The 47,159-nt window shown below is 42.3% G+C and carries 41 protein-coding genes, 1 tRNA gene and 3 rRNA genes; 5 read left to right on the top strand and 40 right to left on the bottom strand.

From position 1 onward, the window contains the following. Nucleotides 1-936: 936 nt before the first annotated feature. From LQZ76_RS06440 to LQZ76_RS06425, 4 genes are all read right to left on the bottom strand, one after another. A complete protein-coding gene (locus LQZ76_RS06440; RefSeq protein WP_230098924.1) occupies nucleotides 937-4,758 on the bottom strand; it encodes a beta strand repeat-containing protein in 3,822 nt (1,273 codons plus the stop codon). A gap of 794 nt (nucleotides 4,759-5,552) precedes the next feature. Continuing rightward, complete coding sequence (locus tag LQZ76_RS06435; RefSeq protein ID WP_230098923.1) at nucleotides 5,553-6,272, bottom strand: metal ABC transporter ATP-binding protein; 720 nt, start codon at nucleotides 6,270-6,272, stop codon at nucleotides 5,553-5,555. Continuing rightward, complete coding sequence (locus tag LQZ76_RS06430) at nucleotides 6,265-6,756, bottom strand: MarR family winged helix-turn-helix transcriptional regulator (protein ID WP_230098922.1); 492 nt, start codon at nucleotides 6,754-6,756, stop codon at nucleotides 6,265-6,267. Before LQZ76_RS06430 ends, LQZ76_RS06435 begins: the two co-directional genes overlap by 8 nt. 161 nt (nucleotides 6,757-6,917) lie before the next feature. Next, on the bottom strand, nucleotides 6,918-8,126 hold the full coding sequence (locus tag LQZ76_RS06425) for a hypothetical protein (protein WP_230098921.1): 1,209 nt from the start codon (nucleotides 8,124-8,126) through the stop codon (nucleotides 6,918-6,920). Nucleotides 8,127-8,331: 205 nt separating this feature from the next. Between LQZ76_RS06425 and LQZ76_RS06420 the strand changes: the two genes are divergently transcribed. Next, complete coding sequence (locus LQZ76_RS06420) at nucleotides 8,332-9,111, top strand: hypothetical protein (RefSeq protein WP_230098920.1); 780 nt, start codon at nucleotides 8,332-8,334, stop codon at nucleotides 9,109-9,111. 52 nt (nucleotides 9,112-9,163) lie between these two features. Here LQZ76_RS06420 and LQZ76_RS06415 read toward each other — a convergent pair whose 3' ends face one another. The 5 genes from LQZ76_RS06415 to LQZ76_RS06395 all read right to left on the bottom strand — a co-directional run bounded on the left by LQZ76_RS06415 (nucleotide 9,164) and on the right by LQZ76_RS06395 (nucleotide 13,364). After that, complete coding sequence (locus LQZ76_RS06415; RefSeq protein ID WP_230098919.1) at nucleotides 9,164-9,547, bottom strand: YxeA family protein; 384 nt, start codon at nucleotides 9,545-9,547, stop codon at nucleotides 9,164-9,166. Nucleotides 9,548-9,634: 87 nt separating this feature from the next. Next, the gene (locus LQZ76_RS06410; protein ID WP_230098918.1) at nucleotides 9,635-10,966 is read right to left on the bottom strand and encodes a dihydrolipoyl dehydrogenase family protein; all 1,332 of its coding nucleotides are present in this window, start codon (nucleotides 10,964-10,966) and stop codon (nucleotides 9,635-9,637) included. A gap of 174 nt (nucleotides 10,967-11,140) precedes the next feature. Continuing rightward, complete coding sequence (locus tag LQZ76_RS06405) at nucleotides 11,141-12,067, bottom strand: NADP-dependent oxidoreductase (RefSeq protein ID WP_230098917.1); 927 nt, start codon at nucleotides 12,065-12,067, stop codon at nucleotides 11,141-11,143. Next, nucleotides 12,048-12,527, bottom strand: coding sequence for a MarR family winged helix-turn-helix transcriptional regulator (locus tag LQZ76_RS06400; RefSeq protein ID WP_230098916.1), 480 nt, complete (start codon nucleotides 12,525-12,527; stop codon nucleotides 12,048-12,050). Before LQZ76_RS06400 ends, LQZ76_RS06405 begins: the two co-directional genes overlap by 20 nt. A 321-nt stretch (nucleotides 12,528-12,848) precedes the next feature. Next, nucleotides 12,849-13,364: a nucleoside 2-deoxyribosyltransferase gene (locus LQZ76_RS06395; protein WP_230098915.1), complete on the bottom strand. Its 516-nt coding sequence runs from the start codon at nucleotides 13,362-13,364 to the stop codon at nucleotides 12,849-12,851. Nucleotides 13,365-13,634: 270 nt separating this feature from the next. Between LQZ76_RS06395 and LQZ76_RS06390 the strand changes: the two genes are divergently transcribed. Then, nucleotides 13,635-14,006, top strand: a complete 372-nt coding sequence (locus LQZ76_RS06390; RefSeq protein ID WP_230098914.1) for a DUF1304 domain-containing protein — start codon at nucleotides 13,635-13,637, stop codon at nucleotides 14,004-14,006. Nucleotides 14,007-14,288: 282 nt separating this feature from the next. Here the strand turns inward: LQZ76_RS06390 and LQZ76_RS06385 are convergent, their stop codons facing one another. The 23 genes from LQZ76_RS06385 to metG all read right to left on the bottom strand — a co-directional run bounded on the left by LQZ76_RS06385 (nucleotide 14,289) and on the right by metG (nucleotide 38,726). Further along, the gene (locus tag LQZ76_RS06385) at nucleotides 14,289-17,846 is read right to left on the bottom strand and encodes a KxYKxGKxW signal peptide domain-containing protein (protein WP_230098913.1); all 3,558 of its coding nucleotides are present in this window, start codon (nucleotides 17,844-17,846) and stop codon (nucleotides 14,289-14,291) included. Between the two features lie 176 nt (nucleotides 17,847-18,022). Then, the gene (locus LQZ76_RS06380) at nucleotides 18,023-19,678 is read right to left on the bottom strand and encodes a KxYKxGKxW signal peptide domain-containing protein (RefSeq protein ID WP_230098912.1); all 1,656 of its coding nucleotides are present in this window, start codon (nucleotides 19,676-19,678) and stop codon (nucleotides 18,023-18,025) included. 187 nt (nucleotides 19,679-19,865) lie between these two features. After that, on the bottom strand, nucleotides 19,866-20,102 hold the full coding sequence (locus tag LQZ76_RS06375) for a DUF2922 domain-containing protein (protein ID WP_230098911.1): 237 nt from the start codon (nucleotides 20,100-20,102) through the stop codon (nucleotides 19,866-19,868). A gap of 12 nt (nucleotides 20,103-20,114) precedes the next feature. Then, nucleotides 20,115-20,318 carry a hypothetical protein gene (locus LQZ76_RS06370; protein WP_230098910.1) on the bottom strand — a complete coding sequence of 68 codons (204 nt, stop codon included), beginning with the start codon at nucleotides 20,316-20,318 and terminating at the stop codon, nucleotides 20,115-20,117. A gap of 301 nt (nucleotides 20,319-20,619) precedes the next feature. After that, the gene (locus LQZ76_RS06365) at nucleotides 20,620-22,029 is read right to left on the bottom strand and encodes an NAD-dependent succinate-semialdehyde dehydrogenase (protein WP_230098909.1); all 1,410 of its coding nucleotides are present in this window, start codon (nucleotides 22,027-22,029) and stop codon (nucleotides 20,620-20,622) included. Between the two features lie 720 nt (nucleotides 22,030-22,749). Further along, nucleotides 22,750-23,136 (bottom strand): hypothetical protein, encoded by a 387-nt coding sequence (locus LQZ76_RS06360; RefSeq protein WP_230098908.1) that lies wholly within the window; start codon nucleotides 23,134-23,136, stop codon nucleotides 22,750-22,752. Further along, nucleotides 23,120-23,884 carry a hypothetical protein gene (locus tag LQZ76_RS06355; RefSeq protein ID WP_230098907.1) on the bottom strand — a complete coding sequence of 255 codons (765 nt, stop codon included), beginning with the start codon at nucleotides 23,882-23,884 and terminating at the stop codon, nucleotides 23,120-23,122. Before LQZ76_RS06355 ends, LQZ76_RS06360 begins: the two co-directional genes overlap by 17 nt. A gap of 69 nt (nucleotides 23,885-23,953) precedes the next feature. Then, on the bottom strand, nucleotides 23,954-24,277 hold the full coding sequence (locus LQZ76_RS06350) for a hypothetical protein (RefSeq protein WP_230098906.1): 324 nt from the start codon (nucleotides 24,275-24,277) through the stop codon (nucleotides 23,954-23,956). A gap of 91 nt (nucleotides 24,278-24,368) precedes the next feature. After that, the gene (locus LQZ76_RS06345) at nucleotides 24,369-24,656 is read right to left on the bottom strand and encodes a hypothetical protein (protein ID WP_230098905.1); all 288 of its coding nucleotides are present in this window, start codon (nucleotides 24,654-24,656) and stop codon (nucleotides 24,369-24,371) included. A gap of 21 nt (nucleotides 24,657-24,677) precedes the next feature. After that, nucleotides 24,678-24,824: a KxYKxGKxW signal peptide domain-containing protein gene (locus tag LQZ76_RS06340; protein ID WP_230098904.1), complete on the bottom strand. Its 147-nt coding sequence runs from the start codon at nucleotides 24,822-24,824 to the stop codon at nucleotides 24,678-24,680. Nucleotides 24,825-25,394: 570 nt separating this feature from the next. Further along, nucleotides 25,395-26,882: a glycosyltransferase gene (locus tag LQZ76_RS06335; protein WP_230098903.1), complete on the bottom strand. Its 1,488-nt coding sequence runs from the start codon at nucleotides 26,880-26,882 to the stop codon at nucleotides 25,395-25,397. Further along, a complete protein-coding gene (locus LQZ76_RS06330; protein WP_230098902.1) occupies nucleotides 26,882-28,426 on the bottom strand; it encodes a glycosyltransferase in 1,545 nt (514 codons plus the stop codon). The genes LQZ76_RS06335 and LQZ76_RS06330 overlap by 1 nt, the downstream gene beginning before the upstream one ends. Nucleotides 28,427-28,555: 129 nt before the next feature. Continuing rightward, nucleotides 28,556-29,128, bottom strand: a complete 573-nt coding sequence (locus LQZ76_RS06325; RefSeq protein WP_230098901.1) for a hypothetical protein — start codon at nucleotides 29,126-29,128, stop codon at nucleotides 28,556-28,558. A 399-nt stretch (nucleotides 29,129-29,527) separates the two neighbouring features. After that, nucleotides 29,528-30,382 (bottom strand): 4-(cytidine 5'-diphospho)-2-C-methyl-D-erythritol kinase, encoded by an 855-nt coding sequence (ispE, locus tag LQZ76_RS06320; protein ID WP_230098900.1) that lies wholly within the window; start codon nucleotides 30,380-30,382, stop codon nucleotides 29,528-29,530. A 201-nt stretch (nucleotides 30,383-30,583) separates the two neighbouring features. Next, nucleotides 30,584-31,018 (bottom strand): ArpU family phage packaging/lysis transcriptional regulator, encoded by a 435-nt coding sequence (locus LQZ76_RS06315; RefSeq protein ID WP_230098899.1) that lies wholly within the window; start codon nucleotides 31,016-31,018, stop codon nucleotides 30,584-30,586. Nucleotide 31,019: 1 nt separating this feature from the next. Continuing rightward, nucleotides 31,020-31,688 carry a DUF3990 domain-containing protein gene (locus tag LQZ76_RS06310; protein ID WP_230098898.1) on the bottom strand — a complete coding sequence of 223 codons (669 nt, stop codon included), beginning with the start codon at nucleotides 31,686-31,688 and terminating at the stop codon, nucleotides 31,020-31,022. Between the two features lie 9 nt (nucleotides 31,689-31,697). After that, a complete protein-coding gene (locus LQZ76_RS06305) occupies nucleotides 31,698-32,090 on the bottom strand; it encodes a hypothetical protein (RefSeq protein ID WP_230098897.1) in 393 nt (130 codons plus the stop codon). A 273-nt stretch (nucleotides 32,091-32,363) separates the two neighbouring features. After that, complete coding sequence (locus LQZ76_RS06300; RefSeq protein WP_230098896.1) at nucleotides 32,364-32,600, bottom strand: Veg family protein; 237 nt, start codon at nucleotides 32,598-32,600, stop codon at nucleotides 32,364-32,366. A 90-nt stretch (nucleotides 32,601-32,690) separates the two neighbouring features. Then, a complete protein-coding gene (galE, locus tag LQZ76_RS06295) occupies nucleotides 32,691-33,683 on the bottom strand; it encodes a UDP-glucose 4-epimerase GalE (RefSeq protein ID WP_230098895.1) in 993 nt (330 codons plus the stop codon). Between the two features lie 54 nt (nucleotides 33,684-33,737). Then, a complete protein-coding gene (gene rsmA, locus LQZ76_RS06290; RefSeq protein WP_284706063.1) occupies nucleotides 33,738-34,628 on the bottom strand; it encodes a 16S rRNA (adenine(1518)-N(6)/adenine(1519)-N(6))-dimethyltransferase RsmA in 891 nt (296 codons plus the stop codon). Nucleotides 34,629-34,631: 3 nt separating this feature from the next. Beyond that, nucleotides 34,632-35,189: a ribonuclease M5 gene (rnmV, locus tag LQZ76_RS06285; RefSeq protein ID WP_230098894.1), complete on the bottom strand. Its 558-nt coding sequence runs from the start codon at nucleotides 35,187-35,189 to the stop codon at nucleotides 34,632-34,634. Beyond that, nucleotides 35,189-35,962, bottom strand: a complete 774-nt coding sequence (locus LQZ76_RS06280; RefSeq protein WP_230098893.1) for a TatD family hydrolase — start codon at nucleotides 35,960-35,962, stop codon at nucleotides 35,189-35,191. The genes rnmV and LQZ76_RS06280 overlap by 1 nt, the downstream gene beginning before the upstream one ends. A gap of 721 nt (nucleotides 35,963-36,683) precedes the next feature. Then, entirely contained in the window at nucleotides 36,684-38,726 is a 2,043-nt protein-coding gene (gene metG, locus LQZ76_RS06275) for a methionine--tRNA ligase (RefSeq protein ID WP_230098892.1), read from the bottom strand. 285 nt (nucleotides 38,727-39,011) lie between these two features. Between metG and LQZ76_RS06270 the strand changes: the two genes are divergently transcribed. The 3 genes from LQZ76_RS06270 to LQZ76_RS06260 all read left to right on the top strand — a co-directional run bounded on the left by LQZ76_RS06270 (nucleotide 39,012) and on the right by LQZ76_RS06260 (nucleotide 41,338). Next, on the top strand, nucleotides 39,012-39,632 hold the full coding sequence (locus LQZ76_RS06270) for a phosphatase PAP2 family protein (RefSeq protein ID WP_284706062.1): 621 nt from the start codon (nucleotides 39,012-39,014) through the stop codon (nucleotides 39,630-39,632). A 116-nt stretch (nucleotides 39,633-39,748) separates the two neighbouring features. Beyond that, nucleotides 39,749-40,582, top strand: coding sequence for a L,D-transpeptidase (locus tag LQZ76_RS06265; RefSeq protein WP_230098891.1), 834 nt, complete (start codon nucleotides 39,749-39,751; stop codon nucleotides 40,580-40,582). Nucleotides 40,583-40,723: 141 nt separating this feature from the next. Further along, entirely contained in the window at nucleotides 40,724-41,338 is a 615-nt protein-coding gene (locus LQZ76_RS06260; protein ID WP_230098890.1) for a L,D-transpeptidase, read from the top strand. 176 nt (nucleotides 41,339-41,514) lie between these two features. On the opposite strand, the gene LQZ76_RS06255 is transcribed toward LQZ76_RS06260, so the two are convergent. The 8 genes from LQZ76_RS06255 to LQZ76_RS06220 form a co-directional block, all read right to left on the bottom strand. Next, the gene (locus LQZ76_RS06255; protein WP_230098889.1) at nucleotides 41,515-41,880 is read right to left on the bottom strand and encodes a hypothetical protein; all 366 of its coding nucleotides are present in this window, start codon (nucleotides 41,878-41,880) and stop codon (nucleotides 41,515-41,517) included. Between the two features lie 424 nt (nucleotides 41,881-42,304). Then, complete coding sequence (locus tag LQZ76_RS06250) at nucleotides 42,305-43,114, bottom strand: Cof-type HAD-IIB family hydrolase (RefSeq protein WP_230098888.1); 810 nt, start codon at nucleotides 43,112-43,114, stop codon at nucleotides 42,305-42,307. 3 nt (nucleotides 43,115-43,117) lie between these two features. Beyond that, nucleotides 43,118-45,427, bottom strand: a complete 2,310-nt coding sequence (gene helD / locus LQZ76_RS06245) for an RNA polymerase recycling motor HelD (RefSeq protein ID WP_230098926.1) — start codon at nucleotides 45,425-45,427, stop codon at nucleotides 43,118-43,120. Nucleotides 45,428-45,432: 5 nt separating this feature from the next. Then, complete coding sequence (locus LQZ76_RS06240) at nucleotides 45,433-46,404, bottom strand: YihY/virulence factor BrkB family protein (protein ID WP_230098925.1); 972 nt, start codon at nucleotides 46,402-46,404, stop codon at nucleotides 45,433-45,435. Between the two features lie 198 nt (nucleotides 46,405-46,602). After that, nucleotides 46,603-46,675 (bottom strand) — tRNA-Asn (locus tag LQZ76_RS06235). Between the two features lie 10 nt (nucleotides 46,676-46,685). Beyond that, nucleotides 46,686-46,802, bottom strand: a 5S ribosomal RNA gene (gene rrf, locus LQZ76_RS06230). A 79-nt stretch (nucleotides 46,803-46,881) separates the two neighbouring features. Continuing rightward, nucleotides 46,882-46,998 (bottom strand): 5S ribosomal RNA (gene rrf / locus LQZ76_RS06225). 75 nt (nucleotides 46,999-47,073) lie between these two features. Continuing rightward, nucleotides 47,074-47,159 (bottom strand): 23S ribosomal RNA (locus LQZ76_RS06220); the annotation flags it as partial.

Genomic DNA, 47,159 nt, shown 5'->3' with positions numbered 1-47,159 from the left:
ATTAAAATTAAATACTCTTAATTTTAATTGATTGAGGTGGCTCAATGTTATTGATTATTTTTGGTATACATTTATTGACTAAAAATGGCTCACTTTAGTTTAGCAGTCACATGGTTCAGTCATAAACTTAATTAGTCCTTTGCCCTGCCAATTTTGATTGTAAAAAAATTCCGTCTTTAAGTGACCAAAAAAACTTTCTGCCTGCACATAGCTGATGTAAATCCTTTCTTAGACGTTGAGCTAGTTAAACAATACTCATCAACTAGTTAAACCATACTCATCAATTAATTTAAATCACTTAGGATAGCGATGGTGAGCCCAACGATTAGAATGAATAATAGGTGTTCCGTAATCACGTCATATATTCAATGCTTTTTGAAGCATCGTATTGGCAAGTTCTACAGATGGACTGACATCGATTGATCAGTTTACAATATGCCAGCAAAGCAATCAATTACCGATGATACATAGATTTTTCCAAAAGAAATTGAAAATTCGGTAATATAGCTACCCTCACGCACACTGATGTACCTTTCAATGAAGGTACTGCCAATATTGTTATGCTTCATATTGCTGAAACTATTAATAATCTAGGTTTATTGCTACCAAATACCTGATTTTTAAAATAATAGATTCCTACATTCACATACATGTATTCTCCTCGAATTAGATTAAATCGAGGGGATTTTTTAATTAACATTATCTTATTACTCGCACGCGGTCCTTTAAGTTGATTGATTATATTAATTAATCAACTATGGCTTCCGTAACTTCAATAACTTCCACCAACGAATTTTAATCGCATTTTAAAACACATTTTCCACTTTGAATTACAAAAAAAGCGACCAGCTCGAATCTCGAGCTAGTCGCTTAACCGAATAAACGTATTTATTCAATTTTTAAGTCCATCAGTATCATTTAACTTAGAACCAAAAATTATCCTGCAATTTTAGCAATGTTAAAAGTAATTGTAGCTTTATCTACAACTGGAACAGTTGCAGTCTTCTTATCATCAGATAAGCTGTATCCTGTACCCTTAGCAAATGTGTATCCTTTAGGTGCAATTACTGTAGTAGTTTGGTCAGCACCTGAATAAGACGTTGCGGCAAGTTTGGCATCTTCGTCACCACCAGCTAAAACATAAGTCATTGACTTGTTAGTAGCAGGTGCTGGTTGTTGACTCTTAGGAGTAACAGTCATTCCTGCCAAACCATTAATGTCTGCTTGTAAGTTAGAAGCAGCACTTGAAATTTGAGCTGGAGTAGCTGATGAATCCTTAAATGTCTTCAATGCAACAGCTAAATCATTGTTGTAGTTTACAGCTTGTGGAAGCGTTACTGAACCAGCAGCTGCAATAGCAACAGGTGTGTTTTTATCATTTCCATCATTAGCAATAGCAGCAGCTTTCAAGATTACATTTTGAAGAACAATCTTGTTTGCTGGAACAAGTCCCTTGATAGCATCACTCAATGCTTTTGAATCATCAGTAACCTGCTTAGCAGTAATACCGTTTGCTTCGTCAGTGTTTGCTTGTGTCAACGCATCTGAGAGAGCTTTAAATGAAGTAGTTGTGTAATCACTAGCATTGTATGCACTTGCTGAAGCAATAATTGTCTTCAATTGTGCATCATCAACCCCTGAGTAGTTAGCATCTAACTTAACTAATGCATTGTATGCATTTACTAAGTTTGTAGTTGCTTGAGTAAGTTGTGCAAGTGTTACAGAAGTAGCTAATGAAGTAGTTTTTTGTAAGCTAGCTGACAATGTAACAATTGAATTCATTGCACTGTATGCCTTATCAAAAGCAGCTTTAGATGCACTTGTAAATTTAGCAGTCTTATCAGCATTTACAGTAAATGCATTTTTAAGTGCGTTAATTTGGTCATCTGTAAGAGAAGCAAGAGTACTTTGCTTAACTTGATCTACTGAAGCTGCAGTTGTACTACTTGTCATTGCAACTAATTGATCATTAAGAGCACTTGTTGCAGTGTTTACTTGAGATTGAGTTGCTTGAGCATTAGCACTTACTGCATTTGCGGCTGCAATCAAGTCTGTTAATGTACTAAATGCAGCAGCACTGTAATCGCTAGCTTTGTATGCATTTGCTGAAGCGATAGTTGAATTTAACAATTGCTTGTTAGTAACAACTTGTAATGCGTTATATGCATTTTGAACTGCATTGTAATCTGCATTAATAACAGATTGTGATACAGAGTTAGCAGTTGTTGTGTTCTTTTGTAGGTCAGCATTAGCCGCCTTAACAGCAGTTACAAATGATGAGTATGAACCATCAGTAAATGTTACAGCTACTGAATTAAGTAATGCAGTTCCATCATTCTTACCTGCATTGTAAGCTTTAGCCACAGCACTGCTATCAGCAACTAATGCAGTCAATGCAGTTACGTCAGTTGTTGCAGGAGTGTTTGCTGCTTGTAATCCAGCGTAAGTAGTTTGACCAACTTTGCCACCATTTACGATTGCATTCAACGTGGCGTATTCAGCATCAATTTGTGCTTGTGTTGCACCAACTGTTGAAAGAAGCGTTGTAGCAGTAGCATTTTCAACTTGAACTTGAGCGAATGAAGCGCTAGTGTAAAGTGGTTGACCTAAATTATCAAGGTTACCCTTAGCAATAATTTGAGTTGTTCCGTTAACAAGTTGTTGAAGTTGAGTTTTATCAACCATACCAAATGCTACTGGAGTCAAACCTTTAATAGCGTTTGTCAATGCAGTATCAGCTGCCGTAACAGTCGCTGCAGTAATACCATCTTTAGCAATAGTGTCATCAGTATCTGTAAAGACTTGGTTAGTTGATGTTGGTGAACTAATATTTGCCAAAGCAGTAGTCAATGCATCAAATGATACTTGTGTATAAACGTGACTAGTACCATCCAATGTACGGTTAGCAGTTGCACCAGCAAATGACCCTGCAAGGGCAATTGTGTTTTTGGCAGATGCAATATCTTGTTTGATTTGACTAAGATCCACAGCACCGTTTAACTTAGCTTTACTATTCAAAGTGTTAATTGCATCCTTCAATTTTGAATCTGCAGTATCTACTGCAGATTGAGTTGCTGTAGCATCAGAGTTAACTGATACAGCCTTGTCATATACTGCTTTGAATGCATTAAAATCTGTAGCAGCATAAACTGGTTTACCATTTGCATCCAAGTTGGTCAATGAAATAGCTGCCCCAGTAGCGTTGTTAGTTTTAGAAACTGATAAAATATCTGCTGCCAATGAATCCTTAGTAACAACACCTGGAGTGTTAGTCTTTAAGGCGTTAATCTTAGTTGACAATTCTAAATCTGCAGCATCTACGTTAGCTTGAGTCTTACCACCAGCAATTTTACCTGTCGTAGCATCGTAAAGGCCGTTTGCTGCAATAACTGCCTTACGTAAATCATTTACACTGTCAGTAGTGTATGTAGATGCATTAGCTAATTTTACGTTAGCAGTTGCTAAATCTACTTGTAATTGACTATCATCAGCACCAGTTACCGTTTGTAGACCAGTTGTAACAGTTGATTGTCCTGCTAGTGCTTGACCTAAAGCAGCTTTGAATGTTGTAACTTCAGCATTGATTACACTTTGAGTTGATTTTGGATCAGCTGCAATTTGCTTAGCAGTTGCTAAAGCAGTTGCAAATGTAGCATATGAAACTGAAGTGTAAGCGTGTTGTGTTGAAGTACCATTACTTGTTGGTGCTTGGTTAATTAATCCTTGTAATACAGTTACATCAACAGTTACATTAACCAATGCGTTTTCTGCATCAGTCAAAGCCTTGTCAGCTGCGTCAATAGCTTCTTGAGTAGAAGTCTTGTCACCAGCAACCTTTTGTGCTGCAGTCAAAGCTGTTTGGAAAGTAGCAAATGAGTCTTTAGTGTAGTCAGTTGAAACTAACGCAGCTGCTGTAGTAATGTCTTTGTTCAATTGAGTAGCATCACCAGCTTTGTTTGATGCAATCAAGTCCAAACCATCTTGGTGCAACTTATCAGTGATAGTTGCGATTTCAGCTGGAGTAGCAAATTCAGGATCTGCTACGTAACCGTTAGCAATCTTGATATCAGCAGTCAAAGTAGCAAATGCTTTCTTACCGGCTTCAGTAGTGTAGTCAGCAGCCTTCTTAGCGTTTGACCATACTAATTGTGCTTTTAAGTCAGTAACTTTAGAAGCGTACAAGTCTAAACCAGTTTGGTGTAAGGCTGAAGTGATAGCCATAACGTTAGCTGGAGTAGCCAATGATGGGTTCTTAACGTATGAGTTTGCAGTTGCAAGTTGAGTTTGCAATTGAGCAAACAATGTCTTACCTTGTGCAGTTACATAGTCAGAAGCAACCTTCTTGTTTGACCAGAATAATTGACCGTTCAAGATGTTAGCTACTTCGTTGTTCAAGTTAACACCATCGTTACGCAATGCAGTAGTGATTGCAGTAACTTTAGCTTGTGTAGCTGACTTAGGGTTGTTAATGTAACCGTTAGCAGTCTTGATGTCTGCTTGTAATTTAGCAACCAAAGTCTTACCAGTTGCTGATGAGTAAATGCTTGCGTTAGAAGCCTTAGCATTTGACCATACTAATTGGGCTTTTAAGCCTGCAAAGTTAATGTTTGATTTTGCAGTTGCAACTGGCGTTGCGGCGTGCACGTTAAGTGCAGTGCTAGCTAAGCCAGAACCGCTTAATACTGTAATTGCTGCGATTGATGCAACAACCCAGTTCTTACCAGATTTGTATAACTTGTAATGACGTTTTTCTTCCATCGGTGATCTCCTCAAAACTATTTAAAGTAACAGAATTTATATAAAAATAAGGTACAAGATATATTATCAATATTTTCGAGCGCAAAAGAACACTTGCGGGGTTATGTTAATACTTTCTTAATACTTTTAACACTTCCTTAAAAAATAGACTTTGAATTTCTTAAGAAATTTCAAAGCCCACCCGATGGAAGTATTGCAAGCATGCGCTCGTTTCGACATATACTTACTAATCATTAGTTGGGTTCAACGGTCATGACAACCACTGCTTCCAATTGGGATCAATATTTATACGAAGCCAATACGTCATTTACCTATATTTTTATAAACAATTCGTATAACGTTATATGTAGAAACTTTATTCACCCCACAGCGAATTAATCTAAATATAAGTTAGTACAAATGTCTTACATAATGTTATTATTTTGTTACATGCTTTTAAACTATGTTTACCACTAATTATGGTTTGCTTAATAAATTTTACTAATTCTTAATATATATGTGTTAAGCAAATGTTAAGATATCGTGAAAAATGGCTATTTTAGGTCGTTTTTCGACATAATCGTGACATTTATTGCAGAAATATTAAGGAGAATTGAAGATTATTTATAGAAAAAAGGACTTGCAAGTTGTTTGCAAGTCCTTTTCAGGTTGTATTTTGTGTGTGGTGGGCAGCAGAGCCAAAACGAGCTCACCCAAGCAAGGGACTCCGCCTACCGTCAATTAGCTAAGATACCAAGACCGTATCTTTCGCTAATTGTCAGTAGTGCTCGACCCTTCCCGCTTGGGTTCGCTCTCTACATCACTTCACTATTAACTTCCCCCGTCAAGTCAGCCATCTTCAGCTTCGTTAAGTCGAGGTCTTTGATTTTACCATTCACGGCATGGCCGTTTTGGATTAAGAGGTAATCGGTGGCATATTTTTGCGCCAATGGTAGATCGTGGGTGACGAAGATGACCGTCACATCGTGGTCGCGTTGGTAGTCGGTGACGAGATCGAGTAATTCATATTTTACAACATTATCCAAGCTGGCGGTTGATTCATCCAAGATCAACAAATCCGGTTGTTCAACTAATGCTTGGGCGAGGTAGGCTTTTTGCTTTTCCCCCCCGGATGCCGTCCCAAGGCGCGCATCAAAGCGTTTCGTGAGCTCAGTTTCTTCTATAATATGGGCGAGCTTAGCTTTTTCATTCTTGGTTAACCATGGTAATTTGCTTTCAGTTAAGCCTAACGCGATAAAGTTTTTAATACTTAATGGATATTCCGCCGTTAGATTGCGGAATTGGGGTACATAACCAATCTTAATATCTTTACGACTGGGATTGAGGGTTACATCCCCACCGGCTGGCTTTAAATGGCCAAGGACCACCCGTAAGAAAGTTGTCTTACCAGCCCCGTTGTCACCGACAATACTCAAGAAGCTCCCGCGCGGTACTTCAATATTCAAGTCACGAAAGACCACTTTGTCAGGGAATTCAACGCTTAAGTTGTGCGCTGTAATAATATTTTCAGTCATGATGATATCCTTTTCGTTGCTGCGGCGCATTAGTTTCCCATGCGCGGGTCGCGAGTTCATTAATAAATTGTTGGATCAATTGCAAGTCCGGTTCGGTGTACTTATCACAGACGGCCGCTAATTGATTAATCGTTGCTTCGTGGCGTTGGCGGTGCTCTTGGGCAACCGTTTGGCCACTTGCGGTGAGTTGGTATTCCATCACCCGGCCATCATGTTGGGCCGGTGTGGCAGTTAAGTACCCTTGCTTGAGCAGTTCTTTGACCGCTTTAGTAATCGCCGGGCGCGTTAGTTCCATCAAAGTCGCTAACTGGCTATTACTCAACGGTGCGTCACTATCAAGTAGCAACATCAGAATGTGGGCCTGCGTATCACTAACCGCTAACTGACCATCATCATTGAGTAGTTCACTGCGACTAGCATACTGGCGCACGAATTCATTCAATGCGGTGGTGAGATTAACAATCTCGGTGCGGGGAATTGACATCAGGTACTCCTTACTAGAAATAATTAACCAGTTAACTATATCGAAATTACCACTAGATGTCAACATCCCCGCATCAGTATTACCGTTTCTTCATATGCTTATTAGATAGTATAAAAAATTCGCAGAACCTTAATTAGTCCTGCGAATTTTGTGATTATTTACTATTTTTGTAAATCAGATTTAATCAAGAGAACCCCATTTGTATTGTGGTCATCAAGCGTGGCGCCCAATGTTGATTGTTGACTTTCTCGATTATTTAAATCATCTTGACTTGGTAAATCAACCTTATTATCAGTAAAAGTTGGTTCGTTCCAAACAACTTCTTGGACATCCCCTGTCTTGGCTCCTGGATTATCCGGAATCAAGTACGTGGCGACAAATTCAAAGCCAGCGTTATTATCGCTATCATCATCGCTACTTTGGTCGCTAGTTGACATCAATTGCACTTGATCAGTAACATCGTCATCACCATCACCACTTGGTAAGGCGTAGAAACCTTCAAATTGTGGCGCAACTGAATTAGGATCCGAACTATCATACGTGTAGACGTCGGTAATTGCCTTATCCATCATACCCTTCAAGTCCTTCAAGTTCGTCAATTTAGTTGGATCAATTAAGCCCTTGACCGTTGCTTCAATGGTGCGGGGACCAACGTATTTCTTACCGCGTTCAGCTTCAAAGTAATCGCCAGGGACTTTAATCTTAACTTTATCCCCATTTGAAAGCTTACCGTTATTAGGGACGGTGAAGTTCGTGCCATCAATATTAACTAAATCTTCACTCGTCAAATTAGCTTGACCACGACCATTTAAGCCGGTGAAATTGACATCGATTTGCTTAAGCACCTTGCTTGTAGGAATGCCCTTAATCGCTTTTAAGCCCACGACTTTGTATGTCTTCGTAGCAGGCTTAACCGGGTTGGTGCTGTCGCCGTCAGTTGTCAGAGCCACGGTCACGGTATCACCGTTCTTCAAGTTATCCGGACTCTTAATCTTAATTTTAGTTTCCTTAAACCAGTTCTTGACTTGCGTTAACTTAACTTGGTTGGCAGGTAAAGCCGTTGATTGAGCGTTTTCCAAGTTACTAGCAAAATCACTGGCATCCTTAACCCCGGTAAACAATTGAATTTTGACTACATCAGGTAATTTACTGCGATCAACTTGGAGCTTTAAAATCGCCAAGTCCAAGGGGTCTTCATTAAAGTACGCCTCCCCTTCAGATTGGTAACCAGTATACTTCATTTGAATACCCGGATTGGCCAAGACATTAATCTTGCGGTTATTCCAGAGGTGGGCGCCGACAATCCCACCGACAATTAAAATAGCAATTAAGATCCAGACAACTATGGGAACCTTTTTGATTCTATTCATAACATTTCTCCTATAATAAGATACTTTTAATAAATGCATTTCGAATTTTACGGTACCACTTTAGTGAAAATTAATAAAATATTCTGCTCATCTTTACAAAGTAAGCATATCTTTTGCGTTTATAAGGAAATGTTATTAAACTTAAGTCAGTTTTTATAATTATGTTATTATTGCATTATTTTTGGTATATATTAGGAGGTCTGTCATGGACGATATCGAACAAGTCAAATCAGAGTATTCTGATCTGGTAACCCATATTAAAGGAAAAAACATTAAAGGACTACACGAAGGCTCACAGGCTATTTTAGTTAACTCAATTGTCATTATTATTAGTTTAATCTCAGTCTTAGCCCTCTTTACTTTTCACTTTGTCGGCGCGAGCTTTGGGATTATTAACTTCACCTACAACTCCCTCATCTCAGTTGCCAAGTCAATTGGTTCAACTTCAGCAGCTGCTACCCCATATGCCCTCTACATCTTATATGCACTCATCGTCTTGGGCTTGATAGGGATCTTCTACAAGCAAGGCTACAAAATTATTGCCGCAATTGAAGGTGTGCTCTTACTCGCCTTTGTAATTGTACTCTTCCAAACGCACAGCGCGATTGTTAGTCTCGGTTCAGCCCTCTTTAGTGGTAGTGGTTCTGCCGATACTGGTGCCAGTCAATTTGGTTCATTGCTCGCCTTTGGTCTTGGGTACTACTTACCATTTATCCTTGGGATTATTGGTATCTTAGCCATTATCTACGTGGCTTTCTTGATGAATCGGCCACGCACAATTGTTGCCCATGCCCCTGAAGTCCAAGTGCAACCACATGAAGCAGCCACACCAGTGCAACCGGTAGCACAAGCACAACCTGAACAACCTACCGCACCGGTGCAACCAACTGCGGCCGAACCACAAACAACGCCAGCCCAACCCGCTGCGAGCCAAGCCTACGTACCCGTTGATCAACCAACGGATGCTAGCACACCAGAAAAATAATTATTGATAAACACAAAAGGCCCGGAAAAAATTTTCCGGGCCTTTTTGCTAGTTATTTAGCTAATTCAGTTTGCACATTTTTGGGTACATCAGTCTTTTGGACTTCATTAGGCCCTTGGGTAACGCGTTTTTCACTAATCTTAGCTTTGACGTAACTACCCGGTGTAAATGGTTTGATATCCGCTCCTTCTAAAATGAAGCTCATCTTTTGGTGTTGGCCATTAGCTTTCACGAAGTCAAAATGGTATTTGTACGTGATTGAGTTTGGTACCGTCTTACCATTATCATCGCGCGTCTGTTCTTTAGTTGGCACTTGATTAGGTACTAACGCATACGCCGGTACATCCTGATAGGTTGCGTCGTAGTACTTGTACCCATAGAAGCCCCCAACTGCCACGAGGACTGCTAAAATCACAATTCCAATCGCTTTTTTCATATTAATTCCCCCTTTTACATTAATAATGGCATCAACTATGCACCTTAAGAATACCATAATGGCGGGGAAAATTTCTAATATGAAGGTTTACGCCAAGAACTTCGCAATCAATGGTAACACTACCCCACTGTGCGTTGGGAAAGCATAGATTGTGGTCGCCAACTTAGCGGCGGTGTATTGGTCATTAATCACTGGTACCAAGGCATTGATGACTTCGGGGGTAAAATCACCAATTAACGATGCCCCAACTAATTGACCTTGGGCGTTCACAACGACTTTAATGGCGGCGTGAACATCATTTTGGGCTTGGAAGCGCATCAATTTACCGCAAGGAATTTCATAAACCTGGCAGTTTTCCAACTCAGCTTCTTGGGGCAGTAAGCCGATTTGGGCAATCCGTGGTAATGTGAAGGCCACCGTTGGAACGGCTGGGTAAGCGATTGGTTGCTCATTTCCAAGGATGACACTGGCGACATAGTTTGACTCAAACGTTGCCGTTGGCGTTAAGCGCGGAATCGTCTTAGCAATTACATCCCCACTGGCGTAAATGTTGGCAAGATTGGTTTGGAGGAATTCGTTAACCAAGACTCCTTGGCGGTTGTAATCCACGCCAATGGTATCCAGACCAAGGCCGTCAATATTAGCGACCCGACCAGTTGAGTCCATCACATAATCAGCGGTGATGTGTTGACCTTGGGCAGTGCTAACAACGAATTGATCACCGGCTTGTTCAACACTCGCAACCGCATTACTGAAAACAAAGTCAATCCCACGCGCTTGCATTTCACTAACTACATGGGCGGCATAATCAGCATCAAAGCCGTTTAAAGCGGTCGCCCCGTATTCAACTAACGTCACGTGACTACCAGCGGCTTGGGCAATTGCCGCAAATTCCATCGCAATGTACCCGGCGCCGATGAAGACAATTGACTTGGGCATATCTGGCAGGTCAAGGAAATCCGTACTATCGTGGGTGAATTCCTTACCGGGAATATCTAACTTAGCTGGTGTTTGACCAGTCGCAATCACGAATTTGTCCGCTTGGTATTGGGTACCATTAACCGTAATCGTGTGGGGATCGACAAAGCTAGCATGCCCGGCAATAATTTCAATCCCATCAACGGCTAACATGTGCGCTAAGCCATCTGATAATGGATCAATGACTTGGTGCTTGTAGTTCATCAAGGCAGGCCAAACAATCGCTGGCGTGTCTTCAATTCCAATGCCGTGATAGTGGTGCAAGTGGTGGATAATTTCTGCGGGACCATCAAGGAGAATCTTGGCGTTACAACCAAAGTTCGTACAAGTTCCGGCGACTTTGTTGGCTTCAACCAGCGCAACTTTTTTGCCGGCTTTGGCAAGCATTTGAGCACCATGCCAGGCAGCATGGCCACTACCGATAAAAATTACATCATACATGGGGAGTTCCTCTTTCTGTTTTTTGTGTGAGTGTGGGGGTGTGGGGGTTGGTTCTAGGCAGTAGAGCCTAAACGTGCTCTAGTCCACAAAGTACTGTGCCTACCACCAATTAGCTAAGATACATAGCTCGTATCTTTCGCTAATTGTCAGTAGTGCTCATACTTTAACCGTGGACTATCGCACTCTTACCACAATTTTTCCCTTCGCATGATGACCCTCACTCCGGCGGTGGGCCGCTTGGATGCCTTCAGTGGTAAGGGGGAATTCTTCATCAAGGACGATTTGGAGTTTATCTGCGCGGATCAAGTCAGCGAGGTAAGCGAGGTCTTCACCGGTTGCGGCTAAGTAGCCGGATTCAACGGTTTGCGGACCAGCTTGTTGTTCAGGTGTTGGGTAGCCTGAGATGGTGATCAACTTACCGGTTGGCTTTAAGATGGCAATCCCTTCGTCAATCGCACTTACCATGTCATACACGGCATCGTAATCGTGCAAGACGTCAGTAATTTTCGTCGTGTGGTAATCAATCACTTCATCCGCCCCAAGGCCCTTAACGAATTCAGCATTATGGGCACTCGCGGTCGTCGCAACATACGCCCCCATCAACTTCGCTAATTGAATGGCAAAGATCCCCACCCCACCAGCTTGAATCAAGACTTTCTTACCAGGACCAACTTCCAACTTGCGCAAGATTTGTAGTGCCGTCATCCCGGCTAATGGCACGGCCGCCGCTTGTTTAAAATCAATATTGGCAGGCTTGTACGCTAATTGGTTTTCACGAACGGCCACATATTCGGCATAACTACCACGGGTTCCGTCTTGGTAAATATCTGGGCGGGCAAAGACTTCATCGCCAACTTTGAAAGTTTTAACATCAGCACCGACTTCCGTAATTACACCGGCCACGTCCCAACCAAGCACCACGGGGAATTTCCATGGGAACATCTTTTGCATCATCCCTTCACGGGCTTTCCAGTCAATCGGGTTGATACTAGTCGCATATGTTTCGACTAAGACTTCATCAGCAGCCACCGTGGGCTTTGGTAATTCAGCGACGAATAATTGGGAAGCATCCCCATAAGCATTAATTTGTGCGGCTTTCATTGTTGTGTTCCTCCTCTTGGATAACTTGTAATAGGACTTTGTTAATCGTTTGCGTTTCTATTAACATGCGTTCAAGTGCCAGTGGTGATTGGGTAATTAACTTATCTTGCACCGCGCCAATACGGGCTAAAATATCTTCAAAGTGGTGAGCCTTTGAGGGAGCAACCACCAATTCGCGGACCCGACCATCAGTTTTACTCGTTTGCTTAAGCAGCCAGCCTTTTTGGACCAACTTTTGGACGACGGGGGTTAACGTACTTGAAGCTAGCTCCAGATTATCACAGATGTCTTTTAATTGGGCACCTTGCAATCGCCAAGTGACGAAGATGCTCAAATACTGCAAATATGTCAGATCATAATCTTCTAAAATGAGCTGGTATAACTTGTGGAAATAGCGATTACTGTTATATATCGCTAGGCACATTTGGTCATAGACCGCGCCATTGTGTTCTGCTTCCATAGCATCCTCCTAAACTTTATATCGTATGCGATATATATTACCACTTACTTTTAGTAATACAAGTTGCTTTAGAGAAAATTAACGAACAAAAAATCCCACGGGCCGCGGATGGCCTGTGGGATTGATATAGGTATGTGGGTGGGCTTCTAGGCAGTAGAGCCTAAACGTGCGAGAAGTCGCAAGCGGCTAGGCAGCATGGCCTAAACGTGTTCGCAGCCCCAAAGTATTTCACCTACCACCAATTAGCTAAGATACATAGACCGTATCTTTCGCTAATTGTCAGTAGTGCTCATACTTTCCCAGGGCTGCTCACACTCTTTTCTAAAATACGTTCTTCTTCACCAAATGCTTCGGAAAGTTAACAAAATCATACGTCGCCAACTTTTGAATGTCTTCTTTTCCCCAGAAGAAACCAGTATAAGAACCCGCCAACATCAAGTTAAGTGGTTCTTCATCTTGGGTGTATTGAACAATGATCACTGGTTTACGTAATGCAATCGCGTAACCAATTTCAAACATCGTCCCTTCATCAGGGCGGACATTGCCGTTTTCAATATCGAAATCTAACATCGCAACAACCGCATTGGCTTGGTTAATCCCTTGGATATCAGCATGGTAAGTGGCATCTTGCCATTCCTTAGTTTTCATTGCTTCTGCCAATGAACCGTTACCGTATTCGGCCACAATCTCATCTTGCTGGTGCTTAACTGGTTCAAACACGTAACCAACTGTGGGGTTGCTAGCAAGTAAAGCAGCGACTTCATCCAAGCGTTGGTTTTGCGCTTCTGAGAAGAATGGGCCGGCCAAGTAAATGCGACTCTTAAAGTCCGTTGTCATGATAAGATTCCTCCTTTAAATTAACAAAACGTTATCATTAAATCTTATTATACGGAATTAAGCCAATATTTGCAAATTCACACAGATAAATGTTCGATTTAATTCTTAACTTTCTTAATATTTGTTATCGCAAAAATAATTATCACCTTTGTTTTAAACCCCCACCGCTCAAACTTCCGCAGCACGTAACTTGTCACCCTCCCCCAATTCCTCTATACTTACCAACATAATCGTTTTTCGCAATTTTTTCAGATATGAAAGGAAGATATAATGTCTTTAATCTCAATTATTTTCGCAACCATTGTTGGTGTCGAAGCATTTGGTATCATGTTGATGGAAATGTTCTTCTCACCTGCCCAACTTGCTAAGGAATTTGACTTACCTAACGAATTCACAGCGCAACACGAAGCTAAAGTTTTGATGGCCAACCAAGGTCTCTACAACGGTTTTGTAGCCGTTATGACATTGCTTTCAGTGTACTTGTTCCCTACTGACGCTCGTTACATGGCTACTCTTGCATGTATCATTTTCGTCGTCATTGCGGCAATCTTTGGTGCGATTTCTGGTGGTAAACCTAAGATCTTGTTGATGCAAGGGACACCGGCGATTGTGACTTTGATTATTTTGTTGGTGTTTAAATAAGAGGGCAGAGTGCGAGAAGCCGCGGTAAGTGCCGTGGCATACTAGTAACAACCAATGACTCGGTCTATGAGTCAGTAGGGTGTTGCGTATATGCCTAGGGACTTGCGGCTTCGAGCACGTTTCGGCTCTACTGCCTAGAACTGCGTGCTTGATGGGTACCATCATGTAAAGATGCGTATCGCTTCAGGTTGTTGGCTTTGCGAGCACGTTTTGGCTCCGCTGCCCAGTCCCGCATACTAAAAAGCTCTCCATGACAGCCAATGTCGTGGAGAGCTTTTTTAATTAATTACCTTGATTTTGTACCGGTGGAACTTGATTTTGTGGTGCTTCATCTTGGCCTTGTAAAATTCCTGAAGTAGTTAGTGTCCTAACTGCCTGTATTACCAAACCACCAATGGTATTCTTATCACCCAAATTACTATCTGCATTAAGCGCATTATACTGCTCAATCGCAAAATTATAGAAAGCAATTTCAGTTACTAATTTTTGATCTTTAGCTTGGCTTTCGGTTGCCGTCAGTGATTTAAATTTACCATTTTCTACTAAGCCTGTATCTTTATAATGCTCTGTTAAGTGTGCGGATAAATCCATTTTATTCTCAACACGTGTTGCATATTGAGCCTCAATCTTAGCACCATCAGCTTGTAATGTATCACACATAGCATTAATTTCATCTACTACCTTGATATCATTAGTATTCAATAACTTAACCGCTTGACTAACATCAGCATTATATTTTTTAGCTACAGCTACCATATTCTTAATCGTATCAAAATTATTACTTTGCAAATCAGCATTACCACTAGGGTACATTACATATCCCAAATATGTGCCGGGTTCAGCATTCATCCATGAGTAACCATTAGATTGCAATACCGCTTGTAATTTCTCTCTAGCTGTTTTTAACGGTGGATATTGATTATAATTAATATCCTGCATCGCTACTTGTAACTGTAAAACGGCACTAGCGATGGTATTAATCCCATCAGTGTCATCAGTAGGATCATTCGGTTGGCCAAATGTTAGCAATCCCTCTTTATAAGTTATCCCCGTAAATGATTCATTAAGAAGCGAGATTACCCGCTCAAATGCTTGTTGTGCATTTTTTTGGGTATCAGCGGTTGCCGTAAGTGATTTTCCGTATACAATGGCCATTGTTTTTTGTAATGCAACTTGGGCAGCCGCTACATTTTTTTGGCTGTCATACCAATTTGTTTGTACCTCTTCCAACGGTTGGCCAAACATTGCCAAGTTATCTGTTAGTCGTGCTTGGGCTAATTGCAAAGGCGTTGCCACTTGAACATCCTCTTTAATCGCTACAACTTTATCCACTGCCTCATTGAGTTCCGTAATCAAGCTATTAGCATCTGGAACATCGATAAATTCCAACACCATGTTATCATTTTCATTCATCCCACTAATCACATTGGCAACCTGGGTGTTTAAATTACTAATCAAATTTTGTTCGTTACCTAACTGCTCCTTAGCCACGCCGCCCTTAAGTCCAAGTTGTGGCAAGAATCCATTCTTATCAGCAAGGCCTAACTTTTTAGCAGCTGCTCGTAACGCTGTACTGTATTTATCATAATAACTATCTGGCTTAAGAACAGCTTCCTGTAGTGCATTAATATCGACTGCATTATTTAATAAATCAATCAATTCACTTGTTTGCATAGCGTCATCAATTGCTTGCCCAGGTTCACCGATTTCTAAACCAGTTGCCGTAAATTTAAGATCTGGAAAGGCATCGTGCCCGCCTAGATAGAGCTTAAGATCAAAGTGTTTTAATAATTGCTCTTTTTCGTAATTGTCCGAAATCTTATCTGTTTTTTGTAAAATTGTTGCATATAATGCTTCAACAATCGCCTTCGCATTGGTAATTGTTTGGCCATCACCTGCTTGCCACTTATCCATCAACTCTGCATTGTTACTTCGCATTGTCGTAAATAATGCTGCATCGCTACTAATGAGACTATCAAAAACTGCCAAATTACTTTGGCTTTCAGTTGCCGCAGCGTAGTTATGCATATCCAATGCTTGTGCATCCACAATAATCTTATCCGCTAAGGCATTGATTTCACGCGCTGATTTACTATAGTCAGGTTTTACCCCAAGTGGCGTGACAACTCCATTACCACAGCTAGCCATAATCGCTTGCATTTGATTTACTTCATTATTAAATGCTACTTTAGCTTTAGTCGTTTGATCATTAATTGTCGCACCCTCTTTAAAGGTAATAGTACTTGCATAACCTGTTACCGGATTGGCAGTACCTGTTATCTTACCAACTTGGCGTGAAGCTGCAAATAATTTATCGATTGCCGTATTCTTTGCAATATCCTCATGATTTTCGTTAGTTTCCTTAACCGGTGTGGCAGTTGCTAAATCATTATTGAATTTAATTAAATTTAACGTAGTTGTTACCAAAGAGTTAACACGACTTTCTAAGGTATTAATCCTCCCCGCAACTGGGAAATACAAATGATTACTTGCGGTAAAATTAAACGTTGGGTACGAAAATTCAAAACTACTAAATAACTGGCTAAAAACTTCTGAGATGCTTTTGTTACCAATATTGTAAGTAGTTTTATTGATGCCACCAACTGGATTAATCTGATTAACAACTACGCTATAAATTGCATCCGTAAGTGCTTGCCCATCTTGTTCGACTTGTTGGTCAGTAGTTGTTGCTTGAACTTTAGTCCGCCAATTAGCAAGCGTATTCGCATTCAAAGTTACTGTTCCACTTTGTAAGTTACCTTGGCCATTAATAGTCACCTTTTGACCGACTAATGAACCACCATCTGAAACATTTTTCCCCAATTCACTAGTTGAATCTAATAGCGCTAATAAGGCTGTTTTTGCATCTGAGGTAAAGACCGGCACCGTCACTGGTGGTACATAAACTGGTGGCACGTAGACCGGTTGCTTGGCAGCTTCAGACGCAGCCGCATCAGCAGCTGACTTGGCAGCAGCTGAACTAGCGGCAGCTGAACTGGCAGCAGCTGAACTAGCGGCAGCTGAACTAGCGGCAGCCGAACTGGCAGCAGCAGAACTGGCAGCAGCAGAACTGGCAGCGACTGATTTAGTCTCCACAATAGTTACCCCAGTTGCATGCAATGACGCTTGAATATTCCGTAAATCAGCCGCCGTAGCTTTACCACTGGCTAGGAGGGCTTTAGCGGTCTTAATTTTGTCTTGCAAAGCTTGGTATTGTTCGGGTGATAAGTTGTCTTGCGTGTAACCCGTTGACCAGCCGAGTTGTTGTTCCAACTTTTGGGCGGCGACAACTGGTTCCGTTTTAGCAACTACTACCCCAGTTGTATGCAAATCATTACGAATTGCTTCTAACTGTGCCGCTGTCGCTTTTCCACTCTTGATCAAAGCTTGTGCCGCTTTAACTTTGGCTTGGAGTTGGGCATATTCCTTGGCGCCAACATTGTCTGGATTATAAGCCGTTGACCAGCCAAGTTGCTTAATCAAAGCATCTTGTGACGTCTTAATCATAATCAAGCCAGTGTTATGTAACTTATCAATCGCAGCTTTAATTTGCGCTGGTGTGGCGCGACGGTTGTTCATCAAAGCTTTGGCAGCCGCAATATTAGCTTGTAATTGCGCATATTGCGCTTTGTTACTATCCGTTAATTTGTAGTTAGTTGACCAGCCGAGTTGCTTTTGGAGGTCTGCTTTTGACACGCGAACTTGTGCAGCGTGGGCGCTTGACGTTGTTTGACTCAAGTCACTGATCGCCAAACCAGCCACGACGGCCACCCCGGTTAAGGCACAGGTTACCCATTGTTTTCCACTTTTATAAAGCTTGTAATGCCGTTTTTCTTGCATCCGATATTTCTCCTTAAAATATATCAAAAAAGATTATGTAACCGATAAATATAAAATAATTTTTATATAACTATTACTTATCGGTTATTTTTAAATATTTTAAAGTTTGTTGCGTGAAAATAAATAAAATTAAAACCAACAAAAAAGCCACGACACAGATTGTCGCAGCTTCCTAATTAGTTACTGAATTTATTTAAATAATTGATTGTATCGGAGAAGGCTTGTAACCCCGTCACGGTCGCTTTAGGACCCACTAAAGTACTTTGACCATTGGCATTCGCCGCAACTGGTTGCATATCATTTTGCATAGTTGCGTATAACGGATCCGTCGTGTGACCGGCGCCTTGAGCACTGAGGCTCGCCGCATATACCGCCGCAGTCCAGCCAAGCGTGTTATCGGCTTGGTTGAAGACGTGGGCAACTGTGGCTAACCACGCTCCGTTATTTGGATTGAAGACATTGGCCAAGTTCATCAAGTTAGCTGAATTATCGTTGGCGGGCACATAACCTGACATCAATAACTTGTGGTAGGCCGTTAAGTAGTTACCACCAAAAGCTTGTTGTAAACCCGCCACTAAGTTTTGGCCCGCTTGGAAGAAGACGGCTTTAGCGGCTAATTTGTATTGGAACAACGCGTCCGCATACGTTTGGGCTGAGCTACCATTCGTGTTGGCCACTTGCTTAGCGGTCGCGAGCGCTTGGTTGTACTCTTGTTGTTGGCTCGCATTCACGTATAACAACGCCCGCGCTGGTGAAGTGGTTACGCCATACGCATCTGGTTGACTGTTCAAGGCCCATTGTAAGTTTTGTTGGGCAACACTCGCAGTCATCACACTGTTGTTCAAAGCTTGGAAACCAGCTAATAAACTTGTGGTGGCCGCTTGTAAAGCTTGCACTTGTTGGGCAACACTCGCGTTTGAACTACCAAAGTTAATGGTGTTGGTGTTGACAGTCGCATTAGGAAAAGCGACTTGTAAAGCTTTCACGGCATTGCTCAACGCTTGGCTGATGCCACTGTTGTTAAGCACGTGGTTGTAGGCGGCATCCGTGTAAAGTCCATAGTAGAGCGCTTGGACAACCGGTTGGGCATTAGCAATTTGGTCGCTAAGGTTGTCATCACTCATGATATTCGTGTAGCTATCTTGCAAGCTGTTGTAGAGGCCTTCGCTCAAATTACTGTTACCGGGAATCACCACTGGTACGCTAGCTTGACGGGCATTGGCTGCATATGGCGCAAATTGACTCGCCGCTTGTTGGGCCAGTGTTTTGAGCGTTGTTTGGGTGGCCACCCCTTGTTGACTACCTAATAAGTTCAAGTCGTCTTGGTGTAAAGTCGCGATCAAGGCGTTAACTTGGGCTTGCGTGGCGTTTGGGTTGCTTAAAAGCGCGTTGGCCGTAGCAATGTCTTGTTGTTGCTTGGCCAAAATTTGCCCATCAAAGCCGGTCGTGCCGTAGCTTTTAGCATAGCCCAATTGAGCTGTCAGGCCGCTTTTGTTAGCCATTGGTACTAAGTTGAGCCCATCTTGGTGTAAGAGCGTTACCGCCCAGTTGACTTGACTTTGGGTGGCTTGGGGACTAGTGAGCGCCCATTTGGCCCAGCTGATATCTTGTTGTAATTTGTTAAATGAAGTTGGGGTGTATGATTGTGCTTGGTAGCTCGTTGAGTAGCCCAATTGTTGGACTAAGGCACTGCGGTTAAGCGGTGCTTGAGCAGCATGCACGCGGCTAACTGGTTGGGCATGTAAGCCTAAAACCACGGCCCCAGTTGCTAAGGCTGCGGTAACCAAAAATTTGCCACTTTTGTATAATTTATAATGTTGTTGTCCGTTCATTCGTAATGCTCCTTTTATATTCATTGACCAAAATTCGTCATGTTTATAATTTTAACGTACCAACGGACAACTACTATTGATTTGACCGGCAAAACTTAATTATTGAGACAGTCTTAAAAAATGCTAGATAAATATAAAGAAATCCTCGCGCTTAACCGAGGATTTCCTAAAAAACTTTTAACGCTGCTTACTTTTTACGAAGGTCAAAGACGGAGTTATCTTCCGTATTCACGACCTTGGCGGCAAGTGGGGTCACGTACTTCTTTTTGCCGTACTTATCTTGAAAAATCCCACTAGCTGCAATCACTTTCATCGCGGCTTGCACTTTTTCGGGGTCGATGGGTTCAAGAACATCGGTGAGCACCAAAGTGTTGATGGTGTTCTTTTCGTTTTTGAATTGAAGCAATAATTTTTTAACTAGCATGGACTACTCCTCCTATAATAAGCCGTGAGAATGCGTTTCAACAAAGTTAATTGTTTGGACATCACCAAGATCAACAATCGTTTCTAGTGCGGCCACAACGGGCTTAATTTGCTCCATGGTCACTTCAACCGGCACATCTGAGAACCGCTTGGGGATATAGAACTTACCCGTTTTTTCGTTGAGGCTTGAGACGTAGATACTAACTGACTTTAACATGACATTTCCTCCTGTCTGTGTTCTGCGAGATTAGTTGTAGTTCGTTGAGGCTAGCTCTCAACTGCCCTACTCTTATACAGTCAAATGGGGAGGAAAAAGTGAGACATGAATTAAGAGTGCGAGAATAACCGGTAGCCAGTGAGCACTAACGCAAAACGATAAAATACGGGTTAGGTATTTTAATCGTTTTAAAGTTAGGCGGAACTGGCTGGTTATTCGAGCACGTTTCGGCCATGCCTGCCTTGCACCACAAAAAAAGCCTGGAAACAATTTTCCAGACTTCTTATTCAACTAGCTTATTTTATAAAAAACCACCAGTAGTATCAGTTAAATCAATTGGCTTGCGACGAGTCACAATCAATTCTTGGTTAGTAAAGGCAGTAATTCCTTCTTCACCCATTTCACGACCGTAACCTGAGTTCTTAACACCACCAAATTGTAATTCTGGTAATGTACCACCGTAACTGTTTACATATACCGCACCAGTTTCAAGTTGTGATGCAACTTCAGTACCGTGATCAGCGTTACCGGCAAAGACAATTCCTGACAAACCGTAATTTGAATCGTTAGCAACCTTAATTGCTTCGGCTTCATCTTTTACTTTGATAACCATTCCGACAGGACCGAAAAATTCATTGTAGTACATTGGATTTTCTGGTGTCATGTCAGTCAAGATAACTGGCATAAAGTGCGCAGTTGTTAAATCTTCGTCAAGCGTACCGTAAGCTAACGTTGCTCCACCTTCAATGGCTTTTTTAACTTGTTCAACTAAGATGTTCTTAGAACGAACAGAACTTAATGGAGCAAATGAAGTGTTAGGATCCATTGGGTCACCAACTTCTTTGACTTCCTTAAAGCCATCAATGTACATTCCTAAAACAGTGTCGTAGTTGTTTTCAGTTACAATCAAGCGTTTTGATGAGACACACACTTGACCTGAATTGTAGAGACGTGTTTGTTTGAGGACTTTGTTAAGTTCAGTCAAATCAGCATCTTCTAAGACGATTAGTGGATCACTACCACCTAATTCTAAGGTACTCTTCTTCAAGTGACTACCAGCTTCGGCACCCACAATTTTACCAACTCGTTCAGAACCAGTAAAGGCAAGGCCTGTAACACGTGGGTCAGCTAAAATATCGTCAACTTGTTGATTAGTAGCATATAAGTTTTTAAAGGCACCCTTTGGCATACCTGATTCGTCAGCAACTTTTTGGAATTGGGCTGCTGAGCCAGGTGTGATGTCAGCGTGTTTTAAGATAACTGGGTTACCCGCCATAAAGTTAGGCGCAAACACACGAATAATTTGGTACAAAGGGAAATTCCATGGTTCAACTGACAAGATTACTCCCGTTGGTCGGGCAATAACTTGTGCTTCACCCATTACAGATGTAACAGGCTTTGGTGTAAGAATTTTAGCAGCATTATCGGCATAGTAACGTGCGATAATCACTGAAAGGGCAACTTCACCTTGGGCTTCTTTGAATAATTTACCCATTTCTTTAGTCATTACTTCAGCAAATTCATCAGTATGTGCTTCTAAGTAATCGGCTAAGTTATGCAAGTGTTGTGATCGAGTAGCAACATCATCATTACGCCAAGACAAGTATAATTCGTGTCCTTCAGTAATTGCTTGTTGTACTTCTTGGTCAGTAGCATATGGGTATTCTCGGATAACTTCATTATTCCAAGGATTGATTGATGCATAAGCCATGTGTGATTCACCTCTATTAAAAATAATTTTTTAGTTGCGTGAATCAAATATATGAACGAAACATGTATTTAATTCATCCAGCTTTAAACCAAAGTTTATACTCAATTAACAAAGTGTCAATTAAGTGAGATGTTTCACTTTATTAAAGTTTGTTCAATTTATTGTAAAAATATTATTTTATTATAAGATATATTTAAAATTAGCTATTAAAATACACTAATAACCATTTTTTAAATATAAATTTTTACATTTATAATCATTTATTTTATCTAAAGTTTGTGATAATAAAAGCTTAAGATTATTTAAAGCTATGACTTTGATCAATTATTAACTTTATCTTTCACTTATATATCTCAAGAATTTTTTCTTGTTAACTACTAATTTATGCACTTATAATACGGTTAATTTTGAAAAAAGACCTTATTTTTTTAAAATTATTCAAAAAAGTAACCAAAAATCTTATTTCAGTACTTACTATTACTTATTAGTATTGGCTTATCTGTGACTGGAAAACCAGTTCGTGGTGAGAAATGATTAGTAGCAAAGGATTGGGATTCGGTGCAAATGGATCCCAGTACTCGTAACTTTACGAACTTCCATCAACGAATTTTAATAGTATTTAAAACTTATTTTTACCATTAATTACAAAAAAAGCCTGGAAACAATCGAATTAGCGGCTTAAGCGAATAAACGAATTTATTCAATTATTAGTCATCAGTCCTATTCGGCCAATGCTTTGTTGTAAGCAAATTGAGCACTAGCTACTGCTGATGTTGCATTGTTGTATGCTGTTTGCTTTTGTGCTTGTGTTGCGTTAGCGTTTGATAATGCTGTTACAGCAGCGTTCAATGCTGCTTGTGCTGAGGTTACAGCTGATTGTAATTGAACGGTTGATGCACCACTGTTATTAGTTGTTGATGTTGATTGTGTTGGCGTTGCCACATATGCGGTGTTCAACTTTGATGGATCGTCAAATGATGATTTTCCACTTGGGATAATAACCATTGCAAATCCTTCGCCGTTTGTAGTATTTTTGTTGGTGTTACCAAAGTATGTGTCAGATACACCCATGTATTCCGTTTGCGCACCGTCAGCTTTTTGTGGCATCCATTTGATAGTCAGAAATACCGAGGATTCGTTTAAATACACCATCATCCGCTGGATTTAGTACAGTATCGCCGGGGGTGCTGTCGGGAGTGAATGGATTCATAACTACTCCGAGCATTTCGCTTAATAATGCTTGTTTCATTTCCTTAATTGAAATTGGTCCAAGTCCACGGTTTGGGTTATCAATTCCATAATCAGGTTTGTCATTGTAAATTGTTTGAATAATAGACTTAGGCGTTGCTCCCGTACTATCAATGAAATTGTTTAGATAGTCTGTAATATCACTGGTTGCTTGGAATTTTGGTGATACCAATGTGTTTGCAATTTGTTGTAGTTGGGCGTTAAGTTGTACATGACCGGTATTGGTTGAAATTCCGGCTGCGTCACGAATTGCGTTTACGGCAGCAGCCAAAATTTGTTGGAAGTTTAATACTTGGTTTTGTGATAATTCAAATAATGCCCCAGAACTACCATATGCTGGTCGTAGTTCAATTGTTTGACTGTCATAGTTACTATGACCAACATATGTTAATTTGAATTGGCCATTGTGCATTTCATTTGAAATGTTGTGTAAATCATTAGCCAATGCAGCTTTTGATGCACCAGTCTTGTAATCGTTCATGTATTGTCGAACAAGGTGTCCAAGTTGAGCACTCACAACAGCTTTAACTTGAGAGTTTGTAGCGTTAGCGTATTTTGCATTTGCTGGTTTTTGCCCATTCTTCAAAGCTGCTTGCGCATTTGTCAAAGCCGTTTGGTGGGCATTAGCTGTAGCCGTTTTGCTTGCTGCAAGATCACTAGCAGCTACTGCTTGTGCTTACTTTGCAGTGGCCAATACTGCAGCCGCTGAACTGGCAGCAGCCGTTAAACTAACTGGCACGGCTGAACTGACTGGAGCTGGTGTCATTGGCGTTGTCGCTTGCGCCGCTTTAATTTGAGCACCCGTAGCATGTAAGGCCGTTTGAATCACTGTTAATTGGGCGGCCGTTGCGTTCCCACTGGCCAATAATTGGTTAGCGGTCGTGATTTGCGTTTGTAAGGTCGCATATTGATCAGCCGCGATGCCATCAGCACTATAAGCCATTGACCACTTGAGTTGTTGGCGTAAGTTAGCCGCTGCCACTGATGGTGCGGCCTTCACAATTGCCGCACCGAGGTTATGTAAATTGTTGCGAATCTCATCAACTTGGGCCGCAGTAGCATTACTGTTTGCAAGGATGGCTTTCGCTTGCTTAATTTGGTTTTGAAGTTGAAGTCGTAGCTTGGTCGTAGCCTTGTGACCAACCCAATTGCTTAACTAGCGCAGCTTTGGCACTCTTGGCGGCCGCTGTATCAAGTTGCTTGATAGTCAAACCAATATTATGCAAGGCATTGATGGCTGCTTGGAGTTGGGCTGGTGTCGCCCGGCGATTGTTAATTAACCCTTTGGCACTGGCAATCGCTGCTTGGAGCTTAGCATATTGGCCCTTGTTTGCCGCCGTCATTTTGTAGCCACTTGACCAGCCAAGTTGCTTTTGCAAATCAGCTTTTGAGACTTTAACTTACGCGGCGTGGACTGCAGTTTGACCGTTAACTGGCGTAGCAACTGTCATCGCAGCAGCCCCCGCTAAAACAGCCACACTAGTTAGTGCGACTGTTACCCATTGTTTACCGCTCTTGTAAAGTTTGTAGTGGCGTTTGTCTTGCATAATATCATGCTCCTTATTTTTGAGGGAATAAATTTTAATTAATAAATACCACGCTGAAATTTCAAGCGTTTTGTTTAACTTATCAACTTTTATTTTAATAAGTTTAATAAATTATTGTTATGAGTTTATATATTAATTCTTATTTAATCACTTGGCAATCTTTTATTTTACTAGAATATCTTTTATTCCTTAAACCATTCAATTAGCCCTATCCATGATATATCGCAAGGGTAATTGGTTGACTCAAGTGGCAGCTGCCCGCTTATTTGGTGATTATTTAATTTGTTGTTTATTATAATTAGTGTTTGTTTTATTAGTACTTATTAGTTGCGGGTTTTCCGATACTGGTTTTTCCAGCATAGGTTTTTCCAATACTGGATTATCCGTGGCCGGTTTTACCAAGGGTGGATAAACCACGGCTGGATTATCCACAGACGGAAAATCGGTCCGTGGTGAAAAGTGAGTGGTAGCAAGGGATTGAGGTGAAATGGAATACAAATATTTTTTTGTTATATAAAAAAGTTTCCACTTAAATTTTAAGTGGAAACTTTTTACTTTCTATTCATCCCCCTACCGGATCCGCAACATCTCACGCCATGCTGCGACAAATTCGGCTGCAGCATAACCAGTTGCTTTGACGCGAGCGGCTTGTTGCATCCCCACTAAGCGACTCGGATTCAAGAACAATTCAATTATTTGTTGCGCCATTGCCTCTGGCGTGGCCGCCGCCGCAAAGACTAGCCCGTTGTAGTCATCCTCAACGACTGCCGGTACGGTATACGTACTTGCCATCACCCCGGCTGGAATACCGTGCGCCATCGCTGCCACGACACTCAAGTTCAAGCCTTCATGACTACTCATGCTCAAATACATTGACGTGTGATCAAACAAGGCCGTCGTATCAGGATTATAGGGCCAGATTTCCACAACCGTATCCAAGTAATTATTACGAATATAATCGCGGACTTCTTGTTCATACGCGGGACTGACAAAATAGCCTTGCAACCGCAACCGAGCCGGTGGCGCAATTTGGTGCACGAGCGCAAAGGTCGCAATTAATTTGATAATTTGTTTTTCCGGCGCCAAGCGACCAACGTAACTTAAATATTCCAAGTCATCATTTTGCGCTGAGTTATCCACCGGTGCATAACTCGCACTCGGTAACACTTGCACCGGCAGATTCGTGTAGGGCGCCACATCCGCTGCTTGGGCTGCGGTCGCCACAATAATCCCATCCAAGTCACTCGGGGTTAATGCCATTACGGCCGCGGCTTCGGCTTTTAGATCTGGGCCCCCTTCGTATTTATGGTCTTCATGGAAGTAGGCATACTTGGCTAAGGCCCCGGTCACCCCGGTCACGGCGGGCATAATACTCAAGCGATCGACCACGAAGGTCACTAATTCTTGGCCGGCTAATTCGTTCAAAAAGAACGTAAATAATTCATTTTCACTCGTAAAATTATAATCCTGGCCGCGGTAATTAATTAAGTGCCATAGCGTTGGTTGTACAACCCCATTTATCCACATGTGGACAACTTCTAACGCAACCGTGCCATCCAAGCGTAAATAGTTTTCCACCGCTACTTGACCATCGGGATGGTACATCGTTTGTTTCGATTTAAAGCCACGCCAATCCCAGATTTCCGTTTGCAATGGTTGTTGTAAATTATCGGTGTACACCACTTCGCCAACTAAGCCGACGGTCCCGGGCATCATTTTAATCACGCCAACGAGGCCATTAGGATCAGTAATCGTTGAGTGTTCACCATCGACAAAATTGACGTGGTATTGGTCAAGCGGGATTTGCGGTAGTAAGCGCGAATGTTGCTCCACGCGCTCGACCGCCGTTGTTTGTTGGAAGTAGTCATACATATTGATGTAATCACTGGCCGCCAAGCCTAATGTGCCCACATCATGACTGAGCATCCGATTATAATCACGCGTCACGATTTTGGCGCCATAACCGGCTGCTTGCAACGTTTTCGTGCGGAGCATTTGGGCATATTCAATCCCTGAATTAAGACTCCAGATATTTTCATTAACCGAATATAGTAACATTAGTGGGCCTCCATCATTGCGTGCGCATCGTTAATTAATTGTTGCCATGCCTGCCAGACGTGGGCTTCGTTATAGCGTTGGGCGGAATAATAAGCCCCAGTGCTGAGCGCTTGTTGTAAGGCCGCATCTTGCAGCAGCGTCGTTAAGCGTTCCCCGAGGGCCGGGTAATCATTGTATGGTACGACATAGCCGTTGATTTCATCTTGGACAATTTCGTTGGGACCATAATTAACATCATACGTTAAGCCAATTACCCCATGTGAAATAGCTTCCATCACGGCGAGGTTAAAGCCTTCCATTTCTGACGTCACCCCAAAGGCCACCGCATCATCGAGCACCGCACCAGTATCTTCGGTGTAGCCTTTAAACGTCACAACCTCTGCTAGACCAAGTTCCTGCACCAACGCATGCAAATTAGCATCAAGCTGGGCGTCGTTAACATAGCCATAAATATCCAGCGTCACGTCCGGGACTTGTTGGTGGGCAATTGCAACTGCCCGAATCATATGATCCAAGCGTTTTTCCGGCGCAATCCGGGCGAGCACGACGACTTTATTGGCCGTACGCTCGTTAATTGGGCGTTGCGGTTGGGCTAATAATTCATCACTAACCACCCCCACGGGAATCGCATAGCTATGCTTAACTTGCGGATAGCGCATCGCAATATCATGGGCTTGCTTAACGGTTGCCGAAATCACCCCATTAAAGGCGCCAATATTGACGAGGCCAAATTCAAAATTATTATTCACAATCGCATCATTCGGATTTTGACTATCCGTCGTGTGCGAGCTGTGGATATGCATGATGGTGTACGCGGGTTTGTCCAAATGCAACAGCGCGTCATCAATATGTTCGGAGCGATCCATCACAAAAATATTGGGCGTATGGCCTTGATTATTGAGCTGGTTAATAAAATGCCCGGCTAATTTATCAAAGTGATTGAAGCGATACACGGCCCCATCGTGGTCGGTTAACAACCAGTAAGTTGGTTGCATCTGGCCGTGGTAATCGGCGTGATACCAATTTTGCAAGACCACTTGGCCAGCAGGCGTATACCAGGCTTGGCGGCCAATTTTATTGTCGGGCGTGTACCATTGGGTCATTGATTTGAAGCCGCGGACATCATAGTAATCAACGGCATACAGATTACCGTAATCATCAAACCGTTCGATGCGTTCCAGTTGGTGATCAGGCCGCGCGTAAATGCGGGCACACAGATTACCACTCGGGTAATGGGCAACCGTCGCACCAGTCGTGGCCTCAACCGTATAGTTAATCGGCTGCGGTAAGCCTAAGGTTAAATCCGCCAACGTGCATGGACGAACGGCAAGGTCCGTGGCGTGCTGATAGTAATCAAATAAATTAATCCGCTCGGCAGCCGTGACCCCTTCAGCCGCTAAAATATTGTGTAATTGACTATTCCATTGCAAGGTAATCAGTTGAAACGGTTCCCCATGGTGGCGAAACAGGTACATCCGTTTTAATTGGGCGTGTTCAATTCCTGATTTGCTGTAATTAAAATCATTGTTAATAAAGTAAATCATAGGCAACTCCTTAAGGGATTAGATACAGTTATTATTACATAACAAAAAGGCTTTGCGTACTATTAACCGTACGCAAAACCTTCGTTTAGTTTTTTTTAGCGCTGATGTGACTTAGCAAAGCACCTGCGTCTACGCTTGATTACTCCGTAAGTTTATAATGGCAATTGCATTTTGGTACATAATTTCGGTCGCACGTTGCCGTTGTTGCGCAGTTGACGCCTTACTGGCCAAAATTACTTTACTAAGGTAATTATTTTTTTGCATTTCGGCCAAGGTGGTTGGATTGTTAATGACCTTACCTAATTGGTCGACCAAGTAAGTTGGATCATCAAATTTTGCGACTAAGTTTAGAATTGCATGACGCAAAGTTACTACCGCACGATTAATCGTTTTTTGCGTAGTGTTAGGTGTGGCCAAAATCGTTTCGGCATTCGATAATTCAACCGTTAAATCCGCAAAACTAGCGGCCGTATACGCCGAAGCGCGCAAATTATGGGCACAGTTAACTTGCGTCTGCAAACTCCGCTTATTCGTTTTTACTTTACTGGCTTGGGCTGTCGGCACTTGCACTTCTACTAAGGAATTGGCACTGGTCGTGATGTTAAAAGTTACCATCCCGGCACACACAGCAAAACTGGTTACAGCAAGTTTAATCCAGTTTTTATTCGTGCGTTTTAAGTTAAAATGTTGACTATTGGCCATTGTAACTCCTTTCTATATTTTATTTACTAGCAGCCGTCGTGGGCTGATATATGGTTAAAATACGCATATTTAATTATCGTTAGCATATAATAGTTCCGTCTTAACACAAAGTTAATTTTAAACTTTTCAACGTTATAAAACAATCATTTTATGCATTTGGATTTAGCTAATTTTAAATTTCTATGTTTTTTACGTACAAAAGAATAGTGTTTTTTACTGTTTTACTTTGGAAAATATTTCAATTATGAATATTTTTATGTTGAAAATATATTTCTTTATTTAAAAATTATACCAATTGTTTATATGCATCGTTCGTATTTTACATTTCGTAACTAATCTACGGTATAAAACGCAAAAACAGCACCAGAAATTATTTCTGCTGCTGTTTTTTTATAATTGCTAACTTAACGTGCGGACAATGTAAACTTCTTTACAAAAACCTTTAATCGAATTCAACACCCGCTGGGCCCGACTTTGCTTTTCACAAATGCCAAACACCGTTGGTCCCGTGCCACTCATTTGGGCGGCACAGGCCCCTGATTGGAGCATGCGGGCTTTGAGATCAAGGATTTGCGGGTAATGATGGGAGGTGATGGGTTCGAGTACATTTTTCATATATGGATAAACTTGCTGCCAATCTTGTTGGTGGGCGCCGGCCAGTAGCGCGGGCGTATTGACGTGCCCAATCCGTTCATAATCAATTTGGCGTAGAATAACCGGCGTTGAGACACTAATCGTGGGCTTGGCAATCACAACCCAGGCGGCCGGCATTTTCGGTAACGGCGTAATTTTTTCACCTTTACCGGTCACATATGCCGTTTGCGAATAGACACAAAACGGCACATCCGCATCAATCTCCAGTCCAATTTCAGCCAATTCGGCTAAGGACAAACCGAGCTTCCAAATCCGATTTAAGCCGCGTAAAACAGCGGCGGCATCGCTTGAACCGCCCCCTAAACCGGCCGCTACCGGAATATGCTTTTCAATCTCGATTTTAACCCCTTCCATGACATTAAATCGCATCTGCAAAATATGGGCGGCTTGAAAGGCCAGATTACGCCGATCATTTGGTAAAAAGCCTGTATCCGTGCGAACTTCAATTTTGGTGCGCTTGGGAATCGTCGTTATCGTGACATAATCAGCCAGATCAACGGCCGCCATGACCATTTCCCATTCTTGCGAACCATCGGGGTGACTAAAAGGCGTGTCTAAGCTTAAGTTAATTTTAGCTGCTGCTTTTTCAACAATTTGCATATCCCTGCGCCCCTTTATAGTCTGTATTAATAACGATTATACAAAAATATGAAGATTCTTACAACTAGGAGTGCATTGTGGGGGGGCAGTGGTAATGAGTATTCAATTTATTGTAGTAAAAAACCATCTAGAAAAATTCCAGATGGTTTTTGATAGTTAAATTGTTCCGGTGTAAACATAATAAGTTAAAAGTGAAAATTTTTATATCAAACCAAAATCATATTTGGGAGACTTCACTATCTTTTGTGAAAATGACGTGTACTCATCGGGTTGCACTACATCATACTTAAAAGAAGTATCTAAATCAGTAAAATTCACTGGATTTAGTTCAATTATCGTTAACTTAGTTTTATCGATAATCATATCTAGCCCCTCCACAATTTCATTGGCCCAATACATTGGATCATCACTCAAGAATGGATTTACATTTGATTTGATGTCACGATAGATTGCTGATGAATATAATAAATCTTTTACAATATCCGGATTAGTAAATTCTGAATATTGTCCAAATTTAGAATAAATCAAAATTTTATATTCATTTTCTAACTGATCTAGATAAAATTTTGTTGGGTCATCATTATATTGGTTAATAATATTGTCTATTATTTTGATTTTATTTTTCTTTTTTAACATTCTAATTTCCCTCCTCAATATTTATTAGACTAGCCTCTGTTAAAACTATACTACATATACTATTTTCATGCATAGAAATCTGATTTTTTTGAGAAATATTTTTATTGGTACTAATTTTTTGGGCAATTCGTAAATAATCTTTATTAGTAAGATTTCCTAATCCCTCTTGCGAATCATATTTTCGCGCAATTGCAGTTACACCTGAATCTGCAATTGGGCCTTGAACCATCGCATATCTATGAGTACCTGGATAGCTTTTTTTACTATCAAGTCGATTTTTCAACACAAATTTAGCCCATTTTCGAGATATTTTGGGAAATAGCTTAATGGATTTCGTTTGCTTAATTTTCCTAAAGCCCTCCGCTTGCAATAGATACTTTATTACAATTGGCTGATTTTCGTCATCAGGCCCTTCAATTTTATTTAAAAAAGAATAGTTATTCTGTGAAAAATTTTTATTCTTTTTAGTCCTTGATTTTGTTTTGATTGCCCAATCTCTTGCTGTTTCATAATTTGACGTTAAATAAAATCCAATTCCAAAATCATGACCACCTGTGTTACCACTTGCAAAATCAGTTTGAATTTTTTCAATATCTAGTAACTCATTTGAGTATTTACTACTTGTACCATGATATAACTCATTTAAATTATTCCAACTAAAATTTTTCATTCGATCCCCTTAAATATATGTTGCAAGCATAACATTCAAGGCTACTACATATTGATTCTTAATACTTTGTGCTAATTTTTCACTTGTCGCAGTTTTATCAAATACAAAAGACGTATTGAACCCCATCATTGGATTTTTTTTAAACCATGCACCAATTTTTAAAGACATATTCATATCATTAATTTTATTAATTGTAAGTTTTGATCCACTTTTAAAAATATATCGTATATGACATATCCCATCTTCAAAAATATATACCGTTACAATAATTTTTGTCTCATTTGAACCTAGCGTTGCCCTAATACCAAATGTAAAATTCTTCTTATCTTCATCATTTATAATTTTAATTCCGCTATAATTAGTAAGTTTTTCAAAACTTGTCACAACTTCAAGAAATTCCATTATGTAAACCTCTGTTTCTGGAGTTATAATTTTTTATTAATTATCTAATAAATATATTATTAATTGCAAGGATTTTTTTATTTTCATAAAAATTGGTTCTTGGCAGTGGGGCTAAAACGCGTTCAGGTGGTCAGATAGCTCCGCCTATTTGACCCTAGCTAAGATACCAAACCCGTATCTTTTGCTAGGTCCCAATAGTGCTCACTATCTAGCAGACCACCTTCACGCTCTACAAAAAAAGCCCTGTCACCTGACAGAGCTCAATTTACTATTTTATTCGTTGAAAGCTAATTCAATATTTTGCGTTAAAACATCTGTGTAACTGTAGGATACGGTTTCCACCGCACTTTGGGTTTTATCATAGTCAACAACAAATACAGCAGGATATGTTTCTCGAAGCACACCGGTCCGTTCGGTAACTTTTTTACGGCCGGCTTGCGCGATCACCGTCATCGTTTCCCCCCGATGCGCGTCGAGCGATTGTTTGATACTTGCTAATGTACTGGGCATATTCAACCACCTTCCTTGTGCAAGATAAGAAAATTATATCATATTTTTCTTGACAAATCAAGCGAAACCTTGTAGTACATTTTTTAGCAATTACTTATCGTTGTATCCATTTGGATGTGACTTAGTCCACGTCCACGCTGTTTTGATAATTTCTTTCACATCATCATATTGTGGTTGCCAACCTAAGACTTCACGGGCCTTATCAGATGCGGCAATCAACGTATCAGGATCCCCTTCACGACGCGGTGCCACTTCAGCAGGAATGGGTTCTCCCGTAGCAACGCGGGCGGCTTCAACCATTTCTTTAACGGAGAAACCCGTTGAAGAACCGAGGTTAAATTGGTTACTTGGATTACCCTTGGCTAAGTAATCTAGCGCCAAGATGTGGGCATCCGCTAAGTCAACCACGTGCACGTAATCCCGGACGTTAAAGCCATCCGGCGTGTTGTAATCATCCCCAAACATTTGAATCTTCTCACGTTGACCAGCGGCTACTTGCAAGATAACTGGCACCAAGTGCGTTTCGGGACTGTGGTCTTCACCAATTGAACCATCGGCTTTGGCCCCGGCCACGTTAAAGTAACGCAAGGCCACCCATTTCGTACCGTTAGCAACATCGGCCCACTTCATAATGTGTTCCATTTGGAGCTTTGATTCACCATATGGGTTAATTGGCACTTGGGGATCAGTTTCCTTAATTGGTGAGTGTTCAGGAATCCCGTAAGTCGCGGCCGTTGATGAGAAGACGATGTTTTTAACGCCGAATTCTTCCATCACTTCCAACAACGTAATCATCCCACCCGTATTGTTATCAAAATACTTCAACGGATTGGTCATTGATTCTGGCACAATTGAAGACGCCGCAAAGTGAACGACTGCTTCAATATTTTCTTGTTCAAAGACAGCTGATAAAGCCGCTTTATCACGAATATCAACTTCATAAAATGGGACAGATGCTGGGACCGCTTGGCGATGACCCGTCACCAAGTTATCAACAACAACCACATCGCGTCCTGCTTCAACTAACCGATCGACCATGTGCGAACCGATATAGCCGGCTCCTCCGAGTACTAAAACAGCCATTTTAAGACCTCCATTTTTTATAATTGAATAAGTTAATTAGCGCTATTTCTAGCTCTATTGTAACAGACCAACTTCGTGGAATGCATTAGTTAATTCAATAAAGGTTTCGAGGCTCAACTTTTCGGCCCGGATTTTTGGATCAACGTTGGCAATCGCCAAGGCTTCCATAATCTTTTCTTTGGTTGCGTCATCCTTACCAAAGTACACCGTTAAGTTATTCCAGTAACTCTTACGACGGTGCACGAAGCTGGCTTTCACGAATTTGAAGAAGCTATTTTCATCAAATGGCAAGACTTCAAGCGGTTCGCGTTTGGTTAATTTAACAATCGCTGAATCGACATTTGGTTGCGGAATAAAGGCCGTGCGGGGCACAATAAAGGCCACTTCAGCATTCATGCGGTATTGCACCACGATTGAAAGTGAACCGTAATCTTTGGTACCAGGTTTAGCCGATAAACGATCGGCAACTTCCTTTTGCATCATAACAACGATATTGTCAAAGGCAACCCCACTCTTCAAGACGTTCATCAAAATCGGCGTGGTGATGTAGTATGGCAAGTTAGCGACCAATTTCAATGGTGCCCCTGTGCCGAATTGTTCCGTCAAAGTAGCGGGTAAGTTCACATCCAAAATGTCTTTGTGCAAGACCGTGATGTTGTCATATGGGCTCAAAGTATCGGCCAAAATTGGAATCAAGCGATCATCAATTTCAAAGGCCAAAACTTTACCGGCAACTTTAGCGAGTTGTTCCGTTAGGGCCCCAATTCCGGGACCGATTTCAACGACGTTATCAGCATCCGTTAATTCGGCGGCGGCCACGATATTGTGTAAGATGTTTAAGTCCGTCAAAAAGTTTTGACCAAGACTCTTTTTAGTCGCAATCCCATATTGGTTCATAATGGCTTGCGTGCGGACGGGGGTGGCGATATCTGGGTAATCTGCCATGATTTATTCTCCTTCGTGAATCCGGGCAACTGCTTCAAGGAAGTCAGCGCGAGTAATCTGAAACATGTGTAGGCGTTTCATAAGTTGTTTACCATTGACATAGCCAATGTTTAAATACATTCCAAGTAGTTCGCGTTTTTTACGGGCTTGGGGGCCACCAATTAATTTGGCCGCCAACAAGTCACTGTGACTAATCAGTTGAGGTGCATCTTCGCTGGCGGTGTAAATATTTTCCAACGCCGCTAAGATGACGGCTTTACTAGCGTGTTCCACACCAAGACTGCCCCCGGTATTTTTAGGGACCCCATCTTGGCGCGTAATGAACGCATGCTTAGCATTAGGGACGGCATCGCTAACGATTTTACGAATCCGTTCCCCATTAAAATCAGGATCGGTGAAAATAATAACTCCGCGTTTCGCAGCTAATTCTTGAATTTGCGCGAGTGTTTCATGTGAAACAGCGGAACCATTTGTTTCAATTGTATCAACATCGAGGGCTTTTTTGATATTAATCGTATCGTCTTTACCCTCAACGACGATAACTTCTTTAATTGTCGCCATTATTTAATTCTCCATAACCGGTGGGCATTGGCCGTCGTTTGGGCTGCCAATTCCGCGGGTTCGATGTTTAATTGTGCCGCCAAATTATCAACGACGTATTTCACATAGCCGGGCTCGTTTTGCTTACCACGGTATGGCGTTGGTGCTAAGAACGGTGCATCAGTTTCCACCAACATCCGATCAAGCGGCACGATTTGCGCGGCGGCTTGGATGTCCTTGGCATTCTTGAACGTGACAATCCCACTAAATGAAATGTACATCCCCAAGTCTAAGAACCGTTGGGCATCGGCAGCATCACCAGTGAAACTGTGAATCACGCCCCCGAATTGTTCCACACCAGCCGCTTTAAGCATCGCATAGACATCATCCATCGCATCACGCGCGTGGATGGCTACTGGCAGGTTTAATTCGCGGGCCAAAGTTAGTTGGGCGGCAAAGGCTTTGATTTGCGCATCAACCGGCGTATCCCAGTGATAATCCAACCCGATTTCACCAATTCCGACGACGGCTGGATCAGCCAATTGCGTTTTTAACGTTGCCAATGCTTGATCGTTAAATTCCGGCGCGTTTTCAGGTTGGAAACCTAATAAGACATGCATGCCCGGAAACTGGTGGGCAATTTCTAAAGCCCGCTGGTTCCCTTGGGCGTCATATCCGACAACGTTCATCTCAGTCACACCAAGCTCGTGGGCCCGCGTGACATAAGTTGAGAGGTCATTGTAGAAGGCATCATCATTTAAGTGTGTGTGGGTATCGTAACTGTTGAAGGTCATGGACGGCTCCTTTTTAGTTTATGGTTTGTTAGGCGTTATAAGTTATAATTAAACCACCCCAGACTCCAAATGGGTCTGGGGTGGCATTGTAGGTAGAGTGTGAGGAGCCCTGGTAAAAGCTGAGCACTAACGCAGCATTGCAAATGATGCGGTCTATGCATCAGCGCAATGTTAGTTAGGCGGAAGCTTTTGGGGCTACGAACACGTTTTAGAACCAAGTGTGACAAGTGGCGCTAAACGACCGTAGCATACTAGGAACAACTAATGGTTTGCTTTTTGAACCAGTGAGTTGTTTCGTATATGCTTAGGGCGTTGCCACTTGGAACACGTTTTAGAACCAAGTGTGACAATGACCGGTTAAAAGTCGAGTACTAGTAAATTTTTACGTTAGTAGCGCACTGGGCTACTGAGGAAAAATAAACTAGACGGAGACTTTTGGTCATTGGAACACGTTTTAGAACCGAGTGTGAGGCCCGTTGGGAAACATCGAGCACTAACTAGGTTTTGTGCGAGTAGCGCACTATGCTACTTAGCAAAAACAAGTTAGGTGAGATGTTTGACGGGCTGAACACGTTTATGCTTGCATCCTAGAACACGACGTCAGCAGAGTCAAAACGTGCTCGCAAAGCCAACAACCTGAAGCGATACGCACCTTTGCGTGATGGTGTCCATCAATCACGGTGCTAGTCGCTCACGGTTGATGAACGGCTTTGCTCGCACTCTATTCCACTCCTGATCCAGGAACAACACTATCCGGTAAAATCGTCAATTGAACTTCACCATCATATTCAGCTGACAAGATCATTCCTTGTGATAAGCGGCCCATCATCTTACGTGGCTTCATGTTAGCAACAATCACAACCTTTTTACCAACAAGTTCGCTGTAGTTAGGGTACCACTTCTTGATTCCTGACAAGATTTGACGATCTTGGCTGTCCCCAGCATTCAAGCGGAATTGGAGTAATTTGTCTGACTTAGGCACTTCTTCAACGGTGATAATTTCAGCCACCTTCAATTCAACCTTATCAAAGTCATCATATTCAACCAACGCATCCTTTGATGAGTTCATTTCAGTATCCGCTGGGTTCCAATCGTCCGTGGCTGCTGTTGCCGTTTCCTTGGCTTTTTCAATGGCAGCGCGCCCCTTCTTCTTATCAGAAGTCGTCAACAAGCCGGCGATGAATGCTTCTTCTTCCTTAGCATCACGGCGTGGGAAGATTGGTTCACCCTTCTTAACCACGGTTGCCCCAGCAGCTAAGTCAGCAAAGTTCAAGTTCGCAATTTGCATATCTTCTGTGTCCAAACCAAGTTGAGCAAAGATTTGCTTTGGTGCGTGCGTCATAAATGGTTGTAACAAGATAGCGACAATCCGTAAAGTTGCGGCCAAGTGGGCCATTACATCGGCTAATTTAGCACTATCATCATTTTTAGCTAAAACCCATGGTTCCGTTTCGTCGATGTACTTGTTAGCACGAGCGATTAATTTCCACACGGCGCTCAACGCGTCGGCAGTCTTAATGTCAGCCATGTTGGCGTTAAATTCGGCGATCACTTCGGCCGCTGTTTGGGCTAAGTCAGCGTCAAATTCAGTCGCACCACTGTTAAGGGCGGGAATTACTCCGCCTTCGTACTTGTTAATCATCGCTACCGTCCGGTTAAGCAAGTTCCCCAAGTCATTGGCCAAGTCGTAGTTCAACTTACCGATAAAGTCTTCGGGTGTGAAGACCCCATCATTACCAAATGGCATGGCTTTAAGTAAGTAGTAACGGACCGCATCAAGGCCGTAACGTTCCACTAAGACGTCAGGGTAAATCACGTTCCCCTTAGACTTAGACATCTTACCGTCCTTCATCACCAACCAACCGTGACCAAGCACTGTTTTTGGTAATTCAAGGCCTAACGCGTGGAGCATAATTGGCCAGTAAATTGTGTGGAAACGGACAATTTCCTTACCAACCAAGTGCACGTTAGCAGGCCAGTATTTAGCAAATTTGTTATCATCATCTGAACCGTAGCCAAGTGCGGTAATATAGTTAGCCAAAGCATCAATCCACACGTAGATAACGTGTTTTGGATCTGATGGCACAGGAACCCCCCAAGTAAATGAAGTCCGCGTCACGGCTAAGTCTTCAAGACCTGGTTTGATAAAGTTGTTAATCATTTCATTCATCCGCGCTTCCGGTTGGATAAATTCAGGGTGTGATTGGTAGTATTCAAGTAACCAATCAGCGTATTTGCTCATCTTAAAGAAGTAAGATTCTTCCTTAACCAATTCAACTTCGTGACCAGATGGGGCTTTCCCACCCGTCACGTTACCTTCAGCATCGCGGTACACTTCGGCAAGTTGTGATTCGGTGAAGTATTCTTCATCAGACACTGAATACCAACCTTCATAAGCCCCTTTGTAGATGTCACCTTGGGCTAACAATTGTTCAAAGATTTTGGCCACGGCTTTTTCATGAATGTCATCAGTCGTGCGGATGAATTGATCATATGAGATATCCATCAATTTCCATAATTCTTTGATTTGGTCAGCCATGCCATCAACATACGCTTTAGGCGTCATCTTCAAGGCTTCGGCTTTTTGTTCAATCTTCAAACCGTGTTCGTCAGTCCCTGTTAAGAAGTAAGTATCCTTACCAAGTAAACGGTTGTAACGCGCGGCCGCATCAGCTAAAACCGTCGTGTATGAGTTACCCAATTGGAGCTTACCAGATGGGTAGTAGATTGGTGTCGTAATGTAGAATGTGTTATTATCTGTCATTTAAAATTTTCCTTCCCTGTACTGACAAATGACCCAGTACGGTCTTTCCGCGATTTAATCCGGTTTGGCAACAGTTATTAGTAAAGTTGCTGTTCCGTACTATTATACATTAGATTTTTGTAAGTGTGCTACTTACATCTTGAAAAAATTGTTGGGGTTTGCTTAAAAATATTACATACCGTGGTCACCAAAAATATTTAGCATCCCCGGCTTATTTTTTTGGCACATCCCCGTTAAATACGGTAAGCTTAAAGTATAGAAATCATTAACTACGAGGTATCAAACATGCATCATTTTCAATTATTTTATACCCTCGGAAGCCTAGCATTTCTGCTCTTTGCCATCATTGCGCTTATCCTATTATTTGGCCATCATCGCCTGTTACCTTTTGACATGCGCATCACTAATTTCATGCGGCGCGGTACTGGTCGCTCAACGCGGTTTTTCCAAGCCGTTGACCGGATTGGCAGTATTCAAAATTTAATTATTTTCGTGACTGTGTTAGTCATTATTTTGTACACGACTAACAATCATCAGCTCGCGTGGTGGTTAGCCATCAATGTGTCAGTAATTGCGGTGATTATAAATCCGGTGTTCAAATTATTATTCCACCGCCATCGCCCCGACGTGCCCCGCTTGGCCAATTCGTTTGGCTATAGCTTTCCTAGTGGCCACTCCAGTGGGAGCATGATCATCTTTGGCACCTTGATTATGATGCAACCCTTGCTAGGTTTTAGTCTAGCCACTAGCATTTTAGGCACGGGTATTTGCATCGTATTAATCGGCATTATTGGCGTTTCGCGTGTGTATTTGGGGGTCCATTACGCGAGTGATGTCTTAGCTGGTTTCTTGCTAGGGCTCGGGTGTTTATTATTTAGCTATCCACTATTAATGAATTATTATTGATTTGATAAGAATTTTTCATCTTAACTATCTTAAACAGATTGGTGTTATTTAAAATCTGCGTGTGCTACCATCAATGCTATATTGTACTTTCAAATCAGAAATCGGGGGAGAGCATCATGAATTTAAAATCAGTCGGAATTGGCGCAGCTGTAGCCGTCGTCATTGTCGGTGGTGGTATGCTTGCTGGAACAGCATTTGCTGGGAATGAACATGCTAGTAACGCAGCTAATTCGTCATCCATCAGTACCGCGGCCAAATCATCATCAAGCGCTACAGTGACGAGTGCAAGTGCTGAATCATCATCAAGTACCAAAGCCGATGACACCGCCAGCTCATCATCAAGCGCTACTAAAACATCATCAAGCGCAACGGCCAAGGCATCTTCAAGTACCAAAGCTAACGACAGTACCAAATCACCCAAGAAAGATACTCCCAAACCAGTAGAAAAACCTAAAGTCGACCCAACACCCACGGCCGCTGAAACTGCCAATAAGTTACGCGTTCCAATTAACTGGCGCTTATCATCAGAAAACAAACCATACCCCGATGTTAACAAGTACCCAAACCTCTGGATTCACGTTTCAATCGCCCAACAACGGGTCTTCTTAATGACTGGTAACACGGTGCTTTACACCATGTATTGCTCAACTGGGATGGACCGAATTGGTGCTGGTACTCCCCGCGGAACCTTCCATATTCAAAAAGAACGGGGTTTGAGCTTCTACAACCCAACTGCCCAAGGGGGCGCTTACAACTGGACTTCATTCCACAATCATGGCGAATACCTATTCCACTCAGTCCCTATCTATAAAAATGGGCAATACATCCTTAGTGAAGCGGCTAAACTTGGTAAACAAGAAGCTTCCCACGGTTGTATCCGGTTATCAGTTCCTGATGCTAAATGGTTCCACGATACAATCAAGTACAACACCAAAGTTGTCATCGACTAAAATATTACTTAAAAATCTTCGCAATTGCGCGAAGATTTTTTTAGTGCTTTTGGTTTAAATTTTTTTGATTTTTCAATTAATTAAAGTATAATTATATTAAAATAACTATCGATTTATACAAATTAATGAATGAGGTTGCTTATGAAAATCAAACAAATCCTTATTAGTATTGTAGCCAGTAGTGCCATTTTCGGTGGCATCCTCGCTGTCACACCAACTGCTACGATCACTAATCAAGTTAGCGCCGCCGTTACAAAAGCCAAAGTCCAACCTAATGCTCAACCTAAATCAGTAATGTTACCAGCCAACTGGTGGGGCCCATCTGAAAGCGTGCCTTACCCTAATGTGGCCCAACACCCTAAGATGTGGATTCACGTTTCATTAGCTAAGCAACGCGTGTACCTCATGGATGGTGGTAAAACCCTTTACACAATGTATGCTTCAACTGGGCTACCAAAGCGCGGTTGGGGGGCCACACCTAAAGGTACCTTCTTCATTCAACGCGAACGCGGCAAGTCATTTTCTGAAGGCAGTGGTCGTGGACGTATCAGTGCCTACAACTTCGTCTCATTCAAAGACCACGGGGTCTACTTATTCCACTCAGTTCCCGTTGACTACCGCGGCCACGTCTTGCCTTTCCCAGCGGGTGCTCAAGGTAAGTACCCTTCATCACACGGTTGCATCCACTTATCATTAGCTGATTCAAAGTGGTTCTTCCAAAACATTCGTTACAACACGATGGTGATTATTAACTAAATATCGATATTAAAAGGAGTGTGACAGCAGTCGGGCGATATCGAGAAATACACTAAAAATCCTCTATGAAGAAAATTCTTCGTAGAGGATTTTGTCGTATTTCGAATATATCGGACTGCTATAACACGTTCTAGCAGCAAATTACTACCAGAAAAGAGTTATGTCACTGTTGTTTTCTAATAGCCTGGTTGATAGCGGTGCATAATTGCTTCAAATTCAGGGGCTTGCTCAGGGTAATCTTCTTGGCGGCGTTTAATCGCTAATTTTATTCGCCGCCCCCCAAATGATTTGATAAACATTTTATAATTTAACCATCCTTGGGCAAATTGTAATTCTTCAATATCTTGAACTCCCAAGAACCGAATTTCGCCAGTTAAGGTCCCATTTTCATTTAAGCGCAACATGGCCACCCCATTTTGTGAAAATGCGACCATAAATTGCTTTTGCCCGATCGTAGCTTCAATAATTTGCGTCGTTTCATCGGCTAACTTGTTCTGTGTTAATACATCAATAATCGTGCTTCTCGGTATAACCTTTCCCATGAATGTGTCCCCCTAACTTCAGGTGCGCGGCTTTACACTGCCATTATAGCCACAATCAAGGAAATATTAAACTATTTTCCCTCGCCATAATTTTCAAAAATAAATAAGGTCGGGTTTTACAATGAAAGTGGTGTCAATAAAAATAAGCTTAGTGCATTTGCACTAAGCTTATTTTTTCAGGTTAATTATCGTGTGAAATTGTAAAAAAATATTTCGGCGGTAGCGCCAAGACGTGCTTGGTCAAGCAAACCCTAAGGCAGCATGTACTAAACGTGCTTCACGAGGCAAGCGGCAGTAGAGACTAAACGTGCTTGGTCAAGCAAACACCTCCGCCTAACTTACAGCAAGTAAGATGCATAGCCCACATCTACCTTGCTGTTACGTTAGTGCTCAGTGTTTCCCGCTTGACCGCGCACTCTGCACTCTACCCAAAATACCGTTCCAAAAACTTCCCAATCCCATCCTCATCATTCGAGCGTGGGGTCGTATAAGCAGCGAGGGCTTTAACATCATCAGAACCATTCAACATGGCAATTGGCATGCCGGCATACTCAAACATACCCAAATCGTTTTCCGCATCCCCAAAGACCATCACATTTTCCGCACTCAAGCCGTAATGTTCCGCCAAGGCTTTTACCCCAACGTGTTTGTCCAAACTTGGTTGCAAGAATTCCAAAATCTTAGGTTGTGAGCGCACCATGTGGTATTGCGCTTGCAAGTCCGCGGGCATCGTGGTCATCAACGCATCCAAGCGTTCCTTTGAAGTTGCCATCACGGCTTTGGCATATGGTTGATCCGGTAAGTTAGCAAAGTCCGTAATTTCAAATAACAATGGCGCGCGCAAGACACTGGCATAATCAGAGCGGCCAATGCCACTAATTTGCCAGTTTTGTGTGAAATCAAGCACGTCCAATGGATAATCATTTGCCGCCGCCCATTCGTACAATGGCGTAATGGCGGCTTTATCCGTGGCTAATTTGAAAATTGGTTCCTTAGTGGCATTGTTTAACACCAACGCTCCGTTGAACGTTAATGAGAAATCATCTTCCCCGGTTAAACCCAGTTCTTCAATAAATTTACCAATCGCGGCAATTGGGCGACCGGTTGCAATGGCAATGTGAATCCCAGCGGCGTGTAGTTCGCGAATTACTTGGGCCGTGCGTGGTGAAATTTCTTTTTCACTCGTCAACAACGTCCCGTCCAAATCAAAACAAATTAACTTAATTTCTGCCATTAGTTACTTCTCCTCATGAACCACTGTTGGTTCTATTTTTTGATATAACGTGCGGTCAATCGTCGTCAAAATTGGGGCTGGTTGGCCGTTTGTAATTAATAATAAATCATGCATCGCCCGGGTGGCAACTGTATATAAAATTGCTGCATCATTTTCATTCGTATACGTTGTTGCTGAAACGTCATACGCCACGGCACAATCAAATTCCAAGCCCTTCGCCAAATAAATTGGTAAGGCAATCACGCCCTTAGGAACCGCGCGATCGGTAGCCGTCAAATTAGTGACTGGCATGTGGGCGCGTAATAATTGGGCGACCCGGGTGGCTGCCGCTGTTGTTTTAGTCAAAATAGCGACCGTGCCATATTCGTTTAGTAACGCTGGCAGGGTCGTAGTCAAATATTTAATCGCTGCCAATTCATCGGCCGTGACAATCACGCGTGGTAAGCGGCCTTTACGCGTAAAGGCTTCAATCTGATTGTTAGCCGGCAATAGGGCTTTCCCAAAGGCGGTAATTTCTTGGGTTGAGCGGTAACTTTTATTTAACGTCACCAGCTTAGCATGTTTGGCCGCAAAAGCCGTTTGCAAGTTGGCATAAAATTCATTAACCGCCGTGACATCATCAAATAACGCCTGTTGGTTGTCCCCTAAAATCGTGAATTGCGCATGCGGAAAGGCGTGCTTGAAGTACACCATTTGTGCCATCGTATAATCTTGCATTTCATCGACAAACAAATGTTGGATTTGGCGATTACGGCCACTATTAGTTAACAAGTCGCGTAAGTACATGAACGGCGTGGCATCATCGAGCAAGACTTGGTGATATTCAATCGCCGTTTGGAATTGCTGGGCCTTTAATTCCCAAAGTTCCGGTTGGGCCGTGGTCGCGCCATACGTCGTTAAGAACTGCGTGAATTGCGTGTAAATATCCACGTAGTAATCGTTAAACAGCGCATCATAGACCCCTTGATAGTGGCGTTGGACAAACTTAGCCGCCGCATAGGCACTTTCAGCTTCGGCACTAGCAAATTCATCACGCTTGCCAATCCCGATTAGCTGTTCATATTCTTCCGTGCTCATACTATTGAGCGCTTCACTAACCCACGGTGCATCCAGCGCATTTTCGACTTTGCGTTTTAATTCTTTGATTAACTGATTTTTAGTTGCTAACATTTTAGCCCCAACACTGGCATTGGCGGGTTGGCGGCTATAAATAATTTGGGTGTGGTACGCTGAGAAAATCACTTCATCAACTAAGTGCACATCGGCAAATTCAATCTCATCGACCGTTAAATTAGCGACATATTCGGTCAACGCGTGCATAAAGGCCAATGACCCCATCGTATCGCGAATCACTTTGGTTGGCATTTGCTTTTGATTAGCTTCATAGCGTTCAAAGAGCGTTTGGACTTTTAACCCTTCCAAGCGCGCCGATAAGAAATCCGTCAACGTCACTTGGCGCATGTTGCGTTCTCCCAAACTCGGCAACACTTCGGCGATATAGTTACTAAATAATTTGTTTGGTGAAAATAACAAAATTTGATCGGCACTTAATTCAGCCCGCGCGTGATAGAGCAAAAAGGCAATCCGTTGCAAAATTGCCGACGTCTTCCCCGAACCAGCGACCCCTTGAACGACGAGTAAATCATGGCTCGTATCGCGAATAATATCATTTTGTTCAGCTTGAATTGTCGCAACAATATTTTGCATGTATTCGTCATTTTGTTGCCCCAACGCATACTGCAACATTTCATCACCAACCGTTTCATTGGTATCAAACATGTTCGTAATGTGGCCATCCTCAATCGTAAATTGGCGTTTATTGATGAGTTCGGTTTCCTGTTGCCCACTAGGCGTCGTGAACTTCACATGCCCCAACGTTCCGTTATAATAAATCGCGGCGACGGGTGCCCGCCAATCATAAATTAAAAATTCATCGTCCGGGCCTTGTAGTGACGAGGTTCCGATGTAGAGTTGTTCCATCGGTGTCCTTGGGGTATCTTGGATTTCAATTTTCCCAAAATATGGATTATGCGCTAATTGCTCTAATGTACTCAACTGGCGTTTTAAAATTGTTTCCGTTTCGACAACCCGAGCGACCAATTGCCGTTGTTGTTGAATTTCGGCATTGGTTTCACTGGCATCATCAATTTCAATCGTGTTAACTGAGGCGTTATCACTATAGTTTCGTTCAACGGCGCGGGTTTCTTGGTGCGCGTGGTCCAATTGTTGACTCATCGCGGTCTGCTTGACTTTAATTTCAGCAATCACCTCATCAACCCGGCGTTGTTCGCGCTGTTCTTCATTTGTTTCCATGATTGTTATTTGCTTTCCTTTAATTTGTCCCGTTGTTGCCGTTTCCGCCGCGTAATGCCCCACCGTGGATTATCTAGTGGCTGCACATCAGCTGGCTCATCGGCCGTGGTTGCCACACTCATTGGGCCGGTTTCATCATCGCGTGGTCGCCAAATTTGGTTAAACGTCGCCACAAACACGGCCCCCAGCAGCGAAATCATCGCCACGAGGTTCAACCAAATGAGCATAATGATAATACTCCCGACGGCTTGATAAAACGTGTATTTATTGGCCGCAATTTTAACATACAACCCAAAGACTTGCGTTAATGCCAGAAAGGCGGCAACTTCAATTGTACTCCCTGCTAGCAAAGCGCGCCAGTGTGGCCGTTTAGCGGGCATCGCATAATTAATTAACATTACCCCGAGTAACAAGACGATGATCACAACCGGCCACTGGGCTTTTTCAATCACTTCAATCAATTCGCGCGTGGTTGGGAAGAAATTAATCACTTCATCCAACAGCGGTTTACTAATGGCAATAAAAAACATCACCACCGTTTGCACCACAATGACGCCAATAATCCAGCCAATCGAAATTAAGCGCGTCAGCCATGGCGACTTACCCTTTTTTTCACCATAAATGCGCTGTATCCGTGTCCGAAAAATCGCAATAACTTGGCTTAATGACCATAATGTCACTAATAACCCCACCGAAAAAATGCTGACACTTTGGCGTTTTAACACCGACTGAATTAACGGAATCAAAACGGTATTCACATTTGATGGTAAGGCGGTTTCCACAAGCAAGAGCGTATCATCAATATTAATGCCAATGTATGGCAAAATAGCCCCCAGTGCAATGATTGCCGGAAATAGGGCCAACAAACTATAATAGGCGACCATCGGACTAGCCTGGCCCAATTCCGCCCGCTGCAAATATTTCAAAAAAACTTTGATCGTTGGTTGCGCTTGGATTGCTTGCAGCCAGGCTTTCATTTTTGCCAAATTTCGGGACCTCCTTTTTATTGATATTATTTTTATTTTACCATATCATTTTTCAAATCGACGCCCGGACCCATGCAATATCTTAAGTCTTACGTAATTAGGCGCGAACGTCTCACGGCAAACAAAAAACCAGATAGAAATGATTAACATTTCCATCTGGTTTGCAATTGTAGGAATAAATCCTGATGACTCCGGCAGGCGGGCTCGAACCGTCGACAACCTGATTAACAGTCAGGTGCTCTACCAACTGAGCTATGCCGGAATAATATGAAGCATGGCGACGTCCTATCCTCGCAGGGAGCGATCCCCCAACTACTTTCGGCGCTACAGAGCTTAACTTCTGTGTTCGGCATGGGAACAGGTGTATCATCTGCGCCATCACCACCACACTTGATATTAGGTAAAGTGTAATTACTCACACTTTGTATAGAAAAAGATGAAACCTTACGACTTCATCTTTTTCAATGTGCATGGCGACGTCTTATCCTCGCAGGGAGCGATCCCCCAACTACTTTCAGCGCTACAGAGCTTAACTTCTGTGTTCGGCATGGGAACAGGTGTATCATCTGCGCCATCATCACCACACTATTTATCTGAGAAATACTTGACCTCTCAAAACTGAATATTATCATTTGAATCTTTTATACCGGACACCACTTCGTGGTTAAGTCCTCGACCGATTAGTATTAGTCCGCTACATGTGTCACCACACTTCCACTTCTAACCTATCTACCTCATCATCTTTG

This window comes from Periweissella ghanensis, assembly GCF_918814755.1.
Classification (GTDB): domain Bacteria; phylum Bacillota; class Bacilli; order Lactobacillales; family Lactobacillaceae; genus Periweissella; species Periweissella ghanensis.
Note: the sequence above shows the minus strand (reverse complement) of the source record. Positions and strands in the feature narration are given on the sequence as shown.

What these genes read in the sequence shown, in the direction of transcription:
- LQZ76_RS06440 (WP_230098924.1), bottom strand. Translation starts at nt 4,758, where the DNA reads ATGGAAGAAAAACGTCATTACAAGTTATACAAATCTGGTAAGAACTGG.
- LQZ76_RS06435 (WP_230098923.1), bottom strand. Translation starts at nt 6,272, where the DNA reads ATGACTGAAAATATTATTACAGCGCACAACTTAAGCGTTGAATTCCCT.
- LQZ76_RS06430 (WP_230098922.1), bottom strand. Translation starts at nt 6,756, where the DNA reads ATGTCAATTCCCCGCACCGAGATTGTTAATCTCACCACCGCATTGAAT.
- LQZ76_RS06425 (WP_230098921.1), bottom strand. Translation starts at nt 8,126, where the DNA reads ATGAATAGAATCAAAAAGGTTCCCATAGTTGTCTGGATCTTAATTGCT.
- LQZ76_RS06420 (WP_230098920.1), top strand. Translation starts at nt 8,332, where the DNA reads ATGGACGATATCGAACAAGTCAAATCAGAGTATTCTGATCTGGTAACC.
- LQZ76_RS06415 (WP_230098919.1), bottom strand. Translation starts at nt 9,547, where the DNA reads ATGAAAAAAGCGATTGGAATTGTGATTTTAGCAGTCCTCGTGGCAGTT.
- LQZ76_RS06410 (WP_230098918.1), bottom strand. Translation starts at nt 10,966, where the DNA reads ATGTATGATGTAATTTTTATCGGTAGTGGCCATGCTGCCTGGCATGGT.
- LQZ76_RS06405 (WP_230098917.1), bottom strand. Translation starts at nt 12,067, where the DNA reads ATGAAAGCCGCACAAATTAATGCTTATGGGGATGCTTCCCAATTATTC.
- LQZ76_RS06400 (WP_230098916.1), bottom strand. Translation starts at nt 12,527, where the DNA reads ATGGAAGCAGAACACAATGGCGCGGTCTATGACCAAATGTGCCTAGCG.
- LQZ76_RS06395 (WP_230098915.1), bottom strand. Translation starts at nt 13,364, where the DNA reads ATGACAACGGACTTTAAGAGTCGCATTTACTTGGCCGGCCCATTCTTC.
- LQZ76_RS06390 (WP_230098914.1), top strand. Translation starts at nt 13,635, where the DNA reads ATGTCTTTAATCTCAATTATTTTCGCAACCATTGTTGGTGTCGAAGCA.
- LQZ76_RS06385 (WP_230098913.1), bottom strand. Translation starts at nt 17,846, where the DNA reads ATGCAAGAAAAACGGCATTACAAGCTTTATAAAAGTGGAAAACAATGG.
- LQZ76_RS06380 (WP_230098912.1), bottom strand. Translation starts at nt 19,678, where the DNA reads ATGAACGGACAACAACATTATAAATTATACAAAAGTGGCAAATTTTTG.
- LQZ76_RS06375 (WP_230098911.1), bottom strand. Translation starts at nt 20,102, where the DNA reads ATGCTAGTTAAAAAATTATTGCTTCAATTCAAAAACGAAAAGAACACC.
- LQZ76_RS06370 (WP_230098910.1), bottom strand. Translation starts at nt 20,318, where the DNA reads ATGTTAAAGTCAGTTAGTATCTACGTCTCAAGCCTCAACGAAAAAACG.
- LQZ76_RS06365 (WP_230098909.1), bottom strand. Translation starts at nt 22,029, where the DNA reads ATGGCTTATGCATCAATCAATCCTTGGAATAATGAAGTTATCCGAGAA.
- LQZ76_RS06360 (WP_230098908.1), bottom strand. Translation starts at nt 23,136, where the DNA reads ATGCCACAAAAAGCTGACGGTGCGCAAACGGAATACATGGGTGTATCT.
- LQZ76_RS06340 (WP_230098904.1), bottom strand. Translation starts at nt 24,824, where the DNA reads ATGCAAGACAAACGCCACTACAAACTTTACAAGAGCGGTAAACAATGG.
- LQZ76_RS06335 (WP_230098903.1), bottom strand. Translation starts at nt 26,882, where the DNA reads ATGTTACTATATTCGGTTAATGAAAATATCTGGAGTCTTAATTCAGGG.
- LQZ76_RS06330 (WP_230098902.1), bottom strand. Translation starts at nt 28,426, where the DNA reads ATGATTTACTTTATTAACAATGATTTTAATTACAGCAAATCAGGAATT.
- LQZ76_RS06325 (WP_230098901.1), bottom strand. Translation starts at nt 29,128, where the DNA reads ATGGCCAATAGTCAACATTTTAACTTAAAACGCACGAATAAAAACTGG.
- ispE (WP_230098900.1), bottom strand. Translation starts at nt 30,382, where the DNA reads ATGCAAATTGTTGAAAAAGCAGCAGCTAAAATTAACTTAAGCTTAGAC.
- LQZ76_RS06315 (WP_230098899.1), bottom strand. Translation starts at nt 31,018, where the DNA reads ATGTTAAAAAAGAAAAATAAAATCAAAATAATAGACAATATTATTAAC.
- LQZ76_RS06310 (WP_230098898.1), bottom strand. Translation starts at nt 31,688, where the DNA reads ATGAAAAATTTTAGTTGGAATAATTTAAATGAGTTATATCATGGTACA.
- LQZ76_RS06305 (WP_230098897.1), bottom strand. Translation starts at nt 32,090, where the DNA reads ATGGAATTTCTTGAAGTTGTGACAAGTTTTGAAAAACTTACTAATTAT.
- LQZ76_RS06300 (WP_230098896.1), bottom strand. Translation starts at nt 32,600, where the DNA reads ATGCCCAGTACATTAGCAAGTATCAAACAATCGCTCGACGCGCATCGG.
- galE (WP_230098895.1), bottom strand. Translation starts at nt 33,683, where the DNA reads ATGGCTGTTTTAGTACTCGGAGGAGCCGGCTATATCGGTTCGCACATG.
- rsmA (WP_284706063.1), bottom strand. Translation starts at nt 34,628, where the DNA reads ATGGCAGATTACCCAGATATCGCCACCCCCGTCCGCACGCAAGCCATT.
- rnmV (WP_230098894.1), bottom strand. Translation starts at nt 35,189, where the DNA reads ATGGCGACAATTAAAGAAGTTATCGTCGTTGAGGGTAAAGACGATACG.
- LQZ76_RS06280 (WP_230098893.1), bottom strand. Translation starts at nt 35,962, where the DNA reads ATGACCTTCAACAGTTACGATACCCACACACACTTAAATGATGATGCC.
- metG (WP_230098892.1), bottom strand. Translation starts at nt 38,726, where the DNA reads ATGACAGATAATAACACATTCTACATTACGACACCAATCTACTACCCA.
- LQZ76_RS06270 (WP_284706062.1), top strand. Translation starts at nt 39,012, where the DNA reads ATGCATCATTTTCAATTATTTTATACCCTCGGAAGCCTAGCATTTCTG.
- LQZ76_RS06265 (WP_230098891.1), top strand. Translation starts at nt 39,749, where the DNA reads ATGAATTTAAAATCAGTCGGAATTGGCGCAGCTGTAGCCGTCGTCATT.
- LQZ76_RS06260 (WP_230098890.1), top strand. Translation starts at nt 40,724, where the DNA reads ATGAAAATCAAACAAATCCTTATTAGTATTGTAGCCAGTAGTGCCATT.
- LQZ76_RS06255 (WP_230098889.1), bottom strand. Translation starts at nt 41,880, where the DNA reads ATGGGAAAGGTTATACCGAGAAGCACGATTATTGATGTATTAACACAG.
- LQZ76_RS06250 (WP_230098888.1), bottom strand. Translation starts at nt 43,114, where the DNA reads ATGGCAGAAATTAAGTTAATTTGTTTTGATTTGGACGGGACGTTGTTG.
- helD (WP_230098926.1), bottom strand. Translation starts at nt 45,427, where the DNA reads ATGGAAACAAATGAAGAACAGCGCGAACAACGCCGGGTTGATGAGGTG.
- LQZ76_RS06240 (WP_230098925.1), bottom strand. Translation starts at nt 46,404, where the DNA reads ATGAAAGCCTGGCTGCAAGCAATCCAAGCGCAACCAACGATCAAAGTT.